The 52,031-nt window shown below is 38.7% G+C and carries 40 protein-coding genes; 5 read left to right on the top strand and 35 right to left on the bottom strand.

Going from position 1 to position 52,031, the window contains the following annotated elements; translation table 11 throughout:
• Positions 1-59: 59 nt before the first annotated feature.
• From ACTS4L_RS07325 to gltB, 21 genes are all read right to left on the bottom strand, one after another.
• Complete coding sequence (locus ACTS4L_RS07325; RefSeq protein WP_440651895.1) at positions 60-725, bottom strand: AAA family ATPase; 666 nt, start codon at positions 723-725, stop codon at positions 60-62.
• Positions 726-902: a hypothetical protein gene (locus tag ACTS4L_RS07320; RefSeq protein ID WP_440615750.1), complete on the bottom strand. Its 177-nt coding sequence runs from the start codon at positions 900-902 to the stop codon at positions 726-728.
• Positions 899-1,510: an RloB domain-containing protein gene (locus ACTS4L_RS07315; protein WP_440615749.1), complete on the bottom strand. Its 612-nt coding sequence runs from the start codon at positions 1,508-1,510 to the stop codon at positions 899-901. Before ACTS4L_RS07315 ends, ACTS4L_RS07320 begins: the two co-directional genes overlap by 4 nt.
• A 17-nt stretch (positions 1,511-1,527) precedes the next feature.
• Positions 1,528-2,823 carry an AAA family ATPase gene (locus ACTS4L_RS07310; protein WP_440615748.1) on the bottom strand — a complete coding sequence of 432 codons (1,296 nt, stop codon included), beginning with the start codon at positions 2,821-2,823 and terminating at the stop codon, positions 1,528-1,530.
• Between the two features lie 198 nt (positions 2,824-3,021).
• Positions 3,022-4,269: an exonuclease SbcCD subunit D C-terminal domain-containing protein gene (locus tag ACTS4L_RS07305; protein ID WP_440615747.1), complete on the bottom strand. Its 1,248-nt coding sequence runs from the start codon at positions 4,267-4,269 to the stop codon at positions 3,022-3,024.
• Positions 4,266-5,750, bottom strand: coding sequence for an ATP-dependent nuclease (locus tag ACTS4L_RS07300; RefSeq protein WP_440615746.1), 1,485 nt, complete (start codon positions 5,748-5,750; stop codon positions 4,266-4,268). Before ACTS4L_RS07300 ends, ACTS4L_RS07305 begins: the two co-directional genes overlap by 4 nt.
• A gap of 301 nt (positions 5,751-6,051) precedes the next feature.
• Positions 6,052-7,530, bottom strand: a complete 1,479-nt coding sequence (gene odhB, locus ACTS4L_RS07295; RefSeq protein WP_440615745.1) for a 2-oxoglutarate dehydrogenase complex dihydrolipoyllysine-residue succinyltransferase — start codon at positions 7,528-7,530, stop codon at positions 6,052-6,054.
• A gap of 72 nt (positions 7,531-7,602) precedes the next feature.
• The gene (locus tag ACTS4L_RS07290; RefSeq protein ID WP_440615744.1) at positions 7,603-10,458 is read right to left on the bottom strand and encodes a 2-oxoglutarate dehydrogenase E1 component; all 2,856 of its coding nucleotides are present in this window, start codon (positions 10,456-10,458) and stop codon (positions 7,603-7,605) included.
• Between the two features lie 88 nt (positions 10,459-10,546).
• Positions 10,547-11,251 carry a succinate dehydrogenase iron-sulfur subunit gene (locus tag ACTS4L_RS07285; RefSeq protein WP_440615743.1) on the bottom strand — a complete coding sequence of 235 codons (705 nt, stop codon included), beginning with the start codon at positions 11,249-11,251 and terminating at the stop codon, positions 10,547-10,549.
• A gap of 10 nt (positions 11,252-11,261) precedes the next feature.
• Complete coding sequence (gene sdhA / locus ACTS4L_RS07280; protein ID WP_440615742.1) at positions 11,262-13,049, bottom strand: succinate dehydrogenase flavoprotein subunit; 1,788 nt, start codon at positions 13,047-13,049, stop codon at positions 11,262-11,264.
• A gap of 12 nt (positions 13,050-13,061) precedes the next feature.
• Positions 13,062-13,403, bottom strand: a complete 342-nt coding sequence (gene sdhD / locus ACTS4L_RS07275; protein WP_440615741.1) for a succinate dehydrogenase, hydrophobic membrane anchor protein — start codon at positions 13,401-13,403, stop codon at positions 13,062-13,064.
• On the bottom strand, positions 13,391-13,780 hold the full coding sequence (gene sdhC / locus ACTS4L_RS07270) for a succinate dehydrogenase, cytochrome b556 subunit (RefSeq protein WP_440615740.1): 390 nt from the start codon (positions 13,778-13,780) through the stop codon (positions 13,391-13,393). The genes sdhD and sdhC overlap by 13 nt, the downstream gene beginning before the upstream one ends.
• 297 nt (positions 13,781-14,077) lie before the next feature.
• Positions 14,078-14,509: a DNA polymerase III subunit chi gene (locus ACTS4L_RS07265; protein ID WP_440615739.1), complete on the bottom strand. Its 432-nt coding sequence runs from the start codon at positions 14,507-14,509 to the stop codon at positions 14,078-14,080.
• A 129-nt stretch (positions 14,510-14,638) separates the two neighbouring features.
• Positions 14,639-15,349 (bottom strand): SIMPL domain-containing protein, encoded by a 711-nt coding sequence (locus ACTS4L_RS07260; RefSeq protein WP_440615738.1) that lies wholly within the window; start codon positions 15,347-15,349, stop codon positions 14,639-14,641.
• Complete coding sequence (can, locus tag ACTS4L_RS07255) at positions 15,349-16,053, bottom strand: carbonate dehydratase (protein WP_440615737.1); 705 nt, start codon at positions 16,051-16,053, stop codon at positions 15,349-15,351. The genes ACTS4L_RS07260 and can overlap by 1 nt, the downstream gene beginning before the upstream one ends.
• A complete protein-coding gene (gene ansA, locus ACTS4L_RS07250) occupies positions 16,050-17,087 on the bottom strand; it encodes an asparaginase (protein WP_440615736.1) in 1,038 nt (345 codons plus the stop codon). Before ansA ends, can begins: the two co-directional genes overlap by 4 nt.
• Positions 17,068-17,547, bottom strand: coding sequence for a ribonuclease HI (gene rnhA, locus ACTS4L_RS07245; protein ID WP_440615735.1), 480 nt, complete (start codon positions 17,545-17,547; stop codon positions 17,068-17,070). Before rnhA ends, ansA begins: the two co-directional genes overlap by 20 nt.
• Positions 17,548-17,567: 20 nt before the next feature.
• Positions 17,568-18,179, bottom strand: coding sequence for a class I SAM-dependent methyltransferase (locus ACTS4L_RS07240; RefSeq protein ID WP_440615734.1), 612 nt, complete (start codon positions 18,177-18,179; stop codon positions 17,568-17,570).
• A 53-nt stretch (positions 18,180-18,232) separates the two neighbouring features.
• On the bottom strand, positions 18,233-19,513 hold the full coding sequence (gene aroA, locus ACTS4L_RS07235; RefSeq protein WP_440615733.1) for a 3-phosphoshikimate 1-carboxyvinyltransferase: 1,281 nt from the start codon (positions 19,511-19,513) through the stop codon (positions 18,233-18,235).
• Positions 19,514-19,647: 134 nt separating this feature from the next.
• A complete protein-coding gene (locus ACTS4L_RS07230; RefSeq protein WP_440615732.1) occupies positions 19,648-21,123 on the bottom strand; it encodes an FAD-dependent oxidoreductase in 1,476 nt (491 codons plus the stop codon).
• On the bottom strand, positions 21,104-25,657 hold the full coding sequence (gltB, locus tag ACTS4L_RS07225) for a glutamate synthase large subunit (RefSeq protein ID WP_440651893.1): 4,554 nt from the start codon (positions 25,655-25,657) through the stop codon (positions 21,104-21,106). Before gltB ends, ACTS4L_RS07230 begins: the two co-directional genes overlap by 20 nt.
• 310 nt (positions 25,658-25,967) lie before the next feature.
• Here gltB and ppc point away from each other — a divergent pair, with 310 nt between their 5' ends.
• Positions 25,968-28,601, top strand: coding sequence for a phosphoenolpyruvate carboxylase (ppc, locus tag ACTS4L_RS07220; RefSeq protein ID WP_440615730.1), 2,634 nt, complete (start codon positions 25,968-25,970; stop codon positions 28,599-28,601).
• 100 nt (positions 28,602-28,701) lie between these two features.
• Positions 28,702-29,787, top strand: coding sequence for a carbohydrate kinase family protein (locus ACTS4L_RS07215; RefSeq protein WP_440615729.1), 1,086 nt, complete (start codon positions 28,702-28,704; stop codon positions 29,785-29,787).
• Positions 29,788-29,797: 10 nt separating this feature from the next.
• Here ACTS4L_RS07215 and ACTS4L_RS07210 read toward each other — a convergent pair whose 3' ends face one another.
• From ACTS4L_RS07210 to ACTS4L_RS07190, 5 genes are all read right to left on the bottom strand, one after another.
• Positions 29,798-30,976, bottom strand: a complete 1,179-nt coding sequence (locus tag ACTS4L_RS07210; RefSeq protein WP_440615728.1) for a type VI secretion system protein IglI family protein — start codon at positions 30,974-30,976, stop codon at positions 29,798-29,800.
• Positions 30,977-30,999: 23 nt separating this feature from the next.
• Complete coding sequence (locus ACTS4L_RS07205) at positions 31,000-31,644, bottom strand: DotU family type IV/VI secretion system protein (protein ID WP_440615727.1); 645 nt, start codon at positions 31,642-31,644, stop codon at positions 31,000-31,002.
• A 212-nt stretch (positions 31,645-31,856) separates the two neighbouring features.
• Positions 31,857-32,612 carry a sulfite exporter TauE/SafE family protein gene (locus ACTS4L_RS07200; RefSeq protein ID WP_440615726.1) on the bottom strand — a complete coding sequence of 252 codons (756 nt, stop codon included), beginning with the start codon at positions 32,610-32,612 and terminating at the stop codon, positions 31,857-31,859.
• Positions 32,613-32,675: 63 nt separating this feature from the next.
• Positions 32,676-33,164, bottom strand: coding sequence for a hypothetical protein (locus ACTS4L_RS07195; protein WP_440615725.1), 489 nt, complete (start codon positions 33,162-33,164; stop codon positions 32,676-32,678).
• Positions 33,165-33,371: 207 nt separating this feature from the next.
• Positions 33,372-34,748 (bottom strand): leucyl aminopeptidase family protein, encoded by a 1,377-nt coding sequence (locus ACTS4L_RS07190; RefSeq protein ID WP_440651891.1) that lies wholly within the window; start codon positions 34,746-34,748, stop codon positions 33,372-33,374.
• A gap of 378 nt (positions 34,749-35,126) precedes the next feature.
• On the opposite strand from ACTS4L_RS07190, the gene ACTS4L_RS07185 reads away from it, so the two are divergent.
• The 3 genes from ACTS4L_RS07185 to ACTS4L_RS07175 are packed head-to-tail and all read left to right on the top strand — an operon-like array spanning position 35,127 to position 38,946.
• Positions 35,127-37,100 (top strand): ATP-binding cassette domain-containing protein, encoded by a 1,974-nt coding sequence (locus tag ACTS4L_RS07185; protein ID WP_440615723.1) that lies wholly within the window; start codon positions 35,127-35,129, stop codon positions 37,098-37,100.
• A gap of 2 nt (positions 37,101-37,102) precedes the next feature.
• A complete protein-coding gene (locus tag ACTS4L_RS07180) occupies positions 37,103-37,639 on the top strand; it encodes a hypothetical protein (RefSeq protein ID WP_440615722.1) in 537 nt (178 codons plus the stop codon).
• Complete coding sequence (locus ACTS4L_RS07175) at positions 37,636-38,946, top strand: HlyD family type I secretion periplasmic adaptor subunit (RefSeq protein WP_440651889.1); 1,311 nt, start codon at positions 37,636-37,638, stop codon at positions 38,944-38,946. The genes ACTS4L_RS07180 and ACTS4L_RS07175 overlap by 4 nt, the downstream gene beginning before the upstream one ends.
• 212 nt (positions 38,947-39,158) lie before the next feature.
• Here the strand turns inward: ACTS4L_RS07175 and ACTS4L_RS07170 are convergent, their stop codons facing one another.
• The 9 genes from ACTS4L_RS07170 to ACTS4L_RS07130 form a co-directional block, all read right to left on the bottom strand.
• Entirely contained in the window at positions 39,159-39,710 is a 552-nt protein-coding gene (locus ACTS4L_RS07170; protein ID WP_440615720.1) for a hypothetical protein, read from the bottom strand.
• 106 nt (positions 39,711-39,816) lie between these two features.
• On the bottom strand, positions 39,817-41,337 hold the full coding sequence (locus ACTS4L_RS07165; protein ID WP_440651887.1) for a TolC family protein: 1,521 nt from the start codon (positions 41,335-41,337) through the stop codon (positions 39,817-39,819).
• A 33-nt stretch (positions 41,338-41,370) separates the two neighbouring features.
• Positions 41,371-42,567: a MotA/TolQ/ExbB proton channel family protein gene (locus ACTS4L_RS07160; protein ID WP_440651885.1), complete on the bottom strand. Its 1,197-nt coding sequence runs from the start codon at positions 42,565-42,567 to the stop codon at positions 41,371-41,373.
• A gap of 24 nt (positions 42,568-42,591) precedes the next feature.
• On the bottom strand, positions 42,592-47,367 hold the full coding sequence (locus ACTS4L_RS07155; protein ID WP_440651883.1) for a beta strand repeat-containing protein: 4,776 nt from the start codon (positions 47,365-47,367) through the stop codon (positions 42,592-42,594).
• A 57-nt stretch (positions 47,368-47,424) separates the two neighbouring features.
• Positions 47,425-48,051, bottom strand: coding sequence for an outer membrane beta-barrel protein (locus ACTS4L_RS07150; RefSeq protein ID WP_440651881.1), 627 nt, complete (start codon positions 48,049-48,051; stop codon positions 47,425-47,427).
• A 24-nt stretch (positions 48,052-48,075) separates the two neighbouring features.
• Complete coding sequence (locus ACTS4L_RS07145; RefSeq protein ID WP_440615714.1) at positions 48,076-48,363, bottom strand: hypothetical protein; 288 nt, start codon at positions 48,361-48,363, stop codon at positions 48,076-48,078.
• 61 nt (positions 48,364-48,424) lie between these two features.
• Positions 48,425-48,898: a hypothetical protein gene (locus ACTS4L_RS07140; protein WP_440651879.1), complete on the bottom strand. Its 474-nt coding sequence runs from the start codon at positions 48,896-48,898 to the stop codon at positions 48,425-48,427.
• Between the two features lie 371 nt (positions 48,899-49,269).
• Entirely contained in the window at positions 49,270-49,692 is a 423-nt protein-coding gene (locus ACTS4L_RS07135; RefSeq protein WP_440615712.1) for a hypothetical protein, read from the bottom strand.
• Between the two features lie 142 nt (positions 49,693-49,834).
• The coding region (locus ACTS4L_RS07130) for a YCF48-related protein (protein ID WP_440651877.1) at positions 49,835-52,031 on the bottom strand (2,197 nt) is incomplete at its 5' end.

The raw sequence follows: 52,031 nt of genomic DNA, 5'->3' as shown, positions 1-52,031 counted from the left end.
ATACAGTAGATTCCTTTGCTAACAACTTCAAAGATAAATTTAGCAAAAGTCAACATATTTTAGATGGGACAGCCGTGCCCTTGCGATAACACTTGAATGCCATCTAGCTCTTTTTGTAGTAACATGACTCTGTCTGTCTCTTCTTTATCACGCACATACACCATTTTAGAAATGTCACTATAGATTTCAGAACCCGTCATTTGCTCTAAGATTTCAGAACGCTCATCCGATGATGCTTTTAAAAAGGCAGTAAAGCCACCTTGTGCTAACAAAATCGATTTGCAAAAGCGCTTAAAGTCCATTCCTGTTGTTTGTTCAACAAGCTCTTTAACTTTTTTAATTTTTGTTTCTAATATTTTAGCCTTGTTATAATCACTGATCTCATGCTTTGGTGATTGCAATTTTCCATCTGCCTTACCTCGCGCTTTGCGCTGACTCCAATGACATTGATAAATGCCGTCATTCGTTTGAAATGTGATCTCGGCAAAACATTCCCCCGTTTGACGTGACATCACTTCATTGACCGATTCCGAGATAATTTTCAATCTTGGCGTTTGCCCATAAAGTGCCAAACAAATCGCATCTAATATCGTTGACTTCCCCGCCCCAGTTGGACCCGTGATTGCAAACAAGCCATTATCTAAATAATTAGGATCAGTAAAATCAATTGACCATTCGCCATAAAGCGAGTTTAAATTTTTAAAGCGTAAGTTGAGGATTTTCATTTAACTTCCTAGAGATGAAAGTGCGTCTATTTGGAGCTTTGCATAATCATTAACTGATTTTTCTTCAGTAACATTAGAGATAAACTCTTTAAACTTATGCCGCTCAACAACATATCCTTTTGAATTTGGTACGCTATCATTAAAATAGCGTACTTTAAGTGTTTTCATATCATTCACTGCAAAATCCTCCCTTGCATAACACAAAATAACTGATAAAAATTTGTCGTCTGTAGTGCTGCATTATCAAGCATATAATGAATTAGCTTAGCATTATCGTATTTCTTAACCTCTTGAGGTATTAACTTTATTGAATTATCGACGGCTGTTTGATGCTGTCGAGCTATATCCTCAATAACTTTTGTATTTGTTTTATCAAAATTAGGGCACACATCTTCAATTGATTTGCTTTTATCTGTTGTATAATGCAACGACAACCAACGCTCAAAATCAGGTATTGACAAAAGAATCAGGTAATCTTTCGCTGATTGAAATAATCTCTTTTTTTGAGCAAACGCCTTAATTTTCTGTTGATCTCGATCACCATCAATAACAACAATAACGGTTTGACTATCATTAAATTCAGTTGTTATAATTCTATTTTCAATATTCTGAATATTCGCTTTATCATTACCCTTCATTGGAAAAATTGGTTTTATATCTAGTTTCAGATATTTAAAGATAGCCTTAATATAGATCTCTTCCGTTTTTCCTTCTGTGAAAAATACAAACTGATGGCTTATTGGTATACGTTTATTGGATTTATCTAAGCGCCTTTTCCTTGCCATGCCTTAATTCCTTAGCTTTAAATAAATGGAACTCCACCTAGGCTCCCGCTTAGATAGTATTTGCTTAACTTTTTATCTGATTTTAAAATAAACTCATCAAATGCAACAAGCTTAGCGCCATTATCTTCTTTCTGAACTAACCAAAATTCATCCTTGCGTAAGAACGACAAATCAAGTAAATGGGTATCGTGAGTAGTAATAATTAATTGACTTTGTGCTTGACGATTCAAAATACCCAATATATGTGTTCTAATCAATTCCTTGGATAATTGTGTATGTAGACTGCGATCTACCTCATCAATCACAACCGTAATATTAGGGTCACTTTGAAGTTTTAATAACCAAGGTAAAAGCTCAATAACCCGCCTTGTCCCATCTGATTCATCATGTAACTCAAAATTAATATCCTTACCATTATCCTTTTTATGCTTAATCACTACTTTATGAACATCAATTTTATCACCCCCCTCTTTTGGGGTAACATAAAAAAAAGAGCCGTCAGGCAAAGGTAACATTATTGTAACGCCATCTTTAACATCCTCAATAAGTAGCTCATATAACCTTTGAGGCAACTCCTCTTTTAATGTCTGCTCTGAGGCTATCTCTAATTCAATACCTGTAACACTTAGGTCTAGCCTTTTTATTGCATCATTCATTTCATTTAATCGCAAAGGAATATCGACCATGCCTTTTTTAGATCGTGGTGAAATAAGAGTTAAATGGTGTTTAAACCATTTATAAACCTGCTCAAAATGCATTTTATTATCAATATTTTGCTCAATAATATGACTAACACATAACTTATTTTTTGGCATTGTTTTGATAATGGTTGCCAGATCACTATCTTCCTTGATCAGCTGCCCTGTATAAGTATTTTGATCAATATTTCTATCAAAAAGTATTTTTTGTGTTGATGGCTTTAAAAGTAGCAATTTTTCATGATAAACCTGAGCTTTATCCACTTCAAATTGATATTGATAAATATGCTCATCAATAAAAATTGTAAAGCTAAAGAAACTTGTTTCTTCTGCCTCCCCCAAACGATAAGGCTCCAATTGACTCAAACTTCTCGTTTTAGAGCAAAGTAAATATTTACAAAAGGCAAGCGCATCAACAAATGATGTTTTGCCTGAATTATTCGCACCATAGATTGCTGAGAAGGGCAACACTGTCTCATGTGACTTGCCTGTTTTCTGGTATTTAACCGTCAATAAATGCTCTTTATTATTCTTAAGACGTGTGTTGGCATCCATTGAAAATGTATTTAATTCTTTAAAACACTTCCAGTTTCTAAAAGAAAACTCTAATAGCATCACTTACCATCCACATCATTACTTTAAACATAACTATTATTCAACTAACCTAAATCATACACCCATTTTTACCATTTAAAAATCGATTTTTCCGTTTTTAAAAGAATTTATAGGGTGTTATGTTTATAAACTATTCTGCTATTAAATTTCTCGCGCGTTTGACTGGTAGGCTTTTATCATTTTTGTTGCTACCTTTCCTTACTGAGCTTGAACATCTTCCTCAGCAAGCTGCATCATAATCTCTTGATAACAATCCATCAAAACGGCTTGCTGATCTTTTGGAATATCATGTGCAGATAAGCAACGCTCAAATACTTCTATTTCATTGAGATCCTCTAGTGTTTCACTGCTTTGGGATTGGCTGATGGCTTTATCAATCACACGTTTGTTTTTAATACGTCTGATCTCTAATTGACTACCTTGAATATGAAGATTAATTTGCTCTGTCAGATCACTTATAATTTCTTTGCCTGTATATTCAATCTCAAGCCAACTTTGCGCATTTTCTGTTATCAATTGAGATAAGGATTCTAAAATGCATTCAAGATCCCCCTTGATGCTGATTAACTGTTGGAAGCAAGGAACAGCAATCGTTGTAATGACGCTATTGCCGTCTTTAAAGTCAATCATTAATACCTGCTTTTGCTGCTTGGCTTCACCAAAGCCCATTGCAATCGGGGAGCCGCTATAGCGAATATGCTCTTGCTTTGCTACTATTTGCGGCACATGCAAATGCCCCAAAGCGACATAATCAAGATAATCAGGAAAAATATTCGCATCAACATGTGCCAATGAGCCGACATATAACTCACGCACGCCATCATCGATCTCAGTCTTGCCACCAGCGGCAAATAAATGCCCCATACCAATGATTGGTAAATGTTGAAGCTTATGTGTTTTGCAAAGCTCAATCTGCTTTTCTTTAGCATACTGACACACCTCATGATAATGCTGCTTAATGCCTGAGATTAATTTTTTATTTTTATCATCTAATGTTTCACTGACTTCAACCTTTCTGATATCACGATCACGCAAATAAGGTACTGCACAAATGATTGCTTGCGGTATACTTTTGTCATTATTCAGCGTAATCACTTCATCTTGTGGATTGTCACACGCTGCCCCTACCACATAGATATTAAGCGCTTTTAATACACTTTTAGATGCCTCAAGCAAACTTGGGGAATCGTGATTGCCACCGATTACCACAACATGTTGGCAATGAGTATTTTTAGCAACATCACTTAGAAATTGAAAATACAACTCTTGGGCATAATTGCTTGGCGTGGTGGTATCAAAGATGTCGCCTGCTATTAATAAGATATCAATCTCTTGCACTTTAATGGTGTCAATTAACCAATTTAAAAAAGCTTCAAATTCAGGATAACGCTTCTTGCCATACAACATGCGCCCTAAATGCCAATCGGATGTGTGGAGGATTTTCATGGTGCTTTTTCTATTTCTTTGCTTAAGTTAATATTATTTTTTGATAAGCCTTTGATTAGCTTAATCATGTCATTAATAGAGTCTTTTAGTTCTTGAATAGAATACCCTTCATTTTGCATAGTGGTATTTTCAGGATGATGAATTTTGTTGCGAATAAATGTCTGTAAACTCACGTCATACGGTGCAGGTGTTTTTTTACTTCCGTTAACCCATTTTTTTGTTAGTTGAATGTTTTGAGCTTGTAAATACGCATCTAATTTATTTTGGTTCCCACATTCAGTTGTTTCCTGAAGATAACCATACAATTCATTATGAAATTCAATCGTTGGCATATCATAAGCATAAAAATTAATCTCTCCCCAAGTTGGGCTCCATGGAAATAACTGCACTTCAGCATCATTGATATTTTCCACTCTATTTAAGTTGTTTACCTTTCTCGTTATAAAGAGTCCTATTTTATGTAAAGGCATCCCTAACAGAAAATAAGGTGAATGAGTTGTTAAAAAAATTTGATTATGCTTTGTTAACTCTAAGATACTGTCTAATAGTTTTGATTGTGCCTTTGGGTGTAAACATATTTCAGGTTCATCAATAAATAGGAAAAATGGCTTGTTAACTTCTTCAAGCTCAGGGTGTTTCTTCAAATCTTCTGCATACACCTGTAGCAAAGCTAAAAAAACGGCTCTTTGCATCCCACTACCTTTTTCAGATAATGTTGTTGAAACTCCATCGTTAACTTGGATAGTTACATTTTTAAAAAATAAATCAGGATCTAACTCATTAAATTTGAAAGATATTGAAGCACTTCCAAATTGCTCATGAAAAATGTTTTGCACTCTTTCTTCAATGATATTCAACTGCTTCTGTAAGAGAGAATCCCCATTATTGAAAATTTTATGGAAGCTCTCTTTGAATGCTTTATATTCACTTTGATCATGTAAAGCACTAGATATACCTTTTAATAACTTACCACAAATTGTAGAAGCTCCAAACTTAGCTTGATCATTGGGATTTGTATCTGCCCAAACAAAATTTAGCTCAAAAATCCCTTTTATAACTGCATCAATACCACTTGGGTTAGTAAAAAGTTGATCACTTTCATTCCAAACTTTAATTTTCTTTTCTTCATCCGTATTTCTTGATATTTGAAAATAACTCAGTCTATTCTGATCATAAATCATTTTCCTAAGTGTATCTATTTTATTCTCTTGAGCAAAAGAATCTAATACTTGATTAATATCACCAATAAATGTTAAGTCTACTTGAGCACTACTGTTACCATTTTTATTAATAACTTGACTAATATCAGACACTCCATTTCTGACAAAATTGATAGCTTCAAAAATAGTTGATTTCCCAGTATTATTTTCCCCCACTAAAATATTGAGTCCACTGCCCTTTCGCCCATTTGGAATACTAAACTGCAACTGTTGATCAGAATAACCCTTAAAATTACTAATTTTAACTTTATGAATATACATTTTCCTGCCCTTAAAAGTTTGAGATCATCTATATTGCAAATGAATACTACCTACCCAACCAAACACTATCCGTCATACTTAACTCCCTTTACAATTGATTTCCAATAGTAATTTTACCACATATAATGATTATTTATAGCCATGATATACCTAGCACTGAAACATAAGAATAGTAAAACACCAAGACGTGATAAATGTTGGCGATTTTAAACGAGAAACCCTATCACCTAATCATTTGAAAAACAGATGAATTCTAGCGTTTGGTAGAAGAGCTTGAAAGCTCTTTAGAAAAATTATCTACTTAAATCTCCAACAACATCCTTGCTGGATCTTCAATCAGTTCTTTAATTGTTTTTAAGAATTTAACAGAGACACTGCCGTCAATGATTCTGTGATCATAAGATAATGCTAAATACATAATCGGGCGAATCACGATTTCGCCATTAACGACTACTGGGCGCTCAACGATATTGTGCATGCCTAAGATCGCGCTTTGTGGTGCATTAATAATTGGCGTTGACAGCATTGAACCATACGTGCCACCATTGGTGATCGTAAATGTACCACCTTGCATTTCTTCTAATGATAATTTACCATCGCGTGCTTTAATTGCCTTTTCAATAATATCATTTTCAATTTGGGCAAAAGATTTTTGATCTGCATTGCGGATGACAGGAACCACTAAGCCACGATCAGAACCCACTGCGACACCAATATCAAAGAAGCCGTGATAGAGAACATCAGTGCCATCAATTGACGCATTGACTTCAGGGAAACGCTTTAACGCTTCGGTTGCTGCTTTTAAAAAGAATGACATAAAGCCAAGTTTGGCATCATGTGTCTTTTGGAAAAGATCTTTATATTGCTTTCTTAGATCCATAACCGGTTTCATATCGACTTCGTTAAACGTCGTCAAAATCGCATTGGTATGTTGCACTTCAACCAAACGTTTCGCAATCGTTTGACGCAAACGTGTCATGCGCACACGCTTCTCAGGACGATCACCCTCAAAGCCCATAGTATCGACCGCTTGGGCTACTGGTGCTTGTTTTTGAGCTTGTACAGGAGCACTTACAACATCTTGTTTGGTAATGCGGCCATTTTTACCAGTGCCTTGCACATTATTGACATCAACATCATTGGCTTTAACCGCACGACGCACTGCAGGCGATAAATGATCACTAGATGCTACATTCTTTGATTCAGTAGTCGTCTCAACTGCTGCCGGTTGGCTCACAGCGCCCGCGCTAATTTTGGCTACTGCTTCAGCGCTTAGCACCGTGTCACCTTCATTTTTAAGCTTTTCAGCCAATACACCACTTTGGGTTGCGGGCACTTCCATCATCACTTTATCGGTTTCGATTTCAACTAATGTTTCACCTTCTTCGACCTGATCACCAATATTTTTATGCCATGTTGCTACTGTACCTTCAGCAATTGATTCAGGGAAAGTCGGGGCATTCACCGTCACCGCTTCAGCAGATGAAGCAGCTGTTGCAGCTTTTGTGGCTTCATTTGTTTGCGCTGTTGCAGGTGCTTCAGCAGCGCCAGCAGTGATTGAGCCAATCGTTTCTTGAGAAAGCACTGTATCGCCTTCGTGCTTGACAATCTCGCCCATTGTCCCTGCTGTCATTGCGGGCACTTCCATCACCACTTTATCTGTTTCAATCTCTGCCAACACATCGCCTTCTTCAACGCGATCACCTGGCTTTTTATGCCATGTTGCAATTGTACCTTCTGCAATTGATTCCGGAAAAACAGGAACTTTTACCTCTGTCATGGTTCACCCTTAACTTTTTATTTTACTTATTTTTTATCAACGTTATTTAATTTGTTGTCTTTAAAAGCAGATCTATTTATCTAACTTTAATGCTTTAGTCACTAATTCACTTTGCTGCGCATGGAATAATGATGGATAACCTACCGCAGGTGCCGCTGCTGCTTTTCTGCCGACATAAGATAGATTCTGATCCTTGCGCAATACTTTACGCAATTCGTGCTGAATCATCCACCAAGCACCTTGATTTTCAGGCTCTTCTTGCACCCAAACGATGTCATTAACTGCTTCATAAGGCGCTAATACTTTATCAAGGTCCGCTTGCGGGAATGGGTAAAGCTGCTCAATACGCACAATAGCAATATCTTTAATCTCTTGCTCACTACGTTTTGCAAGCAAATCATAATAGACCTTACCTGAGCATAAAATCACGCGTGATACTGATCGTGGTTTAAGGTCTTCGACTTCAGCAATCACATTATAGAACTGTCCATTAGCCAATTCATCGAGTGTTGAATGCACCATTGGGTGACGCAACAAACTCTTAGGTGACATCACAATCAATGGTTTGCGATAAGGGCGCAACATCTGACGACGCAACATATGAAACATTTGCGCAGGCGTCGTTGGCACACACACTTGCATATTATCATGCGCACATAACTGCAAAAAACGCTCTAATCTTGCAGATGAATGCTCAGCCCCTTGCCCTTCTTGACCATGTGGCAAGAGCATTACAAGACCTGATAAAATGCCCCATTTCTCTTCTGCTGCAGCAATAAATTGATCAATAACAACTTGCGCGGTATTGGCAAAATCACCAAATTGCGCCTCCCATAAGGTTAACGTCTTAGGTGCTGAGCAACTATAGCCATAATCAAATCCAAGAACCGCATACTCTGATAGCACAGAGTCAATAATATGGCATTCTGCCTTGTCATTAATGTGTTGTAATGGCGTGTAATCTGGCAATTCTGTTTTACTGTAATCATAGTTATGTAACACAGCATGCCGATGCGAGAATGTACCACGCCCAGAGTCTTCACCTGATAAGCGTATGTTATAACCCTCTGCCAACAACGTCGCATAGGCTAAGTTTTCAGCAAAGCCCCAATTGCCTGGAATTTCTCCAGCTGCCATTTTAACGCGATCATCAATGGCCTTTTTAACTTGAGGTTGCAGTGTCAAATCAGCTGGTAAATCATTTAAGCTTTGAGCCAATTTCACCAATTGCGCTTTATCAATACGTGTATCGACTGATTGATCCCATTTTTGATTGACATAAGGGCGCCAATCTGCAACACATTTCGTTTTGCGCTCATGCTTACCAGTAACAATATCAGCAACGACTTCACCTTTTTGCAAACGATCGCGATAAGCTTTGGCCATTTGATCAGCTTGTGCTTTGGAAACGACACCTTCTTGCTCAAGCTTTTGCGCATAGATTGCACGCGTAGTCGGCAATTTCTTAATAATGCTATACATCAATGGCTGTGTTCCAGATGGCTCATCTGCTTCATTATGTCCATGACGACGATAGCAAACTAAGTCAATAACGATGTCTTTGCCAAACATCATGCGATAATCCATCGCCAGTCCCGCGACACGCAATACCGCTTCAGGATCATCCGCATTAACATGTAAAACAGGCGCTTCAACCACTTTAGCAATATCAGTGCAGTACAAACTGCTACGATTATCTTCTTTTTTATCGGTAGTAAAACCAACCTGATTATTAATGACTATATGAATCGTACCACCTGTGCCGTAGTAGCGTGTTTGTGATAACGCAAAGGTTTCCATCACAACACCCTGACCACAGAAAGCTGAATCTCCATGAATTAAAATAGGCACCACTTTGGTATGCGGTTTTTCTTCATCACTAAAGCAATCTTGTTTTGCTCTTACGGCGCCCTCAACCACTGGATCAACCGTCTCTAAATGTGAGGGATTAAACGCTAATGCTAAACGCAATTCTTCTTTGGGTGTTTTATGCCATGATGCAAAACCCATGTGGTATTTAACATCCCCTGATAAAAACTTCTTATCCTGCGCCCCTTCAAACTCTTTGAATAAATCCTCGGGTGATTTACCCATAATATTGACAAGCACATTCAAGCGCCCACGATGCGCCATCCCTAGACCAATTTCCTCAACAGCAACCTCACCAGCCTTATTGATCATCTCATTTAAAGCTGGGATCATGGATTCGCCACCTTCTAATGAAAAACGTTTTTGACCAACATATTTCATGCCAAGATATTTCTCCAAGCCTTCGGCAGCCGTTAAGCGATCCAATAACCAAGTCTTACGCTCCACTGATAACTTAGGAGTTTGCTTTTCGATGCGTTGCCTAAACCATAGCTTCTCAGCCATATTGTTTAAATGCATAAACTCATAGCCGATACTACCGGTATAGACATGCTGTAATTTAGCAATAATCTCTTTAAGTGGTAATGCCTGATAGTCAGAAAACACACCAACATTAAATTTTTCATTTAAGTTAGCATCATTAAGTCCATGAAAATCAAGCTCAAGCTCAGGTGTTTCTTGAGGCTTTTTGATATTCAGAGGATCTAAGTGCGAAACCTTGTGACCAATGCTACGATACATATAAACAAGGTCCATCACCGCTGAGACTTTATCTCCACCATCGGGGTAATTCCCTGAATCGACAACCATCCCCTGAGGCGTTGTCAGCGCAAAGCGAAATGGATTTTTGCTTAATGCGACAAAATCCTCACGCACTTGTGCATGTGAGACTTCATGTTTATTGTCACGAATCGCGTCAAAATAATGGCGCCAACTACTATCTACCGAATTAGGGTCTTGTAAATAATCCTCATAAATAGCATCCAAGTATGCGCTACTACTACCGGATAGTTGCGAAGACTGCCACCATGAAGACATTGATTCTTGGGTTTCACTCATAGTTTCCACTCTTTTACTTTTTTCTTTTTTACTTTTTTGCTAGTTCAAACAAAAAAGCACTGGTTCTCCAGCGCTTGATTTTTCTTAACTATACGTTGTTTTTTAACATCATCGATCTGAGTTTACCGATCGCTTTGGTTGGGTTAAGCCCTTTTGGACAAACACTGACACAATTCATAATCGTGCGACATCTAAAGACGCTAAACGGATCTTGCAATGCATCCAAACGCTCTTGTGTTGCCCCATCGCGTGAGTCAATCACAAAACGATAAGCTTGTAATAAGCCTGAGGGGCCAATAAACTTATCAGGATTCCACCAGAATGATGGACATGATGTGGTACAACATGCACATAAGATACACTCATATAAGCCATCAAGCTTGGCACGATCTTCTGGCGACTGTAGGCGTTCCTTGACGGGTGTATCACCTTCTGCAGGAATCAAGTAAGGCTTAACTTTCTCATAGTTTTTATAAAATTGATTCATATCAACGACTAAATCACGAATCACTGGCAGACCTGGCAAAGGTTGCAACTTAATCGGTTGTGACAACTCGCCAATCGAAGTAATACATGCTAAACGGTTTTTACCATTGATATTCACACCATCAGAACCACAAACACCCTCACGACAAGAACGACGTATTGCTAATGTTGGGTCTTGTTGTTTAATGAGCTCAATCGCTGTTAGCACTTTTGTGCCCTCGTTTTCAACCGTCACTGTGTAGTCTTTATAGTAAGGCTTATTATCAACTTCAGGATTATAGCGATAAACTTTAAATTTAACTTCCACCGTTATCTCCTTAGTAGCTTCTTACTTTTGGTTGGAATGGTTCTAATTTTAATGGTTTCATATTCACATCACGCGTTGATGGGCGGTCTCCTTCTAGGAAATAAAGCGTATGCTTCAACCAGTTCTCATCATCGCGCTCAGGATAATCTTCACGTGAATGCGCACCACGCGACTCTTTACGTGTCAGCGCAAGTACCGCGGTTGCCATCGCAGTTTCCATTAAGTTATCAAGCTCAAGCGCTTCGATTCTTGCGGTATTAAATACGTGTGAGTGATCTGCTAACGATGCTTTTTGCACACGCTCACGCAATGATTTTAAACGCTCAAGACCATCTTGCATTTGTTGCTCTGTTCTAAATACTGAGAAATCAACCTGCATTGCTTTTTGTAGCTCAGCACGCAACTCAGCAACACCTTCACCACCTTTGTTATTTTGCCAGCGATTGTAACGTGCCATCGCTTGATCTAGTGCTTCATCGGTCACATCACGTTGCTGCATACCCGCACGTAAAGCATCTTCTGCATGCATACCTGCCGCACGTCCAAATACCACTAAATCTAATAATGAGTTGGAACCTAAGCGATTCGCGCCATGCACAGAAACGCTAGCACATTCACCAACAGCATATAAGCCATCGATAACAACATCTTCACCATTGGCATTTTGTGTTAATGCTTGACCATGTTTATTCGTCGGCACACCACCCATCATATAGTGACAAGTTGGCACGACAGGAATCGGTGCTTTTAATGGATCAACACCAGCAAAGGTCATCGCCAATTCACGAATACCTGGTAGACGCTCTTTGATGACACTTTCATCTAAATGTGTCAAATCTAAATGCACACAATCAACGCCAGCAAACTTAAGACCTCTGCCTTCATTAATTTCTTGTTGTGATGCACGCGATACCACATCACGCGATGCCAAATCTTTCGCATTTGGTGCATAACGCTCCATAAAGCGCTCACCATCTTTATTACGTAAGATTCCACCTTCACCACGGCAACCTTCAGTTACTAAAACACCCGCTCCGGCAATACCTGTTGGGTGGAATTGCCAGAACTCCATATCTTGCAATGGAATACCAGCTCTTAATGCCATACCCACACCGTCACCGGTATTAATATGCGCATTGGTGCTCGATTCATAAATGCGTCCGGCACCACCGGTTGCTAAGATCGTTACTTTAGACTGGAAGAAAACAATTTCACCAGTTTCCATATTCATTGCCAAAACACCGGCAATGGAATGCTCTGATGATTTTACTAAGTCTAAAGCATACCACTCATTAAAAAATTTGGTTTCATGCTTTAAATTACCTTGATACAGCGTGTGCAATAACGCATGACCTGTTCTATCAGATGCCGCACACGTTCTTTTGGCAATATTACCGACATCATAATTGCGCGACATGCCACCAAAAGCTCGCTGATAAATCTTACCATTTTCTAGGCGTGAGAAAGGCATACCCATATGCTCAAGCTCAATAATTGCTTGCGGGGCATTCTCACACATAAATTCAATCGCTTCCTGATCACCGATATAATCAGAACCTTTAACCGTATCATAGGTATGCCATTTCCAATCATCTGATGGTAGACCATCATCATATTCAACATTACCTAATGCCGCAGCAATACCGCCTTGCGCTGATACCGTATGCGAACGCGTTGGAAATACTTTTGAAATCGCTGCGGTTTTAAACCCCGATTGAGCTAACTGAAATGCCGCTTGCATTCCAGCACCACCGGCACCAACAACGATTGCATCAAATTGTTGTACTGCAATTTTCATTATCAATACCCCTTAAAATAAAATACAAATAAGCCAAATAAAACACGCGAAGTAGCCAACAATTGCCGCTACTTGCAAGAATCCGCGAATGCATGCGCACTTCACATAATCAGTAAAAATCGTCCACATTCCAATCCATGCATGTGCCATTAATGACAAAAACGCTAAAATCGTAAATATTTTCACCCACGCGTTTTGAAAAATTGCAAGCCATGTGTGATATGAACCATCACCGGATAGTGTTAAGACAACAACCACTACAAAGATTGCATATAACATAATGATAATGGCAGTTACACGCTGCAAAAACCAGTCTTTCAAACCCGAACGTGTGCATGAAGTTACATTACCCATAACCAAAGCCCCCAGAAAATTGTTACTAACACACCTAGCACTAAAACAACGATTGAAGAAGCTTTAGCCGTACACATTTCTTCACCAAATCCTAAATCCATAATCAAGTGGCGAATACCGGCGATTACATGATATGAAACTGCTGATATAAAGATCCAAGCGACAATGCTCCATGGTGAATGGATTAATAAATCCTGCACATGATAAAAATCGCCACCACAGCGCATTGACAAACTAAAACCCCATAATAAAAACGGCAATAATACAACCATTAATACACCAGTAATTCGGTGAATAATCGAGCTTATTGCCGTAATTGGGAACGAATAGGACTTTATTGAGCCAAGCCCTATATTTCGTGGTCCTTGATGTTTCATTGCTTTCTCCTGCTTATCAAGAAAATTAACGTGTTAAACACAAAATCTTGCGTATTCTAGCACAAATAAATTGAAGTGCTACCGTGAAGAAGCAAGCAATCAGAATTAATCCAAACCCAGTAAAAACGAGGTTTAAATATAGACATTAAAGAATTTTTTAAGATCAAATTATTTAATATATTTCAATGCGGTAAAATTCAGAAGGTTTGCCATCATCATCACTGACTAAAACACATTAACTCCTTTCTCAGATTTTCCCGTAAAGATACATATGACTTCCTTGCCATCTAATATCTCTTATATCTTATGCACATTAATTGTAAAACCCTGTCGCTGCAATGCCTTATAATAGCGCCTTGAAGCTTGTAGCCTTGAAGATTCTTGATCAACAATTTTCACCAAGTGTTTTATCTCATGGCTCATCGGCAGATCATTTAATGTCAAATCAATAAGTATAGCTTTATTCAAATTCTTAAGAGCGCTTGCTTCACTAACAATTACTACTGGAAGTTTTGTATAGTCTGACAACTCATCTGTGACATAAATATGCGGCAAAAAATCATCTTCACCATCAAACCATAATCTAGCATCCAACTCCTGACACAATGGCTCTTCTGCATAAATCACAGCAGTTTTCCCTGCTGCATAATAGGATTTAACCTGTGTACTCACAAACTGACAAAATTGCTCATCTTCTTGACTGGGCAATATAAAAAAATCAATATTCAAAAAACCAACCCTCAGCATTTATCGTACCCTGAGCGTAAGTCGAAGGGGACGTTTAGGAACAGACTGCTTAATAATGGCTTCGACTTACGCTCAGCCAACGCTTATATAATATACCGCCCGCAAATCATTTTATTTTAGAAAATACGCTGAACTCACCACAACACGAACCAGTTTATAAGGATCACCATCGCCATAAGAGGCATCTTGATTACTAATCGTAAAGGCGCCTTGCGATGCTTGGCGAATACTGCCTAATGCGGTTTGTGCATTTTTGGCAAATTGTAATGCTGCCGTTTTAGCATTTTGAGTCGCCTCTTCCAGCATCTTTGGTTTGATACTGTTAAGTCCCGTGTATTTATAGGCAACATTGCTACTACTAACAACAACACCTTTGGCAACCAAATCACTCGTTTTTTGCGCCAAACCTTGTACTAAATCAACCTTATCTGTCGTGATCGTCATACTACCATAAGCACTATAATTTGAAGTATTGACCTGATCTTTGCTATGTGAATTTTGGTTTAATGAAATACTGCCATATTGCAATGCCTTGGCATCAATCCCTGATTGACTGACAAAATTTCTCACTGCCAACTGATCTTGGTCAACCTTTTGATAGACTTCTTTTAAACTATTGGCGTTCACCGTGTAGCTAATACTCCAAATGGCTTTATCCGCTTTAACCGTTTGCTCTGCCAACCCCTTAACCGCAACATAACGATTAAATGCATGAAAATTTAAAATTCCATATGAGATAAAGCCACCCGCAAGTGCCATGCCAATACCAATACTTAAATAACCAAAAAACTTAGTTTTATCAATACACTTTTGTTCAGCCATTATGTTTTTTCCTTATATAAATCACGCTGTATGCTAGTTAATGCTTTATCATAGAAATCTTCAATCTCATCATTGTTCGCCACGCCAAAAGCAATTTGCTGTAAAAGCCCATTAGATACAGCATAAACACAACCGTGAATCATCACTTCTTGCCCACGTCGCCAAGCATCTTGAACCACGGTTGTCTTAGCAACATTAACCACCTGCTCAACCACATTAAGCTCACACATCACAGCATGTTTCTGCTCCTGACAATCAACGCCAGATGCCAAAGCTTCACACTCACCATGATCAAAAGGTTTTAATAACGCTTTATGCTTATGATGCACATCTTGAACATGTCTCAACCAGTTATCAATCAATCCATTAGACTCATTCAAAGTAGCCGCTTTGACACCACCACAGCAATAGTGCCCACAAACAAGGATATGCTTTACTTTCAACACATCAACAGCATATTGCAATACTGATAAAAAATTCAAATCAGAATGAACGACAACATTAGCCACGTTACGATGCACAAAAATATCCCCTGGCAGCAATCCCAAAATTTGATTTGCTGGCACACGACTATCGGAACACCCAATCCATAAATACTCTGGATTTTGCTGCTTTGATAAACTCTCAAAGAAACCTGGCTTATTTTTATTCGTATCTTCAACCCATTGACGGTTTTGCTCCATCAACTTCGTTAAATATTTCATAATGTTATTTCTCCTCGCAGGTTTTTATGTAGCGCCAATTTCACTTCTTGTTGTGATAACCCCGGAATACTCAAAAGGTAAAAGAGTTTAGTCAATGCTGCCTCATCGGTCATATCATGCCCCGAAATGACGCCAGCATTTACAAGACCAACCCCCGCTTCATACGCCCCCATCTTAACACTCCCCTTTAAGCATTGGCTGCAGTTGATGATAATCACGCCTCGCTGACATGCTTCGACAAGCTCATGCAGAATTTTTGGCGAATTCATAATATTACCCGCGCCATAAGTCTTTAAAATCAAACCTTGTAAGGGTGGTTGCAATACTTTGTTTAGGATATTTGCATCCATCCCAGGGAAAATTGACAGCACTGCAATCTTGGGCACGCCTAAGGTTTTAAACTCAATCTCCGCAAGTTTGTTATGATCAGACGGATATAGATAGGCTTCATTTAATTCAATATCAATACCAACCTGCCCTAGCACTGGATAGTTCGGCGAACTAAACGCATCCATACCTGAGGCATTAACCTTGACCGAGCGATTACCCCGTAATAGCTGCTTATTAAAATACACACAAACTTCAGCAATACGTTCATCCGCTGCCAAAATCAAACTGTGCAAAATATTATCTGAGGCATCAGATCTTAACTCAGAAATTGGGATTTGTGAGCCTGTGCAGATCACTGGCTTGTTTAAGTTCTTTAGCATAAATGACAGACTGGATGCGGTATATGCTAACGTATCGGTTCCATGCAACACGACAAAGCCATCGTATTTTTCATAATGATTCACAATGTCTAATGCAATCGTAATCCAATCTTCTGGCTTGATATTTGCCGAATCAATCAATTGTGGATATTCATTAATCTCGAAATCAGGCACATCATTATGATAAAAATCTTTAATCGTTTTAACTTTATCCAACAAATAGCCTTGCTTTGGTGCATAGCCTTTATCAGTTTTGACCATCCCAATCGTGCCACCGGTGTAGATGACATAGATCTTCTTATCTTTAATGGGTTTCTTGTGCACTGTGCATCACCCCTTTATTAGCCAACTCATCGGCACGTTCATTTAATGGATGCCCATTATGCCCCTTAACCCAACACCATTTCACTCGATGTTTGTGACGTGACTGATCAAGCAACTGCCATAGATCCTGATTCTTCACCGGTTGCTTATTTGCAGTTTTCCAACCACGCTTTATCCAACCGTCAAGCCATTCATTGACACCTTGCTGAACATACTTTGAATCAGTGTAAAGCTCCACATCACAAGCCTCTTTCAATAACTGCAATGCCTTAATCGCAGCCAATAACTCCATACGGTTATTAGTGGTATTATCTTCGCCACCATAAATCTCTTTGGTTTTGGCTTTGTACTGCAAAATCGCGCCCCAGCCACCACGTCCGGGATTGCCCTTACACGCGCCATCGGTATAAATGACAATCTTTTTCAATTTACTTACTTCGCTATTTTTTTGAGTATTCATCTATTTCATTTTATCTATTTTTATTTTTTTACTTTAAACGCTTTATTCATACCAATGGCATATTTTCCTGGCAACTTAACCATTTCCGTTGCCCCTGAAAACAATGGGCTTAGCGGAATAACCTGTTTGCTAAAGCTTGCAATATACTCACAAGAAAAGCTCTCAGGCAACAAACACGGCAACCATTTACTGAAGTCTTTGACATTAAATACATCATAGTAGTGGCTTTCAATTTTATGTAAACCCTGAGACTTTATTTCTTTATTAACAAAACGAAACGGAATTGTTATAGCCTGATTTTTTTTGTATTGCACCACAATCAAACAACCATCATCACTTAGCACGCGAATGGCTTCCATTAAAATCTTATGTACATCATTAGGATTTAATAACACATTATCAAGCACAATCAGATCAAAGCTTTTGTTTGCAAATGGCCAGTTACCGACATTAAAGCTTGCACCAAATAATTGCGCATCATAAATAAAGCCGCTTGCTGCATAATGATGCACTGCAGAAATTCGATCAAAATAAGCTTTTTTAACTTTTCCCAGATAAAAAGCACGTCTGACGCTAAAACGCGATAAAATCACCTCTAAATCCAGTAGCTGCTTATCTTGCATCTCTTGCATCAATCGTCCTTACTCTCGAAAATGGCTGTAGTTTACCTTGAATTATCCATGAACTAAATAATTTTCGCCATCCGTTCAAAGTAATCAGGACATGTTTTACTAACACACTCAGCACCATTGATAATAACACCTTCCTGCTTTAAACCAATCAATGCCAGTGACATTGCAATGCGATGATCATTATGCCCTTCAACAGTGCCACCTCTAAGTGCTGATTTTTCAGGACAAATATGAATACTATCCTTCGTTGTTGTAACGTGAACACCTAAACGCGCCAAGCCCTCAGCCATTGCACTAACACGATCTGATTCCTGTAAACGCGTATGCGAAAGTCCCGTGATATGTGTCTCACCCTTAGCAAAGCACGCAATTGCCGCAACCGTCATAAACGTATCGGAGAAGTTGCGCATATCTACTGTTACACCATTTAACACTTCACCACCAATCACACGAATACCGTCTTCTTCAGTGATCACTTGACAACCCATCTTCTCAAGCACTTCCAGAAAACGAATATCACCTTGCTTGGCATCGCGTGTTACGTGCTTAACTTTAACGTTACCTTGTGTGATTGCCGCTAGCGCCCAAAAGTACGATGCCGTTGAGATATCCGGCTCAATTGCATAATGCCGTGCCTGATAGTTTTGATTAGCTTGTATCTTATAAAGGTTATTTTCCACATCAACTGTCACACCAAAGTCACGCATCATATCCACCGTCATTTGCACATAGGGTTGTGGGTGATCAGTATTTGAATGGATACTTAAGCCACCATCGATCAAGGGGGATGCGATTAATAAACCTGACAAGAACTGACTACTCTTAGCCCCATCAATACTTACACTGTCTGTCTGCTTCAAGCCCTTTGCCAAAAGCGTCATCGGCAATGACTCTTGCCTGTCTTCATATGCTGCTTGCATACCCAAAGAGCTTAATACCGCAAGCTGCTCAGCAATGGGGCGCACCATCATCCTTTCAGCAGCATAGATATAATACTCACCGATTTTTTGTGCTGCACACAAAGGAATAATAAAGCGCGTCAACGTCCCCGCTTCATTACAAAAAATACGTGCTTTTTTATGAGGAAAAATACCATTTGCGCCTTGAATAATAATGCGCCCTTTTGACTCATCAAACTGATGTCTAATGCCAAGCGCCTTTAACGCACCAACACCAGCCAATACATCCTTACTTAAAGGCAAGTTATCAATGACTGATTCACCGTTTGCCATTGCTGCAATAAGTAACACACGATTAGATAAACTTTTTGAACCCGGTAATGATACCTCTGTAGATATTTTGTTGGTTGCTAAGGGTAATGATTGCTGTGACATATTATGTAATTATCAAAAGAATATAACGATTCCTTTAGTTTATCGGCTCAAGATAAGTTGTCATTATAAATTTGGCACTGTATTTATTTTTGCCCAATTTGCTGATGTTCTACGTGTTAAATTAAAATAACCAATCAAACACAATGACTTAGATACTCAATAATCCCTCTGGCTGCTGAGCGTCCTTCAAATATTGCTGTTACCACCAAATCTGAGCCACGGGTGATATCACCTCCTGCAAAGACCTTGTCGTTATGTGTTTGAAATGCAAAGCGCTTTTGTTTTTTCGCTTCAGTTACTCCAGTTACGTTCTTTGGCTTACTTTCTCGATGACCATTTATCGCAACATTTGTCTGAATTCTGCCATCTTCATCAGTTTGAACCTTATAACGATCTAACCAGTCGATTTGATGCGGTTGAAAGCCAAAGGCAATAACCACCGCATCAGTAGGAATAACAATCTCATCACTAGAGTCAATCTCCAAAATATTTCTTTGTGTGTGCGCATCAACGACAATTTTGGTTCTAGCAAAGCGTACTGCCTCAACGTGATCACTACCAATAATCTCAAGCGGTTGATAATGCCACAAGAACTTCACTCCCTCCTCTTTAGCTTTATAGACTTCACGTTTGGACCCAGGCATAGATGCTTCATTACGACGATAAGCACAATAGACACTCGAGGCTTGTTGCCTTACAGCAGTGCGAGCACAATCCATCGCCGTATCACCCCCGCCTAACACCAAGACCCGTTTGAAATAAAAATCATGATAGGCAGTCTGATCTATCAACCCCATCTGCTTGTGATTGTTATTCACCAGATAATCTAGCGCTTGATAGACGCCCTTTAAGTTCTCACCGGGAATATTTGCAGTCATGTTCTTATAACATCCTACAGCAATAAAAATAGCATCATACTGCTGATAAAGCACATCAAAACTAATGTCTTTACCCACTTCAATGTTCAGTTTAAACTCAACCCCCATATACTCTAAAATTTCTCGTCTTTTAACAACAACGTCTTTCTCAAGTTTAAACGATGGGATACCAAAGCTAAGTAACCCACCGATCTCAGGATGCTTATCATAAACAACGGCAGCAATGCCGTGTTGCGTCAGAATATCCGCACAGGCAAGACCCGCGGGACCTGCACCAATAATCGCCACCTTTTTGCCGGTTTTAGTAATATCTGCAATCTCAGGCTTCCAACCCATTGCTAAGGCAGTATCGGTAATATACTTTTCAATCGACCCAATACTGACTGCGCCAAAATCTTCATCCAAAGTGCAACTACCCTCACATAAGCGATCTTGTGGACAAACACGTCCACAAATCTCAGGCAAACTGTTGGTTTGGTGAGATAAAGTTGCCGCTTCCAAAATACGTCCCTCTTCAACGAGACTTAACCACTGTGGAATATAGTTCTGCACTGGACACTTAAATTGACAGTATGGTGTACCGCAATCTAAGCAACGACTGGCTTGAAGCTTTGCCTCATTCGCCGAATAATTGCCCTGAATCTCATCAAAATCTTCAACTCTCTCTGGCGCCCAACGCTCTTTTGGTGCTTTACGACTCAACTCTAGAAATTCAAAATTTTGCTGCGCCATATTCCCTCCTATTAAAAGCTGCTGTTAAGTCCTCTCGACTTTCTTGTCCTCTTTGACTTATTTGGTTTGTTTGGTTTGTTTGTTTTGTTTGACTTATCTGGTATTGCGTCACTAATACATCACAATTTTCAAATGTCGCTTCTGTCGCAACCATCCAGAAATAACGCAAATAACCATGAAAATCCGTCAAGATCTCTTTAGCAAGATCGCTACATGTTTTATCAAAATATGTTTGAATCAAACTGTACAAAAGCTCCTGATAATCTTGCATACGCTCTGACTGGATGCGGTAGAGTTTAATAAATTCATTGTTATAACGACTTGAAAAAGTATTATCGCGATCAAAAACAAAAGCAACACCCCCAGTCATCCCTGCACCAAAGTTAATACCCGTTTCACCTAACACGATGATGACACCACCGGTCATATACTCACAGCAATGATCCCCGGCTCCCTCAACAACAGCAATAGCACCTGAGTTTCTTACGGCAAAACGCTCACCTGCTTGCCCATAGGCAAATAATTTGCCACCTGTTGCCCCGTACAAACAAGTATTGCCAATAATCGGGCTTAATGCTGGCTCAAAAAGTGCTTCAGCTGGAGGGATAATGACAATTTCACCGCCTGCCATTGATTTGCCAACATAGTCATTTGCCTCACCGATAAGATGTAAATGCAAACCATTGATCCCAAATGCACCAAAGCTTTGTCCTGAAGTGCCCTTAAAATAAAGATTCAGTGGATTCTCTAAACCAGCATTACCATAAATCTTAGCGATAAAGCCACTGAGCATCGCACCGATGGCGCGATCGGTATTTCTGATCTCAAATTGATAATTGCCGCCATTTTGCGCCAAAATATCTGCCTTTGTTGTCGCTAAGATTGCATGCGCTAAAGGTGCACTATCAAACGGCTGATTTTTATCCCCTTGATAATAGTTAGCATAATCTGTCATTTCTTGATACACAATAGGCTGTAAATCCAAACCATATTGTGATTGCGCAGCTTCAACGATCTCTAACAAATCAACTCGCCCGATAAGGTCATTCAGCCTTTTAACGCCTAGCTTTGCAAGGCACTCACGCACATCAGTCGCTAAAAAAGTAAAAAAACATTTTAGCTTATCAACCGTGCCACGAAAATATTTATCTCGCAATAACTCATCTTGGGTGGCAACGCCTGTGGCACAATTATTCAAATGACAAATACGCAAATATTTACAGCCCAAAGCAATCATTGGTGCTGTACCAAAGGCAAAACTCTCAGCACCTAGAATGGCTGCCTTGACAATATCAAGACCTGTTTTTAAGCCGCCATCCACTTGTAGTTTGATCTTTCCACGCAAATTATTCTTCACCAAAGTTTGCTGCGTTTCAGCTAAACCAATCTCCCAAGGCGTTCCAGCATAAACAATTGAGCTTAATGGGGATGCACCTGTACCGCCATCATGCCCTGAAATCGTAATCATATCGGCATAGGCTTTAACAACACCGGCAGCGATGGTTCCAACGCCTGCCTCTGAAACCAGTTTGACAGAAATAAAGGCCTCAGGGTTTATTTGTTTCAAATCAAAAATAAGCTCCGCAAGATCTTCAATTGAGTAAATATCATGATGTGGCGGCGGTGATATCAAGGTAACACCAGGAACCGAGAAGCGCAGTTTAGCAATCAAGTCATTAACCTTTTTGCCAGGCAGCTGCCCGCCCTCGCCAGGCTTAGCACCCTGAGCAATTTTAATCTGAATCACTTCAGCATTGACTAAATATTCAGGCGTCACACCAAAACGCCCTGACGCAATTTGCTTTATCTTCGAGACTTTATTAGTGTGATAACGCTCTTTGGCCTCTCCACCCTCACCAGAATTGGATCGCCCACCCAGTTCATTCATCGCCATTGCCATTGCCTCATGCGCTTCAGGAGAAATTGCTCCTAGTGACATTCCCGCTGAATCAAAACACTGGTAAATTTCAGATAATGGCATTACTTCATCGATATCAATCGGTTTAACCTCACGATTGACCTTAATTGCCAAAAGATCACGTAGGCTTTGATAGCCACGGTTATTCACCAAATCACGATAATTTTGATAACTTTCAACATCATGGTTATTTATCGCCTTTTGCAAACTTAACACCACCTCAGGGTTAAAGGCATGATATTCGCCATTAAGTGTAAACTTATAGCGCCCTTTTGGCTTTGGCAAAGAAGCATTACAAATAAACGCCTCTTTCATCTGCATAACAAAACGCTGTTTGAGCGCATTAAAGTCAAGTCCAGATAAACGACTTGGCGTACCATAAAAACAACTTGTTACTACCTCATCAGCTAGTCCAATAATTTCAAACAACTGCGCCCCACGGTAACTGGTCATCGTTGATATGCCCATTTTTGACATAATTTTACGTAGTCCTTTATTGATACCAAGGCGGTAATTGCGTCGCGCCTGTGCCTTATCTTTTACCGCAATACCATTGCTATTCACCATATGATTAATCAATTGATATGATAAATAAGGATAAATCGCCGTGGCACCATATGCCAACAAACAGGCAAACTGATGTGGGTCGCGCGCTGTTGCCGTAACTACAATGATATTGGCTTCACAGCGCCGATTAAGCTTGCTCAACTGATGATGAATAAAGCCCGTCGCTAATAGTGCATGCACACTGTAGTTATTCTCTTTGATCCCACTATCATCAAGAATTAGCATAAAACATCCCTGATCTAATGCCTGAAGTACCTGTTGTTTAATATCATCAAGTGCTTCTGGTAGTGTTGTATGCTCTGGATAGTTTAATGAAATCACCAGACGGTTACTGGTGATCTTCATCAACTTAGCATGGGTCGATGGGGACAATATAGGGCTTTCTAACAGCACCCTTGTTGCAAGCTCTGGACTTGGTTTATGCAGATTCCCCAGTTTGCCGATAAATGTTTTTAATGACATCACAACACTTTCACGCAATGAGTCAATTGGCGGGTTTGTCACTTGTGCAAATTGCTGACGGAAAAAATCATACAATGGACGGTTATATTTGGATAATACTGCAATCGGCGTATCGTCACCCATCGAACCAATCGCTTCACTGGCATCCGTTGCCAGTGCTTTGATGACCACTTCTCTTTCTTCATAATGCACATCAAATGCATGTAGATAACGTGTCAAGACTTCAGATGAGTATTCTTCCTGATTAATTTGAGTTAAGCCACGCCGAATGGCAACTGAAGAGCTATTAAGCCATTGCTTATAAGGCAATTGATGTTTATGTTTATTATCAATAGTTTCAGCGCTTAAGAACGCACCTGATTCGGTATCAACAGCGATCATTTGTCCTGGTCGCACACGTCCCTTTTTAACAATCACCAATGAGTCATCATAAACACCCGCCTCAGAGGCAATCATAATATCACCCTTGATATTTTCATGCCAACGCGCAGGACGTAAACCATTTCTATCCAAGATACACAAGCCAAAACGTCCATCGGTAGCAACAAGTGCTGTTGGACCATCCCAAGCGCCCATATGCATGCCATAAAACTCATAAAAAGCACGTAAGTCAGCATCCATATCCTCTTGATTTTGCCACGCCGGTGGAATCATAATCCGCAATGTTTGCAGTAGCGACATCCCATTTAAGTGCAAGCACTCAACGACATGATCAACACTACAGGAGTCTGATACCTTATCATTGGTAATCGGTAAAATAATATCCTGATAGGCTTTGAGCTTATCCAAAAGACGTGAACCATTGGCATTTACCCAATTACGATTGCCTTTGATCGTATTGATCTCACCATTGTGTGCTAAATAGCGAAAAGGCTGCGCTAAACGCCATTGTGGTAAGGTATTGGTTGAAAAACGTTGATGGAAAATGCATAAGTCTGTTGTAAGCTTGAGATCAGCAAGATCAGGGTAAAATCGTGGTAAATTCTCAGGGGTTACAAGTCCTTTATAAACAATCGTGCGTGATGATAAACTCGGCAAATAAAAATAATCACAACCTTGATAAATCCGCTCAAGTTCACGACGAATTAAGTATAGCTTTTCTTCAAGGATCATGCTGCACATCTCACGCCCACAGCCAACAAACAACTGATAAATGTCAGGACAAATCGCTTTTGCTTGCTCACCAAGATAGCTTTTATCAATATTAACAAGTGCTAAACCTGAGAATATTAATCCATATTTTTTAACGATCTCTTCGACACTTTGACGTTGGCTATCGACTTTGTCTGGTGCAAAAAAGACAAGTCCCGTGCCCAGTTTATCTTGCCTTTTAAAACCATGACTTTCAGCCTTTGCCCAAAAGTAACCCGCGTCAATTTTAAATAAAACACCGCAACCATCTCCTGATAAGCCATCCGCGGATACCGCACCACGATGCTTCATATTGGAAAGTGCTTTGACCGCTGTACCAATAATGCGATGGCTTTTATTACCATATTTATTAACCAAAAGCCCAAATCCACAATTATCATGCTCAAATGTACTGGAATATAAACCACCAAATATTTGTTGCTGATCACTATGCATACTTCACCCTCCTCTTCTGACACGTTAGATCATTATAATTCGATATTCTTTTGCTCGCTCCGTTATCTTGATTTGCAGGCTGTTGAGATATTTATTAACCTTTTGACTTTAAACGCACGCTGCATCCAATCTGTGCCCAGTTCACATCATATCAAAACAATCTAAAGAATTACTTAAGACTATATCATTAGTTTTTTATTTTTAAAATAACAAATATTGCATTGTCTATAATTGCTAAAATTTGCATTTTACTTCAATAATTTATTGAGGAATAATAAGTATGCGCATTTTGCAATACAAAGGGGGACATATGTCGGAAACAAGGATCAAAAAAGCACCATATGCGAAAACAGTCAAAGAAGATATTGAGCTATTAGGCAATATTTTAGGAAAGGTCATAGAATGCCAAACGGGTGAATCTGGCTTGGCAATTGTTGAGAAGATCCGCCAAAGTGCGATTCATATTCAGACCAGTCAAGATAGTTCTTTTGAGCGTCTTTATCGTTATATTGAAAGCCTCGATGCCAAACAAAGCATTATTGTTGCACGTGCCTTTGGCCACTTTCTTAATCTAGTTAATATTGTTGAAAACGTCCATCGCATCGATATTGAAACACCGACAAATAGCTTAAATGAAATTATTGCTAACGCCACCCGCGTTGGTGTAAAGCCTACTGAAATTGAAGATATTATCCAAGAATTATCAATCACTTTGGTGTTAACAGCACATCCCACGGAAGTCAAACGTCGCACCAATGTCCAAAAATATAATCAAATCAGTGAGTTGATTAAATGGCGTAAAGAAGCCAAGACGACGTATGACAAAGTTGATATTGATCGAAAATTACACGTTATTATTACTAACTTATGGCTTACGGATGAAATTCGCCGCAAGCGACCAACACCCATTGAAGAAGCCAAATGGGGATGCGCTGTCGTAGAGGAAGCTTTTTGGCACAGTGTTCCCCAGTATTTTCGCCGGATTAATTGTGCACTGTTAGATAGTGGTCTGATACCTCTCACCCTTAATCAAACACCGCTTAAATTTGGCAGCTGGATGGGGGGTGATCGCGATGGCAATCCGTACGTCACTGCCAATATTACCGAGCAAGTCGTTATGCTCTATCGCTGGCGAGCAATGACCTTAATTTTAAATGACATCACCGACCTGATTCAAGAGCTGTCGATTAATGCCTGCAATTATGAACTTAGCACATTGGCAAACAATGAGCATGAACCCTATCGTGTGCTATTAAGGCAATTACGAAATCGCCTAAACTATACCATTGACTGGTATCAGCAACGCATTATTAAAAAGCGTTTTCGTTTAGACAGCGACTGTATTCAAAGTGTTGAAGAAATACTACAACCGCTTTATCTTATCTATGACAGCTTAACTCAAAACAATGCCGCGGCAATTGCGCAAGACAGCCTTGAGGATTTAATACGCAAAATTCATACCTTTGGCTTACATCTCGTGAAACTGGATATTCGTCAAGAATCTTCGCGTCATAGCGAGGTGATTGCACGCATTTATCAATATCTTGAGTTAGGGGATTATCAGCAATTAAATGAGTCACAAAAAATCACCTGGTTAATCAACGAGCTACAAAGTAAACGCCCATTATTTGATGATGATTGCCCCTTTAATGACGATGAACAAGAATTAATTGATACCTTCCAAACCATTGCCAAATTGCCACGTGATCAATTTGGCTCCTATGTCATCTCAATGGCATCACAACCATCCGATGTTTTAAGCGTTCTCTTGTTGCAAAAATCCTGCCACATTAAAGACCATCTACCCGTTGTGCCATTATTTGAAACATTAAATGACTTAAAGTGCAGTGCGCAAACTCTATCACAGTTATTTCAACTTAACTGGTACAAAGAGCATACCAAAGGCCATCAAGAAGTTATGATTGGCTACTCAGATTCTGCCAAAGACGCTGGAAAACTTGCCGCAAGCTGGCAACTTTATAAAGCTCAGCAACAAATGCTTGACATAGGCAAAGCGCATGATATCAAACTATGCTTTTTCCATGGGCGCGGTGGCTCGGTTGGTCGCGGTGGCGGACCGATTCAATCAGCTCTATTATCACTACCACCGCATACCGTCAATGGCTGGATCAAGGTCACAGAACAAGGTGAGGTCATTCATAAAAAATTTGGCTCCAAAGAAAATGCCTTAGAAAACTTTATTCTATATACCAACTCTGTTTTAGAAGCCACTTTAACTCCTCCGATGGAAGCAAGTGATGACTGGCAAATATTAATGAATCAAATGAGTGATCAGTCAGCCTCAGACTATCGCCACGTAGTGCATGATGAGGCCTTTATGGCATATTTCACACAGGCAACACCTGCTAGCGCACTTGGTAAACTGTGCATTGGCAGTCGCCCTGCTAAGCGCAAACCATCAGCACGCTTAGAGAGCTTAAGAGCGATCCCTTATATTTTTGCTTGGACGCAAACTCGATTGATTTTACCTAGCTGGCTTGGTATGGAATCAGCCTTACACTCAGCATTAGCTACAGATAACGTATTGATCAAAGAGATGTTAAAGAACTGGCCATTTTTCAAAAACTTGATTGACCTTTTAGATATGACACTATTAAAAACCTCACCAGAGATTGCTCAATTTTATGATGACAGTCTATCTTTAGATTTACAACGCTATGGTCAAGATTTACGCTCGAAACTAAACACCATGATTAAGGTTAATACGCAGATCAATACACTAACTGATGATGCTCACGCCTCATCTAAATACTCAGCAATCCACTATCGAAAACCGTATATTGACCCTTTGAATTTGTTACAGGCATCTACCCTACACAAATTAGCGAAAGGTGACCTAGGTGCTGAAGATAAAGATATCTATCAAGATGTACTGATGCTATCGATTTCCGGCATTGCTGCGGGCATGAAAAACACGGGATAGTCTCAATTAAAAGTCGTTTCAACGCCATTACATTCATGACACCTGCTAAAAATTAAGGCACAATATCTATCATTAATTTTTTATTGGAGTAAGCCCGCATATGAAAGCTCTAACCATCGGTGGTGCAACATTAGATACAATTATCGAATATGAGCAAATGGAAACCATGGAAATCCAAAAACCGCACACCAAGCAATCCTATTTATTACTTGAGGAAGGCGCCAAAATAGAAGTCACTGACCAGAAATGCTTTAGTGGTGGAGGGGCAACTAATGCCGCTGTTTCCTTGCAAAAACTTGGCTTTAACGTGCGTTTTTTTGGCAAAGTAGGTAAAGATAATATCGGTAAGTCATTATTGCAAGAGCTAAAATCGCAAGGCGTGGACACCTCGATTGTGCGCTACTCTGATCACTATGGTACGGCAACCTCTTATGTCGTGCCATCGCTTAAGGGTGATCGTACAATATTTGCTTATCGAGGCGCTAATCGCGACTTATTAACCGAAGACTTACCGATTGCTGCGATTGAAGAAGCTGATTTTGTCTATGTCACATCGCTTAGCAAAGCCTCTGCCGCGCAGCTGCCGCAAATCGTCAAATTCGCCAAAGTATGTAATACCAAAGTTGCCATTAATCCTGGCTATAGCCAACTTGAAGTTGGTAGTAGCTTTATTTTAGAGGCCTTAAGCGGCATTGATATCTTAATCATGAATTATCAAGAAGCACAAAAGCTCATGAGCTCTTTATTAAGCTGCGAAGATAACCCAACGGATGAAACCGCAATGGATCATCACCAAAACCTGCTACAAGCACAACCTGTTTATCAAGATAGTTTTTTCTCACTAAAAGCTTTCTTTCAAAAAGCATTGAATCTTGGACCACGCATCGTTGTCGTGACTGATGGCAGCGAAGGGGTTTATGTTGCCACCGAGAAAAAAATGTACTTTCATCCCGCACTTAAAATTGATAATGTTGTCAACACACTAGGTGCAGGAGATGCTTTTGGTTCAAGCTTTTGTGGTGCGATATACGCTGGTGAAAATGTGCGTACTGCGATTTGCTATGGCCTGATCAATAGCGCATCAGTGATTCAATATCACGATGCTAAAACAGGGCTTTTAGATCAAGAAACCATTACAACTAAAATTGCCGATGTCCCCGATACCTTAAGTATTGTTGAGTGGTAAGCTTTCTTCTTTATTCTTTCGATAGGCCTGCTTGATCCCAAACGCCTTCAATTTCCTCCAACAAATGATCGATTTCATTCTCGTCAATGAGTGACTCTTCTTGATCAGCAACAATGTCTTCTTTAAAGCGAATATCTTCACTTTCTGATAACATACTGACATCCTCCATCAACTTACGCCCTTCATTTTGCATAGGTTCGGCATAATCTCCTTGATGAAATTGCTCATCATGATAATTATTCTCTGCCATATTGGGTAACTCACGTAAAAAACGCATCGGATCACTTTGATAGAGTTTCTTGGCAATATGCCATTCCAATGAATTAGAGTTCTGCTCAATATGCTTGTAAATTGTTCGCGCATTAGGTGCTAGATTTTTGTATAGCGGGAAAAAAAGCCCAGGAAAATAATCTTTTGGATCAAAATGTGTCAGCTCTTTTTGCATATCTTCATACACAATTGCGGCCTCGAAAAAGCGTTTTGCATTGATCATGCTTTGTAAAATCAGTACTTTTTTGACAAATTTATACCATTTGACTGAGGCAAACTCATCAATATAGCGATTTTTAGCTTCTTTTGGTGGGACTTGTTTTGTGACAGGTTCACTTGCCTGATCAACGTCAGTCGTTAACGATTCCTGTTGTTGTTCTTTATCAAGCAGCCGCTTAATAGCAAACTTAAGCTCTTTGATGGTTTTATTCGTTGTTAATATCGACTTACGTGAGTCTAACTTCAATTCTATTGAAGTTAAGCTTTTCACGGTATCTAATAATAATTCATAAGACTCAATCAACGCATCGACATCAAAGACTTTAACCTGTTTGATTTCAGCGGTTATTTTCATATCTAGCATTTGCACAAAGATATCAATGCCACTGAGTAAAGTAGTATCAAAACGCTCTAAAGGAGATAAGCGTCCTGATAGTATATTTAGCTGCTGATCGTAAGACTTAATACTTGTATTAATATCTGCCAAAGACTTTGCGCTCAAAAACAAATCCGCGGCATACCCCATAAAAAGAATATAGACATCTATACTTTTGGTTTCTTCAACATATTGGCTAATTGCATCGATAACCGCTTCATATTTTCCTTCTTGATATTGATGGACAATGCCACTCATCAACATCGGATTTAAGCGTTTAAGTTGGACAATATCTTCAATCTCGCTTAAGAATGCTAACTGCATATCTACCCTCCTTGTTTTCCTTGTTACGCAAAAAAGTAAATGCCAAGCGGCACCAGAATACATATCGCAATGACGCTCCAGACAACATTCTGCGCTTTACGACTATTGGGCATCTGTTGACGTGAAGTTGTTGTGGCAACAGCTTCTTCGTTTATATTCGCATTTTGATTAAAGTCCTTTAATATCGATTTGACGCGTGAAATATACTGGTGACGCTCGGCATGATTTGGGTTTTGATAATATTTCCCTAAAAAATTATCTTGCAATACCATAAGAAGCACTTCATAGCTGATCTTGGGGTATATTTTATTTGATAGTACTTCATCCAACACATCAAAAACAAACTCACCGCCATCAGTGCGCCCATAAAATTCAGCTTGTAAGGTATCCCAATGGCAAGGCAACTCACGTTCAGTAATCAATAACATAAATTTCTCATCAACATTCGCAATAATCGGGAAAAGGATAAACTCGGCAATTTTACCACTGTAGTCGGTGTTCAGCTGATTTTGCATCGCTAATAATTGTGCCCGAATTTTCTCACGAAATTTGAGAACCTCTTGATCAGTTGTTTTACCCGCATTATTAAGCATAAGCGTTTTTTTAAAATCACTTGCTAAATAGACTAAATCGCTTAACTGCGATAATAATTGAAGTTCACTTTGCATTGTTTCAACCTTCCTTTATCTTTTTATTAGCACGTTTGTTTCATTGATCAAATCATATAAAACCTGTCGTACTGATTCCTTTTCACAGTCTAGCCTTCGCTACTTTGTAACAAAATCATGCGATCACTTATCGCTATGTATACAGCAAGATACTACCATAGCAAACAAATATGTCTAGCCACTAAGAAGCAAAATATTTGGGTTTATACGGATTAAAAAAATAACAACTTAATCATCAGTCCCAAAAGCACTAACATAACAATCTTCTTAAGCCACTTAACATTTGCCTTAAGCACAAATTGCGCACCCAACAAGTACCCCATCATTGCCGCAGGCAAGGCGATCATCACAATGTGCCAGTCAATATTGCCCGTCCATAAAAAATACATCAAAGCGCCAAAGTTCGCCGATAAATTAACAATTTTGGCATTAGTCACTGACTCTTTGGCTGACATCGACAAAATATACATAAACCCCAAGAACAAAAAGGTTCCGGTTCCCGGACCAAAAAAGCCATCATAGGCACCGACAACAAAACACACCAAACTCAAATATAGGTAGAACTTTGGCGTCAACGTGTAGTTACTTTGCGATCGGTAGTTTTTAAACCCGCCAATAAGTAAAATCGTCGGAATAATAATCAGTAACAAGGTTGTCATCAGCTGGTAACTCACCAGATGACTAATCAGTTTGGCACCCAGTAAAGAGCCGATAAATGCCAGTACAACGCCTAAGATAATCGTACGCCAATAAACCTTTACCGAACACAACAAACGAATAACCGCGGAAAGTGTGCCCATCGACATCATCATCTTATTGGTACCCAACACCAAATGCGGCGGCACGCCAACACTTAAGTATGTTGGGATGGTGATCATGCCGCCACCTCCGGCAATACAATCAACAAAGCCTGCAAAAAAAATCATTACAAAAACAAAAGCACCGGATAAAAACGAGATGTGCTCCATACCAATCACTTCATACCAACCAATCGTTAGAAACTATAATGTACTGGTTATTTGAAAGAGTTCCTAACTATTTTTGTGATTAACTGGGAAAAACCCGTGCGTGTATATTTTTTGAACTTCTTGCAGACTTAAAAATGATTGCAACAACATCACAAGTTGATCAAATTCCTCGGAGATTTTAGCATAGGTTTTCTGATAAGAGGATTTCAATATTCGATAATAATAAGCAAGCTCTAGGCTCGCTGTTTTACCAATATCGCTAAAATAAGATGGTGACAAACCTAACTTTTGTGCACGCTTTGGATACCATCCAGCATAGATTAAAGAGCAATCTAGTACTTTTTCAAGCTCATCGGTATTTTTATGTGAGATGCCAGTTAATAGGCTTTGTGCAAAAGTTATGTCTTTAAGCTCAGTATATTTTACATTTCTGAGTAGTGCATAAACAACAAAAGCCTCAACCTCGACATCAAGCTCAATGCCGACGACTTTTTGCGCTTCATCAATCAGATCATAAAATGCTTCAATCATCGTATTTGCAGTCACTACCATAAGTTTTCCTCATTGAGTTATCCTGCAATAAGTATAGTCGGCTTTTTAGGCTATGTAACAATGTATAAATAAGTTGCATCAGCTAGTACCTCGCCCCTTGTGGGAGAGGTCGTGCAGCTTAGGCTGTACGGGTGAGGGGGGGTAATTAAAACGCAACTTATTCTTGATTCATTACTATGGTATTTTATCAAGGTGATTTGGTGATCGTCATACCCCTAAGTGTGTTTTAAGCATCTCATATGCTGCACGAATCCCCATGGCCTCGCCGCCAATCATTCGTCCTGGCATATTCGAGATATTCCATGCCATTAAATCAAAATGAAGCCATGGCGTATTATGCTCAATAAAGCTTTGTAAAAATAATGCTGCACTAATGCTGCCAGCATATGGTACAGAAGCTGAGTTTTTAATATCTGCAACCTGACTATCAAGGAGTTTTCGATAAGAAGCGTATAACGGCATACGCCACACTGGATCTTGTACCCTCTCTGCCGCAAGCGTGAGCTTATGTGCCCAATCCTCATCATTGGCAAAAAACGCTGAAATCTCAGTACCAACCGCAATGCGTGCGGCTCCCGTTAATGTCGCAAAATCGATTACAAGTTTTGGTTTCTCACGCGTTGCTTCAGTTAAAATATCAGCTAATACAATCCGCCCTTCAGCATCAGTATTGGTCACCTCAATGGTTGTGCCATTATACATTTTAATCACATCACTTGGGCGATAGGCATTCCCTGAAATCGCATTCTCAACCGCTGAAATAAGCACTGTTAAGCGCACTGGCAACTGTGTGTCCATAATCAAACGTGCTAATCCCAAGACTTGTGCTGATCCGCCCATATCTTTATGCATCAACAGCATGCCACTAGCCGGTTTAATATCTAAACCACCCGTATCAAAAACCACACCCTTACCAACAAGCACGATATGCGGGTGCGCTTGATTACCCCAATCTAGGCGAATGCGTCTTGGTGCTCTGGCACTGGCACGTCCCACCGCATGAATACCGCGATAGCCTTTTGCTAATAGATCATCACCCACAATTTCTGAAAAAGTAGCCGAGAATGTTTGTGCTAGCTTTTGTGTTTGTCGTGCAATCTCTTCAGGACCCATATCTGCAGCGGGTGTATTGATCATATCGCGGACTAGATAAATCGCGCGTAAGGTTTTCTCAACCTTTGCAAATTTTTTGGGTAAATACAATTTAATGGTGTTAGTCTTTTTATCTGACTTATACGTTAAGAACTGATAACAGCCCAAGCCAAATGCCAAATAGAAAAGTTCGGAATCGACAATATCAAAAGGGTCGGCAACCTGATAATCACCATGCGGCAATGACTGGCATAAGCTCGCCATTGACCACATGTCTTTAACATCGACAACGACTAATGCTGCGGATAACTCACCATTACTATTAAAAAATAAAGCACTCTTACCAGAGATGGCTTTAAAGCTTTGTGCTTTAAGCGTATTTTGCCTTGATTGCGCTTGCTGCTCTAACCAACTCTGGTATTGATCAACAGGGACAACGATTAATTCTACTGCTTCTTTTTTGATTGTTTTGTAAAAACATGAAAATGCCATAATAACCTCACAACAACTTAATTGGTGGAAGTATATTAAAGGATTAACAAGGATTTGAAAGCCTCACCTGCAAAATATACTACTGACTAATCATTGGTGCGCTTAATTTACGAGGGGGATATGAGATATGAGGTGTTACGAGCAATGACTTATTTTCTCAAACTGATGGGAAACGCATAAAAAATACATATTAAATAAATAATTCTACAAACTTAAAACATATCAACTAGATAAAATATCATTCAACATAAGATGATCATCATCACAATGAAATAACTAAAAAGGGGAGAATGCAATCCATTTCGCTGAATTACTGCAAGAGGTCACTCAAAGACAAGACTTTATTCAACAAAAATACAAAATTTTATGTAGGGGATTATGACAACTGAAAAATTTTTCTTGCGTCAAGATATATCAAGCTTGCTGCATTCAATACAACAAATACATCTTCAAACACATGGATCACTAATCTCACAAGAGTTACTCACTCGCTTATATCTCTTACTTGATGATACTCAAAATGATCAAACCATCCTAAATATCATCAGCAGTCAAATAGATATTGCATTTAACAAAGAAAAAATAAATCAACTAAAAAATAGTAATGACAAATTTCTAGTTAAAATAGGGGATAAGTGGACAATCAAGTCTGCCACAGATATCACAAAAAACGATTACACTCTCTACAGATTTGAAAAAAAAACACACGAATTTTCAATAATTAAACCACTTCATCTCTGGGAGAAGTTCAAAGGTAAATTGATTTATTTGCTATTGCTCTCTCTTATTATCAATCTAACTTATTTATCCATTCCCCTTTATATGAATGCTATTTATAGCCGAGTATTGCCTGCATTCGCGACTGCATCGCTTTGGACATTATCAATTATCGTCTTAATGCTATTGGGGCTTGAATTTATCCTTAAAAAAGTAAGGTTAGAAAGCGCTATTAAACTATCTAGCGAAATAATACAGTTCATCGAACCCGCCATACTCAAAAGCACGACTAACGCAGTAGCATCAAAAAATAATCAATGGGGTAAGAACCAACAAACCATCATTCATAGTTTGGGGCAGTTAAGAATGCTCGCATGGCGTGTGATCAGTGGCAACTATATTGATTTACCTTTTTTCTTTCTGTTTTTGTTTTGTATCTGGTTAGTTGGCGGCTATCTTGTACTCGTGCCACTGATTATTAGCATCATTCAAGTTGTGCTAATTTTTTACTTTCTTGGTACTTATCAAAAAAAATATGTTTCAACAAACATTCCAACTGATGGACTTTTAAATTTCATTGCCAACGGAATGAAACATACATTTTTATCTCTATACCGTCAAAGGTATGAGGCGTTTGATATTGCAGAAAATACGCAAACCAAACAAAATAGTCATCTTCACGCCATTATTTTTTTGCTTAGCTCAGCACAAACCGTATTTACCGTTATTTTGGCATTCTATTTACTCCAAGAAAACGTCATATCTCAAGGTGCGCTATTTGCTGTTATCTTATTGGCTGGAAAACTATCTCAACCTGTTATGGGTTTATTAAGCGCAATCCCAACATTTAAACAGGTAAAAGACTTAGTTCATGCTATAAATGATTTTCAATCATCGGAAAATAATAAACAACCGCCTTTTCCCATTAGTCATAATCTTCAGTCACCAACGGCAGATGGTTGGAACATTAGTAAAGTTAATTTATCTTTTGACAACAAATCCAATGTATTTGAAAACGTTAGCTTAGATATTCCGCTACACTCTAGGTTATTGATAATTGCTGAGCCTAGCTCTGGTAAAACATCACTATCCAAGATACTGATGGGCATCATGTCCCCTAGCAGCGGTAATATACAATTTCAACGCAATCAAAGTTATGGCTTTGATGCTTTACAACAAAATGCTTACTACTCTAGCTATCCATACGTTTTATTTCATGAGACCATTTTTAGTTATTTCTGGGCGTCCAAAGAAAAGTGTAGAGCCGCTCTATCCTTAGACTTTATGCATTGGATTATCCCTTATCTAAAAGATGGTATCTATACACATTTCAACCATTTCAGTCAGCTTCTTTCTGATGAAAAACGGCAAATGTTAGACTTAGCAAGGGCGCTAACAAGTGACAAAAAAATATATATCCTAGATGACCCCACAACCTTTTTATCACTCAAAGCGCATAACACCTTTATCGAGAACATGCGCAAACGACTAATGGATAAAGAGATCACACTCATCATTTTTTCAAACCGCACTAGCCTGCTTGAATTGGTTGATCAAGTTTCGGTTCTTACTTCAACAGGTATTGTATTTTCAGATAACAAACAAAATTTTCTAAAAACTCAAAGGACTCAATAAATATGGCACATGAAAAAAGAGATGATATTATTTGGCCAGCTTATGTCGATATGCTAACTGTTTTAGTGATGATTTTTATCATGTTTAGCATTGTATTCATCATTCGTCTAAGTATGTATAACATCGCTCAAAAAATGACGATTGATATACACCAGAAGCCGTCAACAAAAACCCAACCTCATCACACACCGCCTCCTATTGTTTATATGCATCAGAGTGCAAACGTGACAAAGTGGGATTTGACTCTACCGATTGATGACGCCTTAAACTTTTCAAGTTTGCAACAGCAAATGATCGATCAATGGTTGAAGAAGCATCCGAAAAGTAGCAATGCTCGCTATCAAGTTTCCATACAACTTTCAAACAAAACACATGCATCTCTTGGGGCAATGCTACGCAAAATTTACATTCTTTATGCTCAAATTGCTAACTATATGCACACTAAGCACAATATTTTGACAAGTCAAATACAATTCCTCAATCAATCAAATCAAACCTCAAGCACAGCTAATCTGATAAAAATCAGGATACAAAAATGAAACCCTTACTCAAAAAAATAAATAGTCAACAATTTGTTACTGCCGTAAAAAACTCAAGTGTCAATCTCAAGATTATGCTGGCAAGCTTACTTATCGCATTTTTGGTTAGCTTATTCTTCTTGCGTCTTGATATTTTGGTGCATGCCAAGGGTTATCTACAAATCAAATTCAAAAACATCATGCTCGAACACGCTACAGGAGGCACAATCTCAAAGCTACTTGTTCATGAAGGACAACATGTCGAGAAAGGACAACTCCTCGCCATAATAGATAATAGCTATGTTAGTCAAGAATACACCAAGAACACAGGTAGTATTGCCATGCTACAGCTACAAGCTACACGTCTTAATGCGGAGATTAATCAAAAACCATTCATATGGGAAAATATTAATATTAAGGGCGTCACTCAAGCTATGTTTCTGACAGAAAAGAACGTCTATGACAGTGAGATTGATACCTATGAGCAAAATGAAAAACTTGCTAAAAACAGCTATCAGGAAAAGCTTGATGAAATCAAAGCCAATACCATAGACATTGAAGGTTTAAAAAAGCAAAAGCAACTCATCTCAGATCAAGTCAAAATAATTAAAGATTTGGTTAAAGAAGAAGCTGCATCAAAATCTGCATTACTCAATCAAGAAGCCGAAGAGCAAAAGATTCTTAATCAACTTAATACCGCTATTTCTAGACAAGAACTTTTAAAATCTCAAGCTTATGAAGCTCAATTAAAGGTTACTAAAATCCATACCGATTTCATGTCAGATAAACGCAATAAACTATTACAATTAGAGCAACAACTTGCTGAGCTTAACGCCAAACAAACCGGAATATCAGATCGCAAAAAAATTGAGAATGTTTTTAGCCCAACCAATGGAATAATTCAAAGCATCTTTAAGTCTAATGCAGGAGCTTTTATACCCTCAGGAGGTAAACTATTTGAAATATCTCCTGACAATGTTCCTATCATCTGCGTTCTTAAAGTATCTCCAAGTGATCGCGACAAATTGTGGGTTGGCATGCCTGTGAAAATTGCTATTAATTCGATTTCAACGATTGGTGCAAACTTTCTATCTGGAACAGTATCTCTTATTAGTGCTGACACTAAAGATGATAACATCAATGGCAATAAAAGACCGTACTTTGAGGTTGATGTCGATCTTAATGAGCAAGACATTCACAACCAACACATTAAAATATATCCTGGTATGCAAGTCGACGGTTATATTATCGTTGGCAAAAGAACCGTTGCCCAATACATTCTAAAGCCCATGCTTACTGGGGCAAATACAGCACTTACTGAAGTTTAAGAACTCAACCGTATACCCATCACAAACCATCCATGGCAGCTTCGCACACGATCCTTACGCCATCCTAGTTCAGGATGACAAGTCATAGGGTGTCATTGCGAGCATGGATGCGTGGCAATCCATTCTTTATCAGGGATGGTGGATTTAAGTTCGTTGCAAAATCTATATCTACAAGCTACTTCTTAAGGTAGTGCCATTAGTGCATAAAACACTTACTTTTTATTTAATGGTTCACTCGTCATTTTGATCATGTCATAAGGATAAGGTGAAGGTAAATTATCTTGATAGACAATATTGGATGATGGAATTTTTAATGAGTTCAGCATATAAGCTAGTAACTGACTATAGATTAGATATTGCTTTCTTAATAGAGAACCTGTTGAAAAATTCTGATTTTTAGCAACATAGACGACAACGACATATTTTCTATTAGGATGCTGAGCAACCCACGCTTTTACCTTGTCATAGTCAGCCTTGCTTAAGCGATAACTATCAGACTTTAATTTTAAGCTAAAATCCCAATCTGTACGTTTATTTTGCTGCAAATATTTATAACTTTTTGACGATACTGCCTCATTATCTACGTTACTACTTGACTGTTGTATTTCCTGAGCTTGGTTACGTACTGTCATACTAGATAAAAAACCTAAGATCATATTAAAAAATACATACATAATTAAAACAATAACCATTAAGGAGACATAGCTCACCCAAAAGGTTGTTTTATTATTGCCGCCATTATAGGTAAAGGCTTTTCTTTTCACAAATAACTCCTAAATGAAGACTGTTGAGCAAAAGCAGTAAATTCAATCAATAGTTTATTTGATTTCAATTTAACAATTAGCAAGCTGATTTTTATCGAACTCATTATTACTGTCTCATGTGTATAAATTTCAATACATCACGCGTTTCTCCAGCAAGCTCATAGAGGTTAACCAGTGCTTCATAGGCATTGATCTTATCTTTAATTTTTTCTATCAACGCCAAATATAACCCTCGTTCAGAGTTCAATAAATCCAATAACGGTCTATGTCCTGCAAAAAATTCCTTTTTATAGAGTTTATTCACTTTTTTATATTTTGAGACAGTCAATAAGTTAATCGCATAATTCTTACGCATCCGCTGATAAACAATCAAATTATCTTCTAACTGTTGATTGATATTACGCATAGCCATTGTTAGTTTGTCTTCAGCAAGAAACTGGCTCTGTACCGCACTTTCAATTGCTGCTGAATTATATCCTCCGGTAAAGATAGGCATTGTTATACTAACACTTCCACTTAATTTTGGCGACTTAACCGACCGACTCCACTGGGTTGCTCCAGCGTTGACATTAATAGTCGGATAGTCTTGGCTAACTGCTTGTTCATGGTTAAACTTGGCTTGCGATACTTGCGCTTTAAGTTGCTTCAATAGCAAACTATGCTGATAAATATAGTTAAGTGTTAAATGATGTGATTTTGGAAATGATTTTTGCTGAGTGATGCCTTGGTAGAATGTATAATTACGCTGGCTATCACTAGACAATCCAGTGATTGTCTCTAGGTCGACTTTGGCTTTTTGTAATCTCAGTTCACCGTTACTTAAGAAATTATTTGCCTCATCAACAGCAACCTTTGATCGCAATAAATCTGACATAATCGACAGCCCAGCATCTACTCGTTTATTGACTTTATCTGCAATATTTTTAACACGTGCTAAATAAGCTTTATCCGCACTGACAAGTTCAGCATATTGTATATACATGAGATAGTTTTTAATGACTTTCGCCGTCACCATTTGATTGGTTATATCACGTTGCCATTTACTTGCTTGTAATGCGCTATCTTGTGCCTCGTAGGCGGAATAGCGTTTCCCAAAATCATAAATCGTATAGACTGCTGAAATGTTGATGTTAGGCACATCAGAATCTGGGGTTGTATAATCACTACCTTCAAGATAATGAAAATTTGCAAAACTTAATGTCCCTTGTAATTGAGGCCAATATTTAGAGCCTGCCTGCTTAAGCTTTGCTTTGGCAATTTTTTCCTGAATTTTAGATACATCGACTGATAAGTCATAGTGTAACGCTTTGTTAATCGCCTCAGATAAATCAACATAAATAGAACTATTGCTTACTGCTTTCTGTGGTGCTCTAACATCTTTTTCCATTGCAGATATATGGGCTTTAAAGAGCATTTGTGCCGTTGGATATAACACGCGCACATCACTTGATTTATCGCTATGTGTTTTTAAAGCCAATGTCTTTTGTGACGCATTCGTATTTAGCAGCGCTTTGATTTCTATTGGCATAAAGTCAATATATGAAAACGACGGTTGTTGGTCTGCTGTCACTATAGTTGCTACCATACTTAATAAGCCAGTCAAAGCTACCTTAAAAAACTTATTCATAATAACCTCTTAATAATAGTAATTTGTAATTAATTACAATTGACTTTGCTCATTGAGCATTTTTTCTAAACTGAATTTGATCTGAGACATTTGCTGAAGCAGGTTAAGAGATATGTTTGATGATTGCGTAGTAGTGGCTTTTTCGATTCGCTCAACATCATCGACAATTACTGCTTGAAATTTACGGAAAGTAGACATTAAATCACTCACCAAAACACTCATTTCCTCAACTCGATGATGAGATTCTTGAACCAGTAAGTCTGTTGTACTTGCACTATGAGTAATAATCTCCATTAAGTTTTGACTAACTACTGGCAAATCATTCGTAATCTGCAACATTTTCTCATCAACTGCTGCCAAGGCACTCACGCATTGCTGTAAATAGATATCTAGCTTTTGATCAATTGATGCAATAACATGATTATGTTGCTGTTGCATACTTTCTTGAGCGCTATGTAACGTTGCTATCATCTCATTATTTTTTTGCAATAACACGGCAATCTGAGGCAATGTTTCGTTCAATAGTTTAAACGTTGGCTTAGCACCCTTACTGATTAAACTACTATGATTGCCAGACTCACTGTCGGACATATTATTATCTAACATCCAAGCCTTAATCTGCTGAGTAAAATCTGTCGTTGCTCGTGCTAGAATAATCGCAAAAAGCCCAACAATTAAAGAAAATAGTAAGCCTAATAAAGAAGCTGAAAATGCCGTTGACATTCCAGCTAATGGTGCAGTTAATGAATTCAGTATATTTGATGCACTCGACATATTAAGCACATCAGACACCTTACTCATAGTGCGCATCATACCAATAAATGTCCCAAGCAGTCCCAAACCGATCAAAGTCGCAGACATATATTCTAGCGCTTTAATGCTCCAACTTTTATACTCACGCCATTCTTCAATGAGCGCCTCCAAAGCACCACCATTACTTGCTACAAGGTGATAAAACCTCGACCCAAAAATGCTTTTTAGCGCTTTTTCATCAGCAAAAGGCGTATCACTTGCAAGTTCTCTTTGCCATAGATTAGCTTGTTTTCTTAATTGTATTGCACTGCACATAGCATATAAAACAGCCAAAAAACATCCCGTCACAATCAGCGTATTGATCACCGTATTATGTGAAATAACGACGATTAATGCCTTTATATCAACCACAGCAAAAGCAATCATCAGCGCACCCATAACAATAATAAGTGCTGAAAAATTTTTAATCTTTGTCATTGTATTTACCTTTTATCAATCAAATCAACCTGCGATAGCCGCATCATGATGTGTATTATCCACTGAACTATGATGTTCATTACTATGTTCTGAAACCGTATTACGCTGACTATACACATCGATGGTTTTGCCATTTGCATTATATTGATAATGCGTTCTGTCAATTTGCGTGAAAGAACCGCCGTGTAGCCAAGCAATATCTGAGAAGTTATCAACATCAAGTTCATAATGATTATTGGTATCTGTGCGATGCTGATGAATGAAGTTATCTAAATCAAATGTCCAGGTATTGCCAGCTCCGCCATCCTTGATCATGTTTTTGATATCGAATGTTTCAAAGTTGTGAAAGTCTTCAAATAAATCTTCAACATTCAAGTCCTTATTAACATGTATCTGACGATTCAAGCGCAGCGTATCATCACCATTGCCTGCATCAAAGCTATTGCTGCTCTGACCAAAGCGTTTTTCTAAACTTGCCAAAGAAGAGAAATCAAATACATCATCATATTTTGTGCCAATAACATCAAATTCTGATTGTAACTGTCCATTTTGAGAGATATTGTCGCTCACTCCTCCTGTGTCAACGCTATAAGTATTACCTCCTTTACCATCTAAATGAAAATCAATCTCCTGATTTAAGCGGCTAAAATCAACCGTCATATTCTGCTGATATGATCCTCCATTGTATGACTTAATGGAAAGATCAAGCTTGGCATTACCAAAATAGATATGACTATCTAAACTAACATTAGAGTTAGAATAATTCAAAAGGCTAGACTCGCTGTCGCTACCATAAAAATCAAAGGTCTTAAGACTACCATTAGCATAACTTCCAGCATTAAAGTTCAATACATCTAGATGACCATTGATTGTATCGCTACCATCAGCCCCATACGCATAATCCTTGGTAATAGACTCTTTGCCCGCTACAGCTCTTAAGTCAACGGTTAACTTTTGAAAGTAATTTGTTGAACCATTGTTAAATGTATTATAGTCATGCTGCCCTTGCCCTAGGTACTGATTAACCCCAATGTCAATTTCGTAATAATTTTTGTGTCCTGCATTATTAAAGTTATAGGTATCATTACCTGCTCCTGCATATACAAAGTTATCGGCATTATTATATCCCTTAATCGTATCATCACCATGCCCACCTTGTACTCTACGCACATGATGAATCTCATCATTAACAGCGGTTCGTTGATCAGTGACTAAATCATTATTTAAATCAATCGTTAGCGCATCATTCATTTTAGAATATGACAATACAGAACCAGTCAATCCACCTCCACTAAGATAATCAAAACTTACCACCTCATAATCTGGCATATCAAATACGTTGTTACCTACCATCGCATGAATATCGACAAGACTCATGCCAGCGTACGTTGCATCAATGTTTAGATTGGCGTTAGCCGCATTTATATTAAGATAGTTATAATTTGTATGAAAAGTGATTTTTTCAATCGCGTTAAATTGACTGGAATTATAACCACCTACACTATAGAAAGTCCCTTGATGCTGACCATTAATAGTTATCTGGCTAGTATTAGTATTAGTTCCACTAAATATAATCTCATCATTACCATCACCACCTGCCAAGTTATAGTTTCCATAAGAGCCATCCTCATAAGAGAAAATATCATCACCTTTGCCACCATTGATCTGATAGGTCACACCTGATGTTCGGTTATAATCATCACCTGTGTAATGATTTTTCAGATGAAAAACATCATCATATTGACTGCCTATGATATCGGTAAATGTAACATGTGGCGCTGAGCCAGTACTCGCTTCGAAAGTATCGACACCTCCACCTGCTTTAGTGATTGTCCCCAAATCGGTCATGGTAATATGAGCGTCTTGATTATCATAACTTATCTGATTATTAAAATTGAAATTACCCATCGCTCCTTCTGAGTGCTGCTGATAATTGGCATTATTGCCCTTGGTTGAGACAACTACATTGTTTTGTCCTTGTAAAGTTAATTGTCCATCATAGTTGTCTGATAAACGGTAGGTCGCATTACCTTTTTGTGTACCTATAATGTTCTGAATATGTGTTACTTTATTGGCTAAATATGAACCGCTATTATCGGTGATTATCCCATTTTGCAGATCAACATTTAAACCAACATTCCCGACTTCTGATAAATCGACTGTATTGTTATGACTGCCAACAGCACCACCGTTAATGGACATGCCATAAGCACCGCTGAGAATAAAGGTGTTATTATCACCATAAGCTACCGCGTCAAAACCATAATTGCCTTGTGTAAACGTAGTGTTCCCTGTATTTAAGCCCTTAATTTCAGTTAATTGACCACTTTGTAAAATGCCTAAGACACCTTGATCTGAATCGATCACACCGCTTTTTAGATTAACATCCAAAGTAGTCACATCATGACTGACCGAAGGATCCGAATAATCTATGATCAACTGTCCTCCGTGAACTATATAATTAACAGGTTGCATGCCAGCATAAAAACTATTGTGAACAGTTGTTACACCTTGATAGCTTTCAATGGCAATACTGCCGTCGCTTCCTGACTGCGCCGCACTGATATTGACTTCAGAAGTTTGTGCATATAACTTTAGATCGATATCATTGTTTGTGCCGCTATCAAGCATGATATTAATCGTATCGTTTATGCTATTGGCATCCCCTTTGAAATCGGCTACACCACTATAGTAGTTGATCGTATTAGTTTTACCATGCCCTTCGATATAAGCATTTGCTGACTTGTTTTGTCCTATATTATAAACATTAGTTGCATTAGAATGATCACCACTGCCGCCACCAATAAATGCCGTATGCGCACCATCAGCAAAAAAGGTATTATGTGACGCATTGCCTCCGCCAACAACCGTTAAATCACCATTATTATTAATGTGGATTTCGCCACCTAGTTCACCGATGACAACTTCATTAACAGCGCCATTGACGGTATCACTTCCGATTGATGTATTTGATGCAGAGCGCTTATCTACTGACATTTCATTGCCATCAACTGTGATATTGGTTACATCATTCAATCCTGAATAATCGATCTTACCCAAACCACCAAAGCTAATATGATCATTACCTTGACTGCCAATGACCTCGTCAATACCTTTGCCTGTACTTATATTATCATCTGAGGCACTCGTGATGAATTGATCGTTATGATTTGTGCCAATATATTGCTCGACATTGTCAATATGATCTTGCTTGTTACCACTATGCATAATAGTGCCATTGTTAAGATCAACGACAATGCCATCAACAGCTTCTGTTGAATTGACAGGGTTAGTCGATACAAAGTCGATATGCTTTAGATCAAAGCTAACCCCGGTATTTTTGGCACCCAAAGCACTGTAATCAACCGTGTCACTATCTTGACCACCATCAAAAACAACTTCACCCCCATGAGACACAAAATGATCATCACCTTTACCCGCTGCAAAGGTAGCTTTGGTTGTTGTACTACTGATAAATGTATCTGACGCTGAACTTCCTTTAATAACTTCAATATTTTTTAATGTTTGTTCAACTTTTTCTATACCGTTATTAAAAGCACCACTAAAGCTATTCACGCCGTTATCTGTTCCAGTAATCGTCACACCATTAAGATGATTGCTGTAATCAACCGTATCATTACCGGCGCCACCATCATAACTATCACTACCTCGGTCTGAAGCTAAGATAATGTCATCAAATTGACTGCCAGTGATTTCTTGAGCATTTGGATGAGTACCGAGCATAAAAGTACCATCACCATCTGTTGTCTGATATGGATTATCAGTAATATCGAGTTTAATAACATATTCAGTACGCCCTTGTTTATCAGCAGGGCTAAAGTGAATGGTAATAATTTTATGTGCACTCGTATCAGACGTATCATAATCTATGGCAAATTGGTTTTTTGATAGATCAGGCTGCATATCACGCGTGATTATTGTTATATTGGATGACCCACTACCTGTGATACTGCTAATCTCGGAACCTGCAGGCAGCTCAAAGATTTTTTGTAAATTTGTTTCTTGTTTAGATGATCCGGCTTGATTAGCATCAACCGTCCAGCCATGATGAGATTGAGACAGATCCAATACCACAGGCGCTAATTGCGCTTTTTGTCCCAAAGATTGATCTGGACCTCCCACCGTAACCGTATGATTTGCATCATTATATCTCGGCTGCGGAATATACATGTTTAAATCAGGTGATACGGTTAGCTTTGGTGACACTGTCGGATCATTGTTTTGCGAGGTTTCACTATGACTATTATTTTGGCTTTGCGCTTCAACAACCGGAACATTTGTCGCTGTAATGTGGTTAGTATTATCAGCCTCCTGTGAAGTCTCTGAAAGCATATTATTGATTGTTTCATTGACATCACTTTGCAGGTTACTTCCATCTTCATTTGATTGGCTTTCTGCACTTGCTGTCTCATCAATCACATAAACTTTGGTCTGTTCATGGTTTTGTGTTATATCTTGCTGAGTCTTCTCATGTGTTAGGTGACCATCTGTATTAATGATATTGGCAGAGGCAATATCTAGTACCTGTTGCGCCGTTAGCGTCTTACCATCGGAAAAGTCCAGTTCAAATGCTTTTTTGTCTAGACTCGCAAGCTGCCCACCAAAGACAAGATGATAAACCTCGCCATTCTGTGCTTCGATCAAAACATCCTGACCATCTAGCGCAAACTTGGCGTGCGCAAAATCAATAGGCAAATGGTTGTCTTGAAATGTTTTTAACAACACCACCTTTTGCAAAGAGGGATTTTGCAACGCTTTCTCCGTAATATGTTCACTCATTTGAACGCTCCCCACGTTTATAAAAATGTAAAATCTATACTTTAAACACTAAAAAAACTAAACCCCAAACGTATAACTAACCCCAAGCGTAAATGCTTGAATTGGATTAGTATTATTTTGTCCCGCTTGAGGGAATACTGCCTTGTCTTTCTTGCCCCAGATATATTGATATTTTGCAAAAATATTAAATCTTGATGTCACTTGATAACCAATGCCAATACTTACGACAGGATTCCATTTTTTACCCAGTTCATCATCTTGATTTGCGCCACTACCATAGGTCACTCTTTGGACAATATACGCCATCCCCACACCCGCTAACAAATTCATACCAACTGGCAAAACAACTTGTGCGGTTAACTGAATTGGCAAAGCAAACGTTGCTTTGTAATCGATATCATCACTTCCATAACTTAGTAATTTATGTCCATACATAAGATTGGTCTGTATGCCTAATGCTAGCCATGAGTTAACTGCATATTGCCCTCCAAGGTCAATACTGCCAATTGCTCCACCTGATTTTTTATCCAAACTACTTTGATCCCACAATGATCCAGTAATTTGACCATAACCACCCTCAACACCAAGAGTTAATCCACTTTGAGCCATTGCTTGATGTCCATTTGCATTTGCCATCGCAATTGTTGATAGCGCAAATCCCATTACTGATATTAATTTTTTCATAAGCACCCCCATAATTAATGCTTTTTAACGATTCCACGATTTACTTAAAAAATTAAAAACATTCACTTCTGCTTTATAAAAGTTTTCCTCAAATACTGAGGGCTTTTCATAAACTGATTTCAAGTGTTCATTGATCAATTTGATCCGATGTTTACGCAAATACTTATTAATCGTTGAAACTGCATATCCTGTTAATTGAGATGCTTGCTGAGCAGTAATACCTGCTGCAGCAAAGTCATCTAACAATTCACTTACTGAACACTGGTGTACATTTTTAGCGTACTGAATAAAACATTCCTTATTTTTTCCCATCGATACAGCCTTGCGTCTACACTTCATCAACCTTATCTATCACAATGGTGGTTTAATGACCTTAAGCCATCCACGTCAATCCAACTAGAGCGCCTAGACCATTAATATTATGGTTATGCCCCATTATCGCGATACTTGGCATATATTGCGCTTGAACGTTGACCGACAAATGGCGATTTAGGTTATAAGCACCGCCTAAACCAATATCATACAAATAAAGTAAGCTCCCTAAATTAGCCACAAGGCTTAAGTTTTGATTAAAGTGTTTACTAAAGTACAGCTCGGGAACCGGCAAAACCGCATTACCATTGCTTTTGATAAAATTGTAAAGTCTAATACCTACGCCATAATGCACAGATTGCCAATTATCAGCACTAAACATCCAGCCATAATCAAGATCTTGCACGTAGTAATCACTGCGATCGGTATTATAGGTCTGGATTAAAATATCCGCTTCATTCTGGCGCATACTCCAGTAACCATTGCCAATAGCTAGTTTAAAACCATCTGTTACTGGATGATTATTTACAAGCATGGTTCTGGCATTGCTCATTACAAAAAAGATTAGCAATCCACAAATCATCATTACTTTTGACACCATTTTATTTTCTCTTTACCGTTCTTTTAACACTTAAATATTATTAAGCAGTGACAACACTCCCCGTGATCTAGCGACACTATAACGATGCAAAGTCACATAAATATGTAAACATATGTATTAATTGCAAAATATCGATTATTGACTCTTGAGTGCTAAATAATCGCAATATGATTCAGCTAATTGACGACAAACTTTCCCCAAGCTCTTTTAATCCAAAGTGAGATACATACATAGAGAGGCACCAAGATATAACCTTGAAACATCAACTTTAAAACACTCTTTAGTAACACCCCTTTCTTACTCGATTAGTTTTCTCTTGCAACTTTTACTAAAAGCTCTGTCTGACGAGGTAACGTTGCAACAATTTTTTCCCCTAAAAGTTTTTGCCATAGCCACGATAGATAGCCTTTGATCTGAATAGTTGTTGTTATACAAATCTCTTCCTCAAATTCTTCTATCTTATGAACCCCATAAAGATGCCCAAAAGGCAATCGAAAATAGTCAGTAAAAGATTTATTAGGAGTGCACTCCACTAACTTCATTTTAAGTTTTGGACCGCCTTTTGGCTTAAAGTGAAAAGTGTTACCAGTTTTAAAATCTCCATCCATCGTTGCCCACTCAGTATCATCATCCCAAAGAGATCGTTTTTGAATATCTGACCAAATCGTCCAAATTTGTTCAGCAGTAACATCTCTATAGGTCTTACTATAACTCTTTATGTATGCCATTTTTCACCTTTATAATTAATATACTCAGGATAAACTGTAAAACTTTATCTCACTTGGCTCAAAGATAAACCTTTCTTACATCTTATCTTATACCTGTGGATTTTTTAGTATGAGCCTAATGTCCATAAACCGATTCTTTGTTTTACTCAGGAATCAAAATACCTTCATCACCGACCTTCATAATTGAAAAACCAGCTACGTTTCCTAAGAAAACATCACCACTTGCATCAGCATTTATTCGATAAACCATATTAGCTTGCAAACCATCGTCCGTTGTTTTACGCAACCACGTATTACCACCATCAGTAGAGTAAATAACCCCAAACCCCCAAGTTGCGACATAAATGGTACCATTGGCAATGATTGCTCCCTCAATATAGCTCCCTGCAGGCATACCCAAATCAACCGCAGTTTTAGATACCCAGTTGTTCCCGCCATCAGTCGAGATTAGCAATATTGGCTTGCCCGCACCATAGTTCCACGTATTAATGAGGACATTCTGACCACTTACAAAGACACCTCCTTGAGAGCCAAAATAGGTTGCTGGATTATATTTTTTCGTCCAATTGGTTCCGCCATCGGTCGACACCCAAAGCCCATGATTACCAAATAGATAAATATTATCGCCCTCGCCGCTAATGCCATATAATTGACTACCAAAGCTGTTATCCGGTGCAGACCAAGTATTACCATTATCAGTTGACTTAACCAAACCACCATAGGTTGGCACAAAAACATCACTACCTAATGTATAGACACCATTTGCACTACTATTGAAGGTTGCCTTAGGAACTTGCGTCCAAGTTTTGCCATTATCGCGCGAATAATTAATTGTGGATTGCCCATTTCCTACCATTAGGTATAAAGTGTTAGAATTGGCATCCTCCCAGACACCATCCACCGTATCACTTGAAAGCCCATTTTTAGAATTATAATTCTGCCAATTAACGCCATCATCTTTAGAGATATACAATCCCGTTGATATCGTGCCGGCATAAAGTGTGCCATTTAAGTTATTAATAAATGAGACTCTATCAGCATAAACACCTGGTGCCGAGTATACAACTTGCCATGAATTACCATTATCCGTTGATTTAGCTAGTGCATAGCCAGTGCCTGCATATAGCACATTACCCACCTTTGAGATTGCTGACGTAAAATCACCAGGCAAATTATTATTAGAGCTATTCTCCAACGTCCAATTAACACCATCATCGTGTGACACAGAAATTCCATTACCTGAGGCAAGAAAAATATCATCGCCATCGGCATAAATTCCATATACCGCTGCATACTGTAATTGTGGTAATGTTGAGTTTGTCCAGGTGCTACCATTGTTAGTTGAGACTGAATACCCTTGATACCCGCCAACATAAATTTTGTTACCATCAACATAGATTGAGCGGTTATCGTTTAAGATCCCATCTGCTACCGTTTTGGTTGTCCAAGTTGTTCCGCCATCTGTTGAAAAAGACACCCCTCCTGGACTACGTGTTGTTAAATAAATCTCACCATTATTCTTTGTAACCATTCTCACATCATTACTTGTCAGACCATCTGCCGTTGTCTTAGTTGCCCAAGTAGCTCCTTTATCTGTCGAAATGGCTAATCCCGCATTTGTTGCTAAGTAAACATCATCACCTGACGCATAGACATAAGCCACTGAATTACTTGGCAAGCCATCGACTGTTGTTTTTGTCTGCCAAGTTTTGCCGCCATCGTGAGATAAAGATAAACCGGCATAAGTTGATACATAAATATCATCACCTGATACAGTAACATTACTCACTGAACTTGGATCAGCAATTTCAGGTGCTGAAACTGTTTGCCAAGTTTGTCCATTATCCTTTGAGATACTTAGACCTAATGTCGCAACATACATGACACCATTTTCAACGACAACATTACCCGACGCACCAGGAATTAAATTGGTCAAAGCATTACTTGGAATAAAGCCACCCGTAGGATATACATCAACACCTAACAATGTGCCTGTACTATTATTGCCATTATTTGACGTATTACCATAGACCAATGAATAGAGCTTTTGCTCATGTGTTGTTGCATTCGGTGCCGTATAGGTATAGTTGTTAGTACAATAACCTCGACCTAATAATGTCGCACCACAAGTATTACTAGTCGATGCGACTAAGCTGCCATCATTCGGCAAAATACTCATCGTTAAATTATTAAGGCTTAATGAGCTATTGTTTCTTGCCTTTAGTGGAATCTCCATCGACTTGCCACCATTTATTACCAAACGATAACTATCCGACATCTGCAGCTGACTGGATGACGATGATCCAAGCATCAATTGATTGACTTGATCAGCATTATTC

Origin of the sequence: Cysteiniphilum sp. 19S12-1 (assembly GCF_052030685.1) — a bacterium.
In the GTDB taxonomy this organism is placed as follows: Bacteria; Pseudomonadota; Gammaproteobacteria; order Francisellales; family Francisellaceae; genus Caedibacter.
The sequence above is the reverse complement of the archived record's forward strand: the minus strand, read 5'-3'. Positions and strand labels throughout refer to the sequence as shown.

What these genes read in the sequence shown, in the direction of transcription:
- ACTS4L_RS07165 (WP_440651887.1), bottom strand. Translation starts at nt 41,337, where the DNA reads ATGAATAAGTTTTTTAAGGTAGCTTTGACTGGCTTATTAAGTATGGTA.
- ACTS4L_RS07135 (WP_440615712.1), bottom strand. Translation starts at nt 49,692, where the DNA reads ATGGCATACATAAAGAGTTATAGTAAGACCTATAGAGATGTTACTGCT.
- ACTS4L_RS07185 (WP_440615723.1), top strand. Translation starts at nt 35,127, where the DNA reads ATGACAACTGAAAAATTTTTCTTGCGTCAAGATATATCAAGCTTGCTG.
- ACTS4L_RS07200 (WP_440615726.1), bottom strand. Translation starts at nt 32,612, where the DNA reads ATGGAGCACATCTCGTTTTTATCCGGTGCTTTTGTTTTTGTAATGATT.
- ACTS4L_RS07325 (WP_440651895.1), bottom strand. Translation starts at nt 725, where the DNA reads ATGAAAATCCTCAACTTACGCTTTAAAAATTTAAACTCGCTTTATGGC.
- ACTS4L_RS07315 (WP_440615749.1), bottom strand. Translation starts at nt 1,510, where the DNA reads ATGGCAAGGAAAAGGCGCTTAGATAAATCCAATAAACGTATACCAATA.
- ACTS4L_RS07290 (WP_440615744.1), bottom strand. Translation starts at nt 10,458, where the DNA reads ATGAGTGAAACCCAAGAATCAATGTCTTCATGGTGGCAGTCTTCGCAA.
- ACTS4L_RS07215 (WP_440615729.1), top strand. Translation starts at nt 28,702, where the DNA reads ATGAAAGCTCTAACCATCGGTGGTGCAACATTAGATACAATTATCGAA.
- sdhA (WP_440615742.1), bottom strand. Translation starts at nt 13,049, where the DNA reads ATGAAAATTGCAGTACAACAATTTGATGCAATCGTTGTTGGTGCCGGT.
- sdhC (WP_440615740.1), bottom strand. Translation starts at nt 13,780, where the DNA reads ATGAAACATCAAGGACCACGAAATATAGGGCTTGGCTCAATAAAGTCC.
- aroA (WP_440615733.1), bottom strand. Translation starts at nt 19,513, where the DNA reads ATGTCACAGCAATCATTACCCTTAGCAACCAACAAAATATCTACAGAG.
- ACTS4L_RS07230 (WP_440615732.1), bottom strand. Translation starts at nt 21,123, where the DNA reads ATGGCGCAGCAAAATTTTGAATTTCTAGAGTTGAGTCGTAAAGCACCA.
- gltB (WP_440651893.1), bottom strand. Translation starts at nt 25,657, where the DNA reads ATGCATAGTGATCAGCAACAAATATTTGGTGGTTTATATTCCAGTACA.
- ACTS4L_RS07210 (WP_440615728.1), bottom strand. Translation starts at nt 30,976, where the DNA reads ATGCAGTTAGCATTCTTAAGCGAGATTGAAGATATTGTCCAACTTAAA.
- ACTS4L_RS07175 (WP_440651889.1), top strand. Translation starts at nt 37,636, where the DNA reads ATGAAACCCTTACTCAAAAAAATAAATAGTCAACAATTTGTTACTGCC.
- ACTS4L_RS07150 (WP_440651881.1), bottom strand. Translation starts at nt 48,051, where the DNA reads ATGAAAAAATTAATATCAGTAATGGGATTTGCGCTATCAACAATTGCG.
- ACTS4L_RS07190 (WP_440651891.1), bottom strand. Translation starts at nt 34,748, where the DNA reads ATGGCATTTTCATGTTTTTACAAAACAATCAAAAAAGAAGCAGTAGAA.
- ACTS4L_RS07195 (WP_440615725.1), bottom strand. Translation starts at nt 33,164, where the DNA reads ATGGTAGTGACTGCAAATACGATGATTGAAGCATTTTATGATCTGATT.
- ACTS4L_RS07140 (WP_440651879.1), bottom strand. Translation starts at nt 48,898, where the DNA reads ATGCTTGTAAATAATCATCCAGTAACAGATGGTTTTAAACTAGCTATT.
- ACTS4L_RS07260 (WP_440615738.1), bottom strand. Translation starts at nt 15,349, where the DNA reads ATGGCTGAACAAAAGTGTATTGATAAAACTAAGTTTTTTGGTTATTTA.
- ACTS4L_RS07145 (WP_440615714.1), bottom strand. Translation starts at nt 48,363, where the DNA reads ATGGGAAAAAATAAGGAATGTTTTATTCAGTACGCTAAAAATGTACAC.
- ACTS4L_RS07160 (WP_440651885.1), bottom strand. Translation starts at nt 42,567, where the DNA reads ATGACAAAGATTAAAAATTTTTCAGCACTTATTATTGTTATGGGTGCG.
- ACTS4L_RS07300 (WP_440615746.1), bottom strand. Translation starts at nt 5,750, where the DNA reads ATGTATATTCATAAAGTTAAAATTAGTAATTTTAAGGGTTATTCTGAT.
- ACTS4L_RS07305 (WP_440615747.1), bottom strand. Translation starts at nt 4,269, where the DNA reads ATGAAAATCCTCCACACATCCGATTGGCATTTAGGGCGCATGTTGTAT.
- ACTS4L_RS07240 (WP_440615734.1), bottom strand. Translation starts at nt 18,179, where the DNA reads ATGCAAGAGATGCAAGATAAGCAGCTACTGGATTTAGAGGTGATTTTA.
- odhB (WP_440615745.1), bottom strand. Translation starts at nt 7,530, where the DNA reads ATGACAGAGGTAAAAGTTCCTGTTTTTCCGGAATCAATTGCAGAAGGT.
- can (WP_440615737.1), bottom strand. Translation starts at nt 16,053, where the DNA reads ATGAAATATTTAACGAAGTTGATGGAGCAAAACCGTCAATGGGTTGAA.
- rnhA (WP_440615735.1), bottom strand. Translation starts at nt 17,547, where the DNA reads ATGAATACTCAAAAAAATAGCGAAGTAAGTAAATTGAAAAAGATTGTC.
- ACTS4L_RS07310 (WP_440615748.1), bottom strand. Translation starts at nt 2,823, where the DNA reads ATGCTATTAGAGTTTTCTTTTAGAAACTGGAAGTGTTTTAAAGAATTA.
- ACTS4L_RS07205 (WP_440615727.1), bottom strand. Translation starts at nt 31,644, where the DNA reads ATGCAAAGTGAACTTCAATTATTATCGCAGTTAAGCGATTTAGTCTAT.
- ACTS4L_RS07180 (WP_440615722.1), top strand. Translation starts at nt 37,103, where the DNA reads ATGGCACATGAAAAAAGAGATGATATTATTTGGCCAGCTTATGTCGAT.
- ppc (WP_440615730.1), top strand. Translation starts at nt 25,968, where the DNA reads ATGTCGGAAACAAGGATCAAAAAAGCACCATATGCGAAAACAGTCAAA.
- ACTS4L_RS07155 (WP_440651883.1), bottom strand. Translation starts at nt 47,367, where the DNA reads ATGAGTGAACATATTACGGAGAAAGCGTTGCAAAATCCCTCTTTGCAA.
- sdhD (WP_440615741.1), bottom strand. Translation starts at nt 13,403, where the DNA reads ATGGGTAATGTAACTTCATGCACACGTTCGGGTTTGAAAGACTGGTTT.